Origin of the sequence: Pseudoalteromonas sp. NEC-BIFX-2020_002 (assembly GCF_013002825.1) — a bacterium.
GTDB classification, from domain to species: Bacteria; Pseudomonadota; Gammaproteobacteria; order Enterobacterales; family Alteromonadaceae; genus Pseudoalteromonas; species Pseudoalteromonas neustonica.
The window spans coordinates 1-57,671 of the sequence record NZ_JABEPJ010000018.1 but is presented as its reverse complement, the minus strand read 5'-3'; the positions used below and the strand labels follow the sequence as shown (position 1 = coordinate 57,671).

The 57,671-nt window shown below is 39.4% G+C and carries 58 protein-coding genes and 2 tRNA genes (1 of these 60 running past the window's edge); 30 read left to right on the top strand and 30 right to left on the bottom strand.

Annotated elements, in window-relative coordinates; all coding sequences use genetic code 11:
• From gbpA to HJP15_RS17425, 8 genes are all read right to left on the bottom strand, one after another.
• Positions 1-1,460, bottom strand: the 5' portion of a protein-coding gene (gbpA, locus tag HJP15_RS17460) for an N-acetylglucosamine-binding protein GbpA (RefSeq protein WP_170174242.1). The gene continues 10 nt to the left of window position 1, outside the view; 1,460 of the gene's 1,470 nt are visible here — the first part of the coding sequence; it begins with the start codon at positions 1,458-1,460; its stop codon lies off the left edge, out of view.
• A 228-nt stretch (positions 1,461-1,688) separates the two neighbouring features.
• Positions 1,689-1,910: a helix-turn-helix domain-containing protein gene (locus tag HJP15_RS17455; protein WP_054205376.1), complete on the bottom strand. Its 222-nt coding sequence runs from the start codon at positions 1,908-1,910 to the stop codon at positions 1,689-1,691.
• Entirely contained in the window at positions 1,910-2,467 is a 558-nt protein-coding gene (locus HJP15_RS17450; RefSeq protein WP_054205377.1) for a DUF2975 domain-containing protein, read from the bottom strand. The genes HJP15_RS17455 and HJP15_RS17450 overlap by 1 nt, the downstream gene beginning before the upstream one ends.
• A gap of 2 nt (positions 2,468-2,469) precedes the next feature.
• The gene (locus HJP15_RS17445) at positions 2,470-3,324 is read right to left on the bottom strand and encodes an alpha/beta hydrolase (protein WP_170174241.1); all 855 of its coding nucleotides are present in this window, start codon (positions 3,322-3,324) and stop codon (positions 2,470-2,472) included.
• Between the two features lie 331 nt (positions 3,325-3,655).
• Positions 3,656-4,030: a hypothetical protein gene (locus tag HJP15_RS17440; RefSeq protein ID WP_054205381.1), complete on the bottom strand. Its 375-nt coding sequence runs from the start codon at positions 4,028-4,030 to the stop codon at positions 3,656-3,658.
• A complete protein-coding gene (locus HJP15_RS17435; protein WP_170174240.1) occupies positions 4,027-4,395 on the bottom strand; it encodes a hypothetical protein in 369 nt (122 codons plus the stop codon). The genes HJP15_RS17440 and HJP15_RS17435 overlap by 4 nt, the downstream gene beginning before the upstream one ends.
• 72 nt (positions 4,396-4,467) lie before the next feature.
• On the bottom strand, positions 4,468-5,250 hold the full coding sequence (locus tag HJP15_RS17430; protein WP_410054811.1) for a substrate-binding periplasmic protein: 783 nt from the start codon (positions 5,248-5,250) through the stop codon (positions 4,468-4,470).
• A gap of 139 nt (positions 5,251-5,389) precedes the next feature.
• Entirely contained in the window at positions 5,390-5,608 is a 219-nt protein-coding gene (locus HJP15_RS17425; RefSeq protein ID WP_054205435.1) for a hypothetical protein, read from the bottom strand.
• 213 nt (positions 5,609-5,821) lie between these two features.
• On the opposite strand from HJP15_RS17425, the gene HJP15_RS17420 reads away from it, so the two are divergent.
• Together HJP15_RS17420 and HJP15_RS17415 are read left to right on the top strand one after the other, a co-directional pair.
• On the top strand, positions 5,822-6,685 hold the full coding sequence (locus HJP15_RS17420) for a PA4780 family RIO1-like protein kinase (protein WP_054205383.1): 864 nt from the start codon (positions 5,822-5,824) through the stop codon (positions 6,683-6,685).
• Between the two features lie 126 nt (positions 6,686-6,811).
• Positions 6,812-7,144 carry a PBPRA1643 family SWIM/SEC-C metal-binding motif protein gene (locus HJP15_RS17415; RefSeq protein WP_054205384.1) on the top strand — a complete coding sequence of 111 codons (333 nt, stop codon included), beginning with the start codon at positions 6,812-6,814 and terminating at the stop codon, positions 7,142-7,144.
• Between the two features lie 15 nt (positions 7,145-7,159).
• Here HJP15_RS17415 and HJP15_RS17410 read toward each other — a convergent pair whose 3' ends face one another.
• On the bottom strand, positions 7,160-8,392 hold the full coding sequence (locus tag HJP15_RS17410) for a TMEM143 family protein (protein ID WP_170174238.1): 1,233 nt from the start codon (positions 8,390-8,392) through the stop codon (positions 7,160-7,162).
• Between the two features lie 200 nt (positions 8,393-8,592).
• On the opposite strand from HJP15_RS17410, the gene HJP15_RS22015 reads away from it, so the two are divergent.
• Positions 8,593-9,453, top strand: a complete 861-nt coding sequence (locus HJP15_RS22015) for a GGDEF domain-containing protein (protein WP_054205386.1) — start codon at positions 8,593-8,595, stop codon at positions 9,451-9,453.
• 300 nt (positions 9,454-9,753) lie between these two features.
• Positions 9,754-10,338, top strand: coding sequence for a YqaA family protein (locus HJP15_RS17400; RefSeq protein ID WP_054205387.1), 585 nt, complete (start codon positions 9,754-9,756; stop codon positions 10,336-10,338).
• Between the two features lie 388 nt (positions 10,339-10,726).
• On the opposite strand, the gene HJP15_RS17395 is transcribed toward HJP15_RS17400, so the two are convergent.
• The 5 genes from HJP15_RS17395 to HJP15_RS17375 all read right to left on the bottom strand — a co-directional run bounded on the left by HJP15_RS17395 (position 10,727) and on the right by HJP15_RS17375 (position 14,715).
• On the bottom strand, positions 10,727-11,860 hold the full coding sequence (locus HJP15_RS17395) for a hypothetical protein (RefSeq protein WP_170174237.1): 1,134 nt from the start codon (positions 11,858-11,860) through the stop codon (positions 10,727-10,729).
• Positions 11,861-11,888: 28 nt separating this feature from the next.
• Entirely contained in the window at positions 11,889-12,725 is an 837-nt protein-coding gene (locus HJP15_RS17390; RefSeq protein WP_170174236.1) for a mechanosensitive ion channel family protein, read from the bottom strand.
• A gap of 39 nt (positions 12,726-12,764) precedes the next feature.
• Complete coding sequence (locus HJP15_RS17385) at positions 12,765-13,472, bottom strand: LrgB family protein (RefSeq protein WP_169327862.1); 708 nt, start codon at positions 13,470-13,472, stop codon at positions 12,765-12,767.
• On the bottom strand, positions 13,465-13,854 hold the full coding sequence (locus HJP15_RS17380; protein ID WP_249365889.1) for a CidA/LrgA family protein: 390 nt from the start codon (positions 13,852-13,854) through the stop codon (positions 13,465-13,467). The genes HJP15_RS17385 and HJP15_RS17380 overlap by 8 nt, the downstream gene beginning before the upstream one ends.
• Before the next feature lie 69 nt (positions 13,855-13,923).
• The gene (locus tag HJP15_RS17375) at positions 13,924-14,715 is read right to left on the bottom strand and encodes a crotonase/enoyl-CoA hydratase family protein (RefSeq protein WP_170174235.1); all 792 of its coding nucleotides are present in this window, start codon (positions 14,713-14,715) and stop codon (positions 13,924-13,926) included.
• Positions 14,716-14,974: 259 nt separating this feature from the next.
• Between HJP15_RS17375 and HJP15_RS17370 the strand changes: the two genes are divergently transcribed.
• The 5 genes from HJP15_RS17370 (at position 14,975) to HJP15_RS17350 (ending at position 21,054) form a co-directional block, all read left to right on the top strand.
• Positions 14,975-16,180 (top strand): efflux RND transporter periplasmic adaptor subunit, encoded by a 1,206-nt coding sequence (locus HJP15_RS17370; protein ID WP_054453192.1) that lies wholly within the window; start codon positions 14,975-14,977, stop codon positions 16,178-16,180.
• A gap of 11 nt (positions 16,181-16,191) precedes the next feature.
• Entirely contained in the window at positions 16,192-19,308 is a 3,117-nt protein-coding gene (locus tag HJP15_RS17365; protein ID WP_170174234.1) for an efflux RND transporter permease subunit, read from the top strand.
• Between the two features lie 107 nt (positions 19,309-19,415).
• Complete coding sequence (locus tag HJP15_RS17360) at positions 19,416-19,736, top strand: HI1450 family dsDNA-mimic protein (protein WP_054205395.1); 321 nt, start codon at positions 19,416-19,418, stop codon at positions 19,734-19,736.
• 91 nt (positions 19,737-19,827) lie between these two features.
• Positions 19,828-20,601 carry a DUF481 domain-containing protein gene (locus HJP15_RS17355; protein WP_405631550.1) on the top strand — a complete coding sequence of 258 codons (774 nt, stop codon included), beginning with the start codon at positions 19,828-19,830 and terminating at the stop codon, positions 20,599-20,601.
• Positions 20,602-20,619: 18 nt separating this feature from the next.
• Complete coding sequence (locus tag HJP15_RS17350; RefSeq protein WP_170174233.1) at positions 20,620-21,054, top strand: hypothetical protein; 435 nt, start codon at positions 20,620-20,622, stop codon at positions 21,052-21,054.
• Positions 21,055-21,121: 67 nt separating this feature from the next.
• Here the strand turns inward: HJP15_RS17350 and HJP15_RS17345 are convergent, their stop codons facing one another.
• Both HJP15_RS17345 and ygfZ read right to left on the bottom strand, forming a co-directional pair.
• The gene (locus HJP15_RS17345; protein WP_054205398.1) at positions 21,122-21,607 is read right to left on the bottom strand and encodes an FKBP-type peptidyl-prolyl cis-trans isomerase; all 486 of its coding nucleotides are present in this window, start codon (positions 21,605-21,607) and stop codon (positions 21,122-21,124) included.
• Between the two features lie 12 nt (positions 21,608-21,619).
• Positions 21,620-22,531: a CAF17-like 4Fe-4S cluster assembly/insertion protein YgfZ gene (gene ygfZ, locus HJP15_RS17340; protein WP_054205399.1), complete on the bottom strand. Its 912-nt coding sequence runs from the start codon at positions 22,529-22,531 to the stop codon at positions 21,620-21,622.
• A gap of 130 nt (positions 22,532-22,661) precedes the next feature.
• Here ygfZ and HJP15_RS17335 point away from each other — a divergent pair, with 130 nt between their 5' ends.
• Positions 22,662-22,913 carry an FAD assembly factor SdhE gene (locus tag HJP15_RS17335; RefSeq protein WP_054205400.1) on the top strand — a complete coding sequence of 84 codons (252 nt, stop codon included), beginning with the start codon at positions 22,662-22,664 and terminating at the stop codon, positions 22,911-22,913.
• Positions 22,914-23,284: 371 nt separating this feature from the next.
• Here HJP15_RS17335 and nadB read toward each other — a convergent pair whose 3' ends face one another.
• Complete coding sequence (gene nadB, locus HJP15_RS17330; protein ID WP_169327868.1) at positions 23,285-24,910, bottom strand: L-aspartate oxidase; 1,626 nt, start codon at positions 24,908-24,910, stop codon at positions 23,285-23,287.
• A 264-nt stretch (positions 24,911-25,174) separates the two neighbouring features.
• Between nadB and rpoE the strand changes: the two genes are divergently transcribed.
• The 10 genes from rpoE to pdxJ all read left to right on the top strand — a co-directional run bounded on the left by rpoE (position 25,175) and on the right by pdxJ (position 33,707).
• Complete coding sequence (gene rpoE / locus HJP15_RS17325; protein ID WP_054205403.1) at positions 25,175-25,756, top strand: RNA polymerase sigma factor RpoE; 582 nt, start codon at positions 25,175-25,177, stop codon at positions 25,754-25,756.
• A gap of 1 nt (position 25,757) precedes the next feature.
• Positions 25,758-26,369: a sigma-E factor negative regulatory protein gene (locus HJP15_RS17320; RefSeq protein ID WP_169327869.1), complete on the top strand. Its 612-nt coding sequence runs from the start codon at positions 25,758-25,760 to the stop codon at positions 26,367-26,369.
• Positions 26,370-26,373: 4 nt separating this feature from the next.
• Positions 26,374-27,330 carry a MucB/RseB C-terminal domain-containing protein gene (locus HJP15_RS17315; protein ID WP_054453201.1) on the top strand — a complete coding sequence of 319 codons (957 nt, stop codon included), beginning with the start codon at positions 26,374-26,376 and terminating at the stop codon, positions 27,328-27,330.
• A 14-nt stretch (positions 27,331-27,344) separates the two neighbouring features.
• Complete coding sequence (locus HJP15_RS17310; protein ID WP_054205406.1) at positions 27,345-27,794, top strand: SoxR reducing system RseC family protein; 450 nt, start codon at positions 27,345-27,347, stop codon at positions 27,792-27,794.
• Positions 27,795-27,863: 69 nt separating this feature from the next.
• Positions 27,864-29,651 (top strand): translation elongation factor 4, encoded by a 1,788-nt coding sequence (lepA, locus tag HJP15_RS17305; protein WP_054205407.1) that lies wholly within the window; start codon positions 27,864-27,866, stop codon positions 29,649-29,651.
• A 40-nt stretch (positions 29,652-29,691) separates the two neighbouring features.
• On the top strand, positions 29,692-30,627 hold the full coding sequence (gene lepB / locus HJP15_RS17300; RefSeq protein ID WP_054205408.1) for a signal peptidase I: 936 nt from the start codon (positions 29,692-29,694) through the stop codon (positions 30,625-30,627).
• A 2-nt stretch (positions 30,628-30,629) separates the two neighbouring features.
• Complete coding sequence (rnc, locus tag HJP15_RS17295; RefSeq protein ID WP_054205409.1) at positions 30,630-31,307, top strand: ribonuclease III; 678 nt, start codon at positions 30,630-30,632, stop codon at positions 31,305-31,307.
• Positions 31,297-32,229: a GTPase Era gene (gene era / locus HJP15_RS17290; protein ID WP_054205410.1), complete on the top strand. Its 933-nt coding sequence runs from the start codon at positions 31,297-31,299 to the stop codon at positions 32,227-32,229. Before rnc ends, era begins: the two co-directional genes overlap by 11 nt.
• A 17-nt stretch (positions 32,230-32,246) precedes the next feature.
• Positions 32,247-32,939 carry a DNA repair protein RecO gene (gene recO, locus HJP15_RS17285; RefSeq protein ID WP_054205411.1) on the top strand — a complete coding sequence of 231 codons (693 nt, stop codon included), beginning with the start codon at positions 32,247-32,249 and terminating at the stop codon, positions 32,937-32,939.
• Between the two features lie 36 nt (positions 32,940-32,975).
• Entirely contained in the window at positions 32,976-33,707 is a 732-nt protein-coding gene (gene pdxJ, locus HJP15_RS17280; RefSeq protein ID WP_170174232.1) for a pyridoxine 5'-phosphate synthase, read from the top strand.
• Between the two features lie 62 nt (positions 33,708-33,769).
• Here the strand turns inward: pdxJ and HJP15_RS17275 are convergent, their stop codons facing one another.
• Together HJP15_RS17275 and HJP15_RS17270 are read right to left on the bottom strand one after the other, a co-directional pair.
• Positions 33,770-33,961, bottom strand: coding sequence for a hypothetical protein (locus HJP15_RS17275; protein WP_054205413.1), 192 nt, complete (start codon positions 33,959-33,961; stop codon positions 33,770-33,772).
• Between the two features lie 57 nt (positions 33,962-34,018).
• Complete coding sequence (locus HJP15_RS17270) at positions 34,019-34,192, bottom strand: DUF1328 domain-containing protein (protein WP_064485886.1); 174 nt, start codon at positions 34,190-34,192, stop codon at positions 34,019-34,021.
• Positions 34,193-34,717: 525 nt separating this feature from the next.
• Between HJP15_RS17270 and HJP15_RS17265 the strand changes: the two genes are divergently transcribed.
• The 4 genes from HJP15_RS17265 (at position 34,718) to HJP15_RS17250 (ending at position 38,620) form a co-directional block, all read left to right on the top strand.
• Entirely contained in the window at positions 34,718-34,963 is a 246-nt protein-coding gene (locus tag HJP15_RS17265) for an OadG family protein (RefSeq protein WP_054453205.1), read from the top strand.
• A gap of 10 nt (positions 34,964-34,973) precedes the next feature.
• Positions 34,974-36,749, top strand: coding sequence for a sodium-extruding oxaloacetate decarboxylase subunit alpha (gene oadA / locus HJP15_RS17260; protein WP_054205415.1), 1,776 nt, complete (start codon positions 34,974-34,976; stop codon positions 36,747-36,749).
• Between the two features lie 12 nt (positions 36,750-36,761).
• Positions 36,762-37,892 (top strand): sodium ion-translocating decarboxylase subunit beta, encoded by a 1,131-nt coding sequence (locus HJP15_RS17255; RefSeq protein WP_054205416.1) that lies wholly within the window; start codon positions 36,762-36,764, stop codon positions 37,890-37,892.
• Positions 37,893-38,428: 536 nt separating this feature from the next.
• The gene (locus tag HJP15_RS17250) at positions 38,429-38,620 is read left to right on the top strand and encodes a hypothetical protein (RefSeq protein ID WP_170174231.1); all 192 of its coding nucleotides are present in this window, start codon (positions 38,429-38,431) and stop codon (positions 38,618-38,620) included.
• Positions 38,621-39,015: 395 nt separating this feature from the next.
• On the opposite strand, the gene HJP15_RS17245 is transcribed toward HJP15_RS17250, so the two are convergent.
• The gene (locus tag HJP15_RS17245) at positions 39,016-40,329 is read right to left on the bottom strand and encodes a peptidoglycan DD-metalloendopeptidase family protein (protein ID WP_054205417.1); all 1,314 of its coding nucleotides are present in this window, start codon (positions 40,327-40,329) and stop codon (positions 39,016-39,018) included.
• A 150-nt stretch (positions 40,330-40,479) separates the two neighbouring features.
• Here HJP15_RS17245 and tyrS point away from each other — a divergent pair, with 150 nt between their 5' ends.
• Positions 40,480-41,679 (top strand): tyrosine--tRNA ligase, encoded by a 1,200-nt coding sequence (gene tyrS, locus HJP15_RS17240; RefSeq protein WP_169327878.1) that lies wholly within the window; start codon positions 40,480-40,482, stop codon positions 41,677-41,679.
• Between the two features lie 49 nt (positions 41,680-41,728).
• Here the strand turns inward: tyrS and HJP15_RS17235 are convergent, their stop codons facing one another.
• From HJP15_RS17235 to folE2, 4 genes are all read right to left on the bottom strand, one after another.
• Positions 41,729-42,676, bottom strand: coding sequence for a cobalamin biosynthesis protein CobD/CbiB (locus tag HJP15_RS17235; protein WP_054205419.1), 948 nt, complete (start codon positions 42,674-42,676; stop codon positions 41,729-41,731).
• Between the two features lies 1 nt (position 42,677).
• Complete coding sequence (gene mtnN, locus HJP15_RS17230; RefSeq protein WP_054453209.1) at positions 42,678-43,385, bottom strand: 5'-methylthioadenosine/S-adenosylhomocysteine nucleosidase; 708 nt, start codon at positions 43,383-43,385, stop codon at positions 42,678-42,680.
• Between the two features lie 110 nt (positions 43,386-43,495).
• Positions 43,496-44,089, bottom strand: a complete 594-nt coding sequence (locus HJP15_RS17225; RefSeq protein ID WP_170174230.1) for a DUF2726 domain-containing protein — start codon at positions 44,087-44,089, stop codon at positions 43,496-43,498.
• Positions 44,090-44,192: 103 nt separating this feature from the next.
• The gene (folE2, locus tag HJP15_RS17220; protein ID WP_054205422.1) at positions 44,193-45,113 is read right to left on the bottom strand and encodes a GTP cyclohydrolase FolE2; all 921 of its coding nucleotides are present in this window, start codon (positions 45,111-45,113) and stop codon (positions 44,193-44,195) included.
• Between the two features lie 206 nt (positions 45,114-45,319).
• On the opposite strand from folE2, the gene arcB reads away from it, so the two are divergent.
• Positions 45,320-47,644 (top strand): aerobic respiration two-component sensor histidine kinase ArcB, encoded by a 2,325-nt coding sequence (arcB, locus tag HJP15_RS17215; protein WP_054453212.1) that lies wholly within the window; start codon positions 45,320-45,322, stop codon positions 47,642-47,644.
• A 26-nt stretch (positions 47,645-47,670) separates the two neighbouring features.
• Here arcB and arcA read toward each other — a convergent pair whose 3' ends face one another.
• The 5 genes from arcA to trmB form a co-directional block, all read right to left on the bottom strand.
• Complete coding sequence (arcA, locus tag HJP15_RS17210; RefSeq protein ID WP_054205424.1) at positions 47,671-48,387, bottom strand: two-component system response regulator ArcA; 717 nt, start codon at positions 48,385-48,387, stop codon at positions 47,671-47,673.
• Between the two features lie 107 nt (positions 48,388-48,494).
• The gene (locus HJP15_RS17205; RefSeq protein ID WP_054205425.1) at positions 48,495-49,019 is read right to left on the bottom strand and encodes a YfiR family protein; all 525 of its coding nucleotides are present in this window, start codon (positions 49,017-49,019) and stop codon (positions 48,495-48,497) included.
• Positions 49,016-50,641, bottom strand: coding sequence for an ATP-binding protein (locus HJP15_RS17200; RefSeq protein ID WP_054205426.1), 1,626 nt, complete (start codon positions 50,639-50,641; stop codon positions 49,016-49,018). Before HJP15_RS17200 ends, HJP15_RS17205 begins: the two co-directional genes overlap by 4 nt.
• A 164-nt stretch (positions 50,642-50,805) precedes the next feature.
• Positions 50,806-51,831 (bottom strand): 16S rRNA (guanine(1207)-N(2))-methyltransferase RsmC, encoded by a 1,026-nt coding sequence (gene rsmC / locus HJP15_RS17195; RefSeq protein WP_170174229.1) that lies wholly within the window; start codon positions 51,829-51,831, stop codon positions 50,806-50,808.
• Positions 51,832-51,859: 28 nt separating this feature from the next.
• The gene (trmB, locus tag HJP15_RS17190; protein ID WP_054205428.1) at positions 51,860-52,585 is read right to left on the bottom strand and encodes a tRNA (guanosine(46)-N7)-methyltransferase TrmB; all 726 of its coding nucleotides are present in this window, start codon (positions 52,583-52,585) and stop codon (positions 51,860-51,862) included.
• Between the two features lie 167 nt (positions 52,586-52,752).
• On the opposite strand from trmB, the gene mutY reads away from it, so the two are divergent.
• Positions 52,753-53,820, top strand: a complete 1,068-nt coding sequence (mutY, locus tag HJP15_RS17185) for an A/G-specific adenine glycosylase (RefSeq protein WP_212760704.1) — start codon at positions 52,753-52,755, stop codon at positions 53,818-53,820.
• A 31-nt stretch (positions 53,821-53,851) separates the two neighbouring features.
• Positions 53,852-54,124: an oxidative damage protection protein gene (locus HJP15_RS17180; protein WP_054205430.1), complete on the top strand. Its 273-nt coding sequence runs from the start codon at positions 53,852-53,854 to the stop codon at positions 54,122-54,124.
• Between the two features lie 55 nt (positions 54,125-54,179).
• On the opposite strand, the gene HJP15_RS17175 is transcribed toward HJP15_RS17180, so the two are convergent.
• Entirely contained in the window at positions 54,180-56,957 is a 2,778-nt protein-coding gene (locus HJP15_RS17175) for a hybrid sensor histidine kinase/response regulator (protein ID WP_054205431.1), read from the bottom strand.
• 357 nt (positions 56,958-57,314) lie between these two features.
• On the opposite strand from HJP15_RS17175, the gene HJP15_RS17170 reads away from it, so the two are divergent.
• Positions 57,315-57,390: transfer RNA gene (locus tag HJP15_RS17170), tRNA-Phe, on the top strand.
• Positions 57,391-57,460: 70 nt separating this feature from the next.
• Positions 57,461-57,536, top strand: a tRNA-Thr gene (locus HJP15_RS17165).
• Positions 57,537-57,671 lie beyond the last annotated feature (135 nt).

The window sequence follows — 57,671 nt, the reverse complement described above, 5'->3', positions numbered from 1 at the left end:
TCAATCCACGCCATGTTCCAGTAAAGACCTACACCAGGCTCATACTGATTTGAACCTTCAGACCACTGTACGCAATAACCATTGTATGGCCATGGCTTACACTGATAAACCTTACCATTTTTAGGTTGTAACACGATTGTATTAGCTTTGTAGCTGCTTAAATTTTCAGGGAAAATAAAGTCAGCATCGGTGTTTGGTGGCGTCACTGGTGGAACGGGTTCTCCCGGCGTACCAGTGCTTTGTTCTGCAATATTTAAGTGGAACGATTTTTTGTCGGTAGTGCCATTGTGTGCAACATAGCTAATTACTAAATTGTAGTGACCAGCTTGGGCATGAGGGTAATCTAACGTGAGTTGTGATTGCCCCGCATCCACTTGATACGTTTTACTTTGCACACTGTTATATGACTTGTTTAATGTTGCAGAAATAACGGCTTTAGTGCTGATATTAATAGTAAAATCAAAACTAATAGCGCCATCTTTGATGACGTAGTTATGGGCTAAACCACTCACAGTAAAGTTTGGTTTAGGCAGTGGCGCCATTTCAAAAGCAAGCTCAACTGAGCTTATGCCAGAGTTACTTTGTGCGAAGATTTCATTGCGACCAGAGATTGGCTCAATATTTTTATCTTCATTAAGTTGACCTGCTTGTAGCCATGACTGTGACTCGTTAATTTTTTGCGCTAAAGCAAGGGTCCAATTTTCACTAAGACCTTGCTCTGTGGTTGTTATTTCTAACACGGTTTGTAAAGAGGGTAATTCTTTAGAGTCACCAAATACGCGAGTTTTTACTTTATCGCCTACTTTTAAATCACGACCAGTGCCAATATCGCCTACATCTTGCCACGACACATTGCTGGTATCACCGTTATCGATCATCACATCAACAACATTATAAAAGCTCATTGGAGTATCTGCTACATCCCATACGCCCAGTACAATGTGGTAACCGCTACGATCTGACGGTACGTTACACAGATGTGTTAATTGACGCGGTGGCTGTTTGTTGTAGCTTTGGTATTCGCAAAAAGGAACCGCTTCAAATTGGTCGCGGGTTAATGGGCTATTAGGGTTCCACGATTTTTTAGTAATAAAATAACGCCAGTCACGAGATGAATGAGCGGCTGTTAGTGTCCAGCTAAACTCATTTGGACCCGCTTTAATATGGCGTTTTGTCCAGCGATTGATTGATTGACTGTCAAGTTGACCAAATCCGCGAAGGCCTGCACTGGCAATATGACCATCAACAGGGCCTGATTCAGGGAAACGATCTAGCCCTTCTAGGCTTTGTGGTTCATAAACAACATTGCCGCAATTGGCGTTTTCGCGTAGGCGGCATAAGTAGCCACGAGATTCTGGTTTAGAAATATAACCATGGGCTGATGCGGTATTTGAAACAGGAAGTAACATTGCTAATGCCAACGGTGATATTGCGAGCAATGTTTTATGTAGTATGTTCATTGTGATCCTAAAAAAGCTAAATGTAATTTAATTTGACGCGCAGAATAAGCACAAAAATGTACCTTAAGTTTATTCTGCTCGTACCTTTTATGGTAACTTTGAGGTGTGCTTTACACAATAAGCTTTAAGTTTGAAAAGTAGAGGTTAGGTGTGTTTTTTAGTTGTAATGGGTTGGTTTTTTTGTGGCTGGTAGTTATTTGGTGTTGTATTTTTCTCTAAAACATTAAATTAGAGCTCGTTGTGATCTTGTGTGTCGTAACGTAATAGGTCGCCTGGTTGGCAATCAAGGTGTTGGCAAATAGCGTCTAAAGTACTAAAACGAATCGCTTTTGCGCGGCCAGCTTTTAATACTGATAAATTTTGTGGGGTAATGCCAATTGCATTTGCAAGCTCGCTAGATTTCATTTTTCTCTTCGCGAGCATTACGTCTAAATCGATAATAATTGCCATTAAATTACTAACTCTTGTTCTTGTTGTAATTGGTGTGCTTGTTTCATTACCCACGCGATGACGTAAATAATTAATCCAGCTAACAAACCAATAATGTCTGTGTCATTAATTGACACCATTCTACCAAGTCCACTGCCGGTTACATAATTAAGTAGTGTAAAAAGTAGTGCGGGGTAAATGGCAACAATAATAAATTGAGCAAGTAAAACAGTACCAAGCCAAGTAAAGCAGCTAATATTTTTTGGGTTAAAAAAGAGTCCTTGGCGATAAAGGTAAAATAACCGAATCAAAATAATATTAATTAAAATAAAAGGCAGTAGTTGCAGTAAACCTAACCAAATTACAGCATTGAAGTTACTTTGTGTTAGTTGTTTAGCGGCTGATGCCCATGATCCGCTTACCTCAAGCCCAATCCACATGTTAGTGCCGTTTTCTTGGCTAAAATTTAATAGTGGGGTATCGCTGATCAGCACAATTACAGTGGTAATGAGCATCGTGAGTAAACTGAGCAATAGCAGCGTTAAAATGATATTGCTCATCCAAATTATTTTTTTCATTGTTATAGACTATTTGGCGTTAATTGGGCTAATAATACCTCATAATGCTTTTTAAGTTCAGCACCATCTAGTGCATCACCGTGATGTTTTCCCTGTGCGATATATAATTGTTTATGTTTTGATGCTGAATGCGCGTAAAGATCTTTAGCAAGAGAGCTTGGCGTTTGTGTGTCTTTTTCGCCTGTAATAATAAGTAAAGGTGCAGTGTATTGCTCCATGACTTTAAGGTTATCAATCTTGCGTAACTCAGGTGAGTAGCTCAGCTCAATAAAAGGCTTTGCGTACCAAGGGATACGAGATTGTGTCATTTGCTCTACATTGGTTACACTGCCTTCAAGTACTAGGGCTGCGACACTTCGTTGGCTGGCAACATAACTTGCTATCATGCTTCCTAATGAGTGACCGTGAACAATAATAGGCGCATTAACAAGTTCACTGTGTTGCTTTGCAAAATCAAAAACGGTTAACGCATCCTGCTTTAAATTATCAATAGTGGGTTTCCCGTCACTAAGCCCATAGCCTCTGTGATCGATCATTAATATATTCGTTTGTAAAGGCAAAAGTGCCGTTGCAGGCTCGGCCCCGGCTATATTGACTCTAAATTGATTGCCACCAAAATATAGAATAGTTGCTTTAGCATTATCTATGGTTATTAACGTTCCTCTTAATTGAATACCATCTTGGCTAGCAATCGTTATAAGTTGTGTTTTTGCTGAGCGATTAATAGCTTTCAGATCAGAGAGTTGTATCCGTTTATCTGGCTTAATAAAGTGAGACTCTTTAAGGCTTATGGTAGTACAGGCTGCTTGGCTAAATAGCAGTAGAGTAAGTGATATTTTGATAATTATTTTTAACATGGTAGCTCCTTTAAAAAATTTAATATGTCAGGTTCGTTACTTTTAATCAATCAAAAGTTATCGTTTAGCGGTAATTTTATTGTTTTAAACTTCAATGTTCCACCACTGTAGTTATAAATGTGATGATGAAATTAACCAAAAAATGGCTGATTTAATAAGTAAAGAGGAAGGTGATTAAGCTTTTATTAAAGAAGTTTTATAGTTTGGTAAGTAATAGGTTTTTTATTTTTTCAACCTTGTAAACTTTTACTTGTGTAAGTATTTAACGAATAAGTTGGATAGTATTGAGTATCGCCGCTAGAGGGAGATTGATTGTCAGAGCATAAGTTAACTATTTTTTACTGCGCGGAGCTCCTAGTACAATAGCCGTTTGGCAAATGCATACCGATAAAAATGCGCTGACACCCAATGCCCCCCCAAAGTTATTAAATCTCGGTATTAAATGTTCAAACAGTACTGAAAAAATCAAACTGGCTGAAAATAAAGTGTAAATACCAAAGCGTTTAGGCGCACTCATGCCGATGAAGGTACCGCCAAAAAAAATTGCACTGTAAAGCTGTGCATCAACGTCACTCAAGCTCAATAGCAGATAAGCGCTAATTGATAAGATTGCTGATGCACGAATGGCATCAAGACGATTGTGTTGTGCTAGGTAAAAAGTTAAGAATGCGCCAAGTAACGCAAGTAGTGCAGATATAAGGCTCATAAAACAATCCCCTTAGCTAATACAAATAGAGCTACACTGACAAATGCAATACTTCCCAATCTACCACCAAAGCCTGTAAATAGCTTTGTTGTTAATACATACAAAATTGCGCCAATCAATGAAATAATGGCAAGCTCCCAGTAGCTACTTATTAAACCCTGTGAACACATACCAGCAAAGCTCCCAGCATAAATAGCCGCATATGGGTGATTACCAGAGCTTTTTGGAAAAGGAATAAAGCTACCAATAAGCCCTGTAAGGCAAGATGCAATAACCACAGGTACCATAAATTGTGTATGTAAGGTGTAACACGCAATAGAGCCCATAAAAAAAGCAATGTATTTTAGGATGAAAAATTTGGTCATAGCGCAGTGTTAAAAATAGGGCTTACTTGTAGTTTTAAACAGTAAAGCATTTTATTGTTAGGATCATTCATTTTATTTTACGATGTTTAAATATGGTTGTTCGGTTGCTATTTGTTTTTCAGGTTCAGGTAACTGCCATTTTTTTAAAATTGCTTGATATTGGCCACTCTCTTTTATTTGTTCAATCGCTAGCTTAATTGCTGATGCCGTTTGCTCATCTAGATTTTTGTTTGCAGCAAAGTAGAGTGTGGAAGGATAATCAGTTAAATGAACATGCTTTTTTACTTGGTTAGGGTCTAAACCAATAAGTTTTAATTCATTTTGTAATGTGAGTGTGTTAGTTAAAACAAAATCAACTCGGCCTTTATAAAGCATATTCCACAATTGAGAGTAATTACTTACGAGTACTAAGTTATTACTCTCATCAAAACCAGCACTTCTAAGATAATGCTCGCTTGAGTAACCCCTAATCGTACTGACCCTGTAAGCTCTTGCGGCTTGAAGTGAGGGGGTCGAGTATTTAAAATCCTTTAGGCTTACTAAATATGCATCTGCAAAATAGACTTGACCGAGCCATTGAAACTGACTTTCACGAGTTGGATTTTTTAATAACGACATCATGATGATATTTGGGTGTGTTTCAAATTCATGAAAAGCGCGTGCCATTGGCATTATTTCAAATTTACCCGTTAATTTTGCTTTTTTTAAAACGGCTTTTGAAATATCCACTAAAGCACCAACCACTTCACCTTCACTATTTTTGAAGTGATAAGGAGGTAAGTCTTCAGCTACGAATGTTAACGATGTTGCTAAACCAAATGGGCTGTACAGTAGTAAAATGAAGGTTAGTAGCAGGTTGCGCAATATAAATGCTCTCTTTTTAAACAAGCAGAGTGCAGTTTAGTGAAAGTTAGCCTAAAGGTATAGAAATTATTAAAATACTTTATTCTTTATTCGTATTTTAACCACAAGTAATGAATTTTTATATACTCTTTTAGGTAACTTCTTTGCCTTCATGCCTGGCTGCTAAATCATCGAGCTCTGCGCATGTGTAGTCAAATTCTGCACTGTCAAAGTAATAGCTAACCTTAACATCAAAACCACCATTTAAAAGTGTGGTTTTTACATCTGCAATAGGCCAGTGTTTTAATTCATTTAAAAAACGGTTAGCTACTTGACCTGACTGGAAACGATAGCGAATTTCTGATTTCATATTTAATAAGTGTAATTTAAAGCTATTTATCTCGTAGTTTGTGGATTTGGCAGGTTTAGTCAAGTTTTTTACGCTTATAGATCTGCAATAAAGCATAAAGTTGCGATTATTAGCATTGGTTTTCAGTTACTTTTGCTTTAACGTAAGGGTCTGAAAATAAAATATAGATGTGAGTAGATTAAAAGGTATGACTAAGTACGGTATAAGTGTGCTATGAAAACGCCAAAACAGATTTTACCGTTAATAGAGGACGGTATAGTTGATGAAGTCATCAGCCAATTAATGAGTGGTAAAGAAGCCTCAGTGTATGTAGTTCGCTGCGGTGAACATATTCGCTGTGCGAAAGTATACAAAGATGTACAACACCGCAGTTTTAAACAAGCAGTAAAATACCAAGAAGGACGCAAAGTACGTAACAGCCGTCGTGGCCGTGCGATGGAAAAAGGCTCTAAATTTGGCCGTAAAGAACAAGAAAATGTGTGGCAAAATGCTGAAGTGGATGCGCTATTTACACTCTCACGCGTTGGTGTAAAAGTTCCACAGCCGCATGGTTGTTATGATGGTGTACTGATCATGGATTTAGTCACCGATAATGATGGTGATGTTGCGCCGCGCTTAAATGATGTAAATTTAACTGCTGAGCAAGCAATTGAAGATCACGCTACTATGGTGCATTACATTCGTTTAATGCTGTGTGCAGGTATTGTGCATGGTGATTTGTCTGAATTTAATGTGTTAGTTGATAGTTATGGCCCCGTAGTTATAGATTTACCGCAAGCGGTGAATGCGGCGGCAAATAACAATGCGCAAGAAATGTTTTTACGCGATGTACGTAATATGCGCTTGTATTATGGGCAGTACGCACCAGAAATACTCGACACACGTTTTGGTGAAGAAATGTGGGCATTGTATCAAGCGGGTGAGTTAACCGCTGAAACGGTTCTTTACGGTAATTTAGTCGATGATCATGCTGCTGCTGATGTTGATTCGGTTCTTGATGAGATCAAAGCTGCATTTGAGCAAATGCAAGAAAACCAAGAACGGATAAAGGCTGCACAAGCACCTGACGAAGAGTAAAGATATCGCGTGTTATACGCTATGGTCAATGTTAAAGATGCGCGCTAACAGCCTTAAATTCTGTTAGACTGCGCAGCCTTTGGCGACTCGCGGTGAGTTGCTTTAAAACGACAGTTAGGAACGCCGGTGTCAAAATTTTTCTATCGCGGTAAACCCGATATTATGGGTAAAAATAACCAAGGTACTTATAAGCCTAAGCCAAATGTAAAACCTGGTAGCGAAGAAAATCCGCTGGTTTTACAGGTGCAAAGCCCTGAGCGCGAACGTGAAATAAATGCTATTTTGGTAGCCAATGATTTATTTGCTGATATTAAAGTTGATAGTACGTTAGCTGAAGACATTGCTCCTTTGGATATCGTACTCAACAAACCCGTTACGCAAGTTTTTGAGAAAACACCACAACGTAACGATCCATGTTCGTGTGGAAGTGGTAAAAAATATAAAAAGTGCTGTGCTTAACTCGATTAAATAAGTTTAGCTGTAGTTGAATAAACCATCCCAATGGCTATCGAGCTGAGCTTTCGCTTGGCTTAACTCAACACTAAAGTAATGCTGTTCAATAACAGTAACCAGTTTCATTTTTGTTAGCTTGTTCAGTGCATCAGTAATTTCAAAATCAAGTTCACATTGGTAGCTATTTTTAAACCAGTCTTCAATCTTTTCATCAAGCGCTTGCGCGGTTAAACCTTGCGGTGACTTTAATAAGAAGGTGTAGGCAAGCAGTGCTTCTTTAACGTCTTCTTCTTCGGCAGAGTCTATCAATGTATGAAATACGCCTGCATTGTTGTCTAAATTTTTAAAGTACAAGTTATCAGTGAGTGCTTTCATAAAACGAATTTTACGGTTTTTAAATTTACTCCATTCTTTAAAAATAAAGCTAGCAAACACGCCCATTCCAATAGCAAAAGTAATAAAGTGCTGTTGGCTCATATGTACTTCTTCATTACGCCAACCTCCCCAAAAGGCTAATAAAGCGATTAACAATAAAATAGACGCGCCAAGTTTCGTCACTAATACTATCGCGCCGCCAATGAGTGCTGATGTGGCAATGACCACTTTATCAATCGGGCGCATTTTAACTTCGCTGTTTGGAAACAACATTTCTAGGTCTGCTTTAGGGACGTTTTGAAATAATTTTATGATGGTCGAATTAGGCTCATAACCCAGTGTTTTTTTGTTTTTTGCAGTAAAGTAATCTGCCCCTTTAAAGCGAATAAACACCGCAACGCGTTCATAATTTGTAAATTGTAGAGTGTGTGTTTTTAATCCCCACCATGAGCGAAGTTGCTCAGTTTTTTGGGATTCACCTCTGCGATAAAACACGACTTCAGCAAAATCATCAAACTCAACGGCTAAACGTACTTTAAAGAGTGACTCTTCACGCAGGGCATCTTGTAAATCGTCAGAAGTGATCTTTTCGTAGTTTGCTGCATTGAGAATGCTTGCAAACTCTTTAGCAAATTCAGCCTGATGAAGGGCTTTTTGTTCATCAGAAATTAGTCCGAGTAAGCGAGTGTCTCTGTTTGGGTCAAAAGGGGCATAGTTATGTTTAAGTGACTCAAGTTGGTGATGGTATTGATTATGTATCAAGCTTGCGAGTAAATGGCTAAATTGCTTGAAGGACTCAGTATCTTGTTCGGTAAGCTCTTGGGCACAGAGATCGACAATATCGTGCTTTGTGAAGGGAATAAATCGATCGTTTGACATACGGTGCGCTTTTACATACTTATTAATTCATAGATAGTAAAAAATAAAACTTATAAATGCGACATAAATCTGAGACTTAACTTATGATTGCATGTTAAATAAAGCACATTGAGATTTTTTAATGTTTTATTGTTGGCATGGCTATTTAATGTAATAGTGCATATTTGTAATTAATCTTAAATGGCGTGCGACTCCTCTTTATGTATATTAAACCCTTAAAGCAGCTTTTTACTGTGTTGTTTGTTGTGATGATTGCCGTAGTAATAGTTGGTTATTTATCAGAATATCATGTGCTTGAGCAAGATATATACTTTAATGGTGTTGCGACTGATGCAATAAATTTATTAATTGTTATTTGTATATTTTGGCTGGTTCAGTTATCTCACTTGGTGATAAAAACGTATTTTTTCTTAAGCTTAGGTTTGTGGTTATGGACTACAGGATTGCTTTTTGATTTATTAGATGAAGTACTCTTTCAACCTAAATGGATTGGTATTTATGTTGAAGATATGTTTCGTACATCTGGCATGTTAGTGACAGGTTACGGCTTATTCTTAGCTATGCAGAATTTGGCGCAAGCTCATCAACAGCTTTCTAAAGAACTAATTACGGATGATTTAACTAAAGTAGCTAATAGGCGTTACTTTTACCAGTATGTGAAAAACAATGAGAGTAAGCCTTACAGTATTTTTATTGTTGATATTGATCATTTTAAATCAATTAACGATGAGTTTGGGCATGATATCGGTGATCATGTTTTAAAAGAATTGGCTGTTCTATTTGCGAGTGAGTTTAAGGGCGATGCTATTTTTGCTCGTATCGGTGGCGAAGAATTTGCCATTTATTACCCAAGTACGTGTATGGCAGATATCACAGCAATCACACAGCGCTTGCTAACTCTTGCAAGTACTGTTGATGTTGCTGCAACTCGTAAGTTAAGTGTTAGTATTGGTGGTTCAATAAAGCAAGCTGATGATTCGTTGATAGAGGTTATGAAGCGTGCAGATCAAGCGTTATATAAAGCTAAAAATAGTGGCCGAGGACGTTTTGAAATAACATAACACCTGTTGTTTTAGTAATAAAAATACCTTCCAATATGTACAGAGTTAAAGGCCAATTTTACATTTGATGGCCTCACTCCTCGTTTTTTAATAATTCACTTATACTAAAACCCTTTTATATTTAGCAGGTTAAGCTTTGTTTTTTGTTTGGCACTTAGATTGCAAAGAGTAAAGCTGTAGTGCATAAGAGTGGATTTAGTAAGGGTATTATCGAAGAGGATATTTCACATATTGCACCATGTATTTACTCGCTTTTACATAGAATTAAATTATCTATTTTTGGGTGCACAAGGAGTTAGGATGTCTGTTGGGAAAAGTATAAAACAAAAAACTCGTCAATTTATTGATTCTAAGCATATGCTCAGCGGGATCACGGTTGCGTCATTTTTAGAATCAACTATCGTGCCTATCCCATTAGAAGCGGTAATGGTTCCTTTAATGCAAGCTAGGCGTGAAAAGCTTTGGCTAATTGCCCTAATGGCTACTATTGGCTGTATTTTTGGGGCCTTAGTAGGTTATGCCCTAGGCTATTATTTGTTTGATATGGTAGGGGATTGGGTTATAAATAGCTTTTCAAGCCCCGAGCAATTTGAACAGGTTAAGCAAAAAATGCAAGCGCAAGGTTTTTGGTTTGTAATGACTTTGGGTATTGTGCCAATTCCATTTCAGATTGCTATGTTGGCAGCGGGCGCTACTAAATACTCTTTGCTGCTGTTTTTAATTGCGACCACTATTGCGCGCTCTATTCGTTATTTTGGTCTCGCGCTGGTGGTATATTTTGCAGGCGATCAGGCTGAGCGAATTATCAAAAAACACAAAGCTAAAGCGTTAGTTGCAACTTCAATTATAGTACTGTTAGCGTGGTGGATGAGTACGTTATTTTAATCATTTGGTTGCACTGATAACTTCATCTTTTATTTGGCGTAGTGTTAGGGTGTGTTGACCTTTCGTGATTGATTTTTCAGCAGTCTATTTGGTATCTAGGCAAGGCAGCGCCTATGCAGTGTGGTTGTTCCCCATAAGTAGTCGATAACGCAGTATAAATGCCAAACATGCGCTGCCCAAAGGGTTCTTTCTAGGAGCGATTAACTCTTTGTTACCTACACGGATGTAGGTAAGGGGCGTGAGCAGGACGTGTAAGCTTTGCTCGATTTTTACTTATTCTCACATGGATGTGAGCCAGTAGAATAACGCAGGAGCAGTTATCGAGCCCACTCGATTCCAAACCTCGCGCCGCGATTAAATCGCCCCTAGGTTGAACAAATTTCAATCCTCAAAGGTCAACACGCCATAGGGTGACGCTGCGTTGCCAAATCGCTTTAAATACTTTACTGAATAAATATAGAAATAATAGCGGTATCAGTAGTAATTTTAATATCAAGAGTGAAAGCAGGTTTAAAAAATCTGTAAATAAACTTTCCATTGATGCCACCATATTAGTAATGCCGTTACTAACCGTATTTACAACGCGACTCACTATATTACCAGTATTTCCCGTTAGTTGGTCGTTAAGCCCAATAAGTTGTTTTTTAAGTTGGCTTTTTTGTAAGTACAGCGCGGCTAATTGATTGTTGATAGCAGCCTGCTTTTGTTTAAGGGCTTGTTGTTTTGCAATTAATGGTTTGGCAGATTCAAGCTCTGTAAGGGTTATTTTTTCTGTGAGTGAGCGTGCACCTTGGATTACATTTATCTGTTGAGTTAGTTTATCTAGGCGTTGTTGATTGTTTATTATAACGGTATTTAACTGTAATTCTTGGGTGTTAATTATTTCTATTTCATCAAAAATAGTTTGTTTTTGGCTGTTTATTTTAGCCGTCACTTGCGATGATAGCTGTGATGTTGCATTTGCTTGGGTATTTAAAGTGTCTACTTTTCCTTCGATATATTGATTTTTATTATCAATCTCTTCATCTAAAAATGCATGACTCATTAGCCCAGTGCTCAGTACAACCAAGGGAATTAAAAACCTGATTAACACCAAGCTTGCCAGTAACCGTCCTTTTAGTTGCTTTAAATAACCACCATAGTCACAAATGACATACGCGACGGCGCTTAGTGTAAATAAGCCACTAAAAAACACACCCGATGACATAGTGAACAGTATGCGTTGAATAAAGAGTGAGCCAATAGCCATACGCATTGCATCAGCAATGTATTCGGCTAAATCATTTACAGGATCAAGTAGTTGCGCGGGTTGAATACTTGCGATACCGATCCCAACCTCAGCAGATTGTAATAACGAGATAATGGCGTTTACGCTACGTGCTGATGCATACACGATAGATGACTGTAGTAGGGCTTGGTCAATAAACGTCATAATATAATCGTTAAAATGGGGTAACCAGCAAAGAATAACGAGGATAACAAGAGCAAGGTATTTAGCTGCGTTCACTGAGTTACTTTGCATTTGTTATCCTTTTAAGTTGAGATTTAAATTAACTATCCAGCTCATTTTTGTTGATAGTAATAACCCGTTGCGGGAATGGAATTTCAATGTCTGCGTTTTGAATTACTTTATATACGCCTCCATTGACAGCCAATTTGGTTTCAATAATTTTAGTTGTTGGTACCCAATAGCGATAACTAATAGTAACGCCGCTGTCTGCAAAGCGCTCAATGCCGACCTGTGAATGAGGGTCATCAGCAACTAATTCATGATTTTTTAATACCCTTTCAATGAGTTCAATTGCTTGTTCAGCACTGGCGTTATAAGCGATGTCTATTTCGCCCTTAACAAGAGAGTAATTAAACGAGTTATGCAGGATTTCACCGACGATATGCTTATTTGGAATGGTAATTTCGACTTTCTCTTCGTTGATAAGAACAGTATGTCCCAGCTCAATCGTTTTAACTTGGCCACTGACGTTTTTAACTTCAATGGTATCGCCTACTATAAACGGGCGAGTGGCAATAATCGCCAAACCTGCGCCATAGTTAGACAACATCCCTTGAAGTGCTAAGCCTGCACCAAGGGACGCGGCACCAATAGCAGCTACAAATGGTGTAACGCTTATGCCTATTTTGCCCAGTGCGATAATAATAAACATGATGACCAGCAGTACTTTTACGACATTACTGACAAAGTTAGTAAGCGTGATATCCATATTATTGCGCGCCATGAGTGCGGCAACCATTTTAGATATTTTTTGCGCAACCCATAAACCAAAAATTAAGATCAATACTGCGCCGACTAGCTGCATGCTGTACTTAACGAGGTACTCGCTGATCATGGTGTAATATTTTTCGACTTGTTGTATTTCTGTACTGATCATTACGTGCTCATTAAAAATTAAACGCTCTATTGTTGCTTATCATAGCAGAGCTTGGCTTAAAAAAGGATAAAGTAGAGGAACGATTAACGCAGTTACCAGCGCGCTTAATGCCATGGCAACTGATGCAAAAGCACCAATGCTCGTATTTTCATTTAATGCTGCGGCGGTGCCAATAGCATGGCATGCAGTGCCTATAGCAACACCTTGTGCTTGGTGGTTATAAATCCCCAAAATGCGAAAAAGCATAAAGCCAAATAGCGCTCCCAGCAGGCCAATAAAAATAACCATCGCTGCGGCTAGGGATGCAATGCCGCCGAGCGAATCGGTAATTAGCAAAGTAATAGGCGTTGTTACAGACAGTGCTGCTACAGACGCAGCTAGGTGCACAGGAACATCAAATAAAGCGCTCAATAATGTCGCTACAACGGTTGCATTAATAACGCCAAAAGTACAGCTAAGTAAAATTAATAAAGCGTTTTTTCTGATATGGATAAATTGCTGATAAAGAGGCAGTGCTAGTGCAACAATGGCCGGCTCTAATAGCCAGCTGAGTAATTGACTGTGCTGATAAAAGCGCGTGTAGGATAAATCAGCTGCAATAAGGATAACCGCGAAAATAGTAATGGCTAAAAATACGGGGTTACTTATTGCCTTTAATAAAGGTGATTGAATTCGAGAATTCAACTTTCTCAGTAATATAAAGAGCGTAATTATAATTGGAATGCTCAACCACCACATATTACTCATTATGATCCCGTCCTTTGAATAGGGCAATCACATAACTGATCAGAATTAAGCTACTCAGGGGAACAAAAATCAGTGTGGCTGTTAAAAACTGCCAATGCTGTCTAATTAAGCCTAAGTGTTCAATAAACCCGACACCGGCGGGGATAAAAAACAGGGGCATAAAATTTAAAAGAGGTGAAGCGCAGGGAAGTAATTGTTGCTCTTTCACTAAGCCACATAGTAGCAGCGACAGTAATATAAGCATCCCAAGTAATGGCGCAGGGAAACCCCCTCCAATCAAGTGCATTATTGTTTTTGCCGCAGCTAAACTAACAATGATCAATGCGCTACTAATCAAATAGCGTAGTACAGGGTAAGATAATACTTGGGTCGTTTTCATCATTGCTTATTTTATTTAATTAATGAGTAAACTTGAACATGTTTAGCCTAAAAAAACTATGCGACTTATAGACTACCAGTGTTTAGGGTTTTGATATTTTATCGTGTCGTTACCTTTTGCTTTGGCAATCGCTTTTTTGGTATTTGGATTGATAATTAACCTGATTTGGCTAAAGGTTTCTTTTGCTAAAATGCGACGTTTTGGCGTGTGATAACTTTGTTGTGTGACTCGCTTTATAGCTGCAAGGGCATCGGGGGAGCGCTCGAGTAAAGTTGTAATCATACTTTGGCAGGCATCATGTGGGTTGTCACTGAGTAGAGTGACCAAGCCAATCTCGTGTGCTTTGTATGCACTTATTGGTTCGGCATGACTTGCTAGCCATTGCGCGTCATCACGCTTTAATAAACTAGGTAAAATGACATTAGCACCCATATCGGGGCAAAGTCCCCAGCGTGCTTCCATTATTGCTAACTGTGTATCCGGATGAGCAATTCTATAATCAGCGCCTAACGCTATTTGTAATCCCCCTCCAAAGCAGTTTCCTTGTATAACTGCAAATACAGGAACACTTAGAGACTGCCATCCAAGCACAACTTGTTGAGCTAAGTTACAGTTACCAGGCAGCCATTTAAAGAGCAATTTAAACATATCTACTGGGGATTTCATTACACTTGCTACATCAAGCCCTGAACAAAAGTGTTCACCACTGCCTTGAATAATAACAGCGCGAATCGACTTGTTTTTTTTAAGCTGCTTTATGACTTTAGCCAGTTGTTTGAACATGATGAAATTAAGCGCATTTTGTTTCTCTGCTCGAAATAGTGTGACGTACGCAACTGTGTTTTTTATTTCTAATGTAATCATGTCAACTCCTCTGACCTGTTGATTTTTAGCTTACGAGTTAATCGATTACATGTAAAGCGTCACTCTTTAATTGAACAAAAATTTACAGCAGCGACACAAATGTAAAACCAATGTACAAAAAATTACAAAGTGGTGTATATTTTATTTGAACTTACCACAAAACCTATCGTCAATACTTGCCCTAAACGTACGTTGCGTTTTGCACAATTAGATAATAACCAAATGGTAATGCATTTCATTACCTGCCAAGGAGAAAGCTATGCTGAAACGGTTTACGCCTAATATTTTAGGTACTTACCTGTCATTAACCATTAAATGTATGATTGGTGGTGCATTATTTGCGTCAATAGCAGGCTGCTCTGATGACTCGGCTACTAAACAAGTTGCTCCGCCTCCGGCCGTTTCGGTATTTAAGGTTATAACGCAAGATGTTGGAAATTATCGAGAGTTTGTTGCGAGGACTGAGGCGCATCAGGAAGTTAAAATACGTGCGAGGGTTGAAGGTGAGCTGATTGAACGCCACTTTGATGAAGGATCCTATGTAGAAAAAGGGCAGTTATTACTGAAGATTGATCCAAGTGAGTATCAATCTTCAGTAGCAGGAATTGAGGCTGATTTAAAAAGCAAAATTGCTGGCGCAGATGGTGCAAAGCGAGACCTAACTCGAGGCAAAGAAGTCGCCTCTCAAGGGTTTATTTCGCAATCTGATTTAGATAAGTTAACAACAAAGTACGATCAAGCAGCTGCAGCGGTTAAATCGGCACAAGCCAATCTTGAAAAAGCTAAATTGAATTTAAGTTACACACAAATTAAAGCGCCATTTGCAGGGCGTATTGGTAAAGTAAACTATGATGTAGGTAACTTAGTTGGACCAACATCAAACGAGTTGGCTCAGCTTACTGATGTTGACCCTATTTACGTTAATTTTCAGGTAGAAGAGTCTGACTATATAAGTTACCGCCAAAAGCACCAAGGTAGTGAAGGCAACCCACAAAATGTACCAATTGATTTATCTCTGCGTTTACCTAATAACTCAAACCTAGCATCAAAAGGGCAACTTGATTTCGCTGATACTAAAGTTGATCGCAGTACGGGGACGGTAGAACTACGAGCAACGTTTGCTAATCCTAATAATATAGTTATGCCGGGTTTATTTGTAACCTTGATTTTAGAAAGTAAAGATAAGCAAAAGCAGGCACTAATACCGCAGGCTGCAGTTCAAGAAAACCAACAAGGCAAATTTGTACTCGTCGTTGGGGATGATAAAAAAGTAGCCACTCGTATTGTGCAATTAGGTCGTCGTATTAATGCAATGTGGGTTGTTGAGTCTGGCCTTGAGCAAGGCGAGCAAGTGATTGTCGAAGGTTTGCAAAAAGTGCGCCAAGGGGTGGAAGTTAAGCCAGTCGAGAAAAAGGTTGATCACACCACGGGTACTATTTCTAATTTAACTAATGCCGCGGGCTAAAAGGAGCGTTCATGATCAGTAAAACGTTTATCGCGCGGCCTAAATTTGCCTTAGTGATTTCGATTGTTATCACCCTTGCAGGTTTGATTTCAATGGGATTACTACCGGTGAATATGTACCCGGAGATAACCCCGCCGCAAGTACAAATTACCGCGGTCTACCCTGGTGCAAGTGCACAGATAGTCGAGGAATCTGTGATCAGACCCATTGAAGAACAAATCAATGGTGTTGAAGATATGATGTACATTGAATCGAGCTCAACGAATAATGGCATTGGCAGCATAACCGTATATTTTAAAGTTGGTACAGACACTGATATTGCACAGGTCAACGTGCAAAATAGGGTGGCGCTTGCTGAGCCTGGCTTACCTGCAGAGGTAAAGCGTCAGGGGGTATCAGTTAAGAAAAAATCAAGTGCAATGCTACTGGGGATTAACCTCTTCTCTAGCAAAGATAATATTGATGATATATTTTTGAGTAACTATGCAACCAATTATTTAACCGAATCACTTGGGCGTATATCTGGTGTTGCGTCAGCAGAAGTTATGGGCGAAAGGACCTATTCGATGCGCTTGTGGTTGCGCCCAGATAAAATGGCTGCACTTGGGCTAACAATCGCTGAGGTACAGGCTGCTTTACAAGAGCAAAATACCATTGTAGCAGCCGGTAAATTAGGCGCAGCGCCAAGCTTACCAAGCCAGCAATTTGAATATTCGATTCAAGCTCGAGGGCGCTTAAAAACCCCCGAAGAGTTTGGCCAAACTATTCTTCGCTCAAACCAAGATGGCAATTTCGTCCGTCTTAGTGATATTGCACGTATTGAACTGGGCTCTGCTGATTACAGCATAATAGCTAAGTTAAACCAGCAAGATACGGCTTTCATTGTTATTTACCAATTAACAGATGCTAACGCAACGCAGGTAGCAAGCGATGTAAAAGCTAAAATGGCAGAACTTGCAAAGCAACTCCCTGACGGTGTTGAATATTCTATACCGTATGATACAACTGAGTTTATTAACCGATCGATTGATGAAGTTGTTGTTACATTATTTCAAGCCGTTGGTTTAGTCGTGTTAGTGGTGTTTTTATTTTTACAAAATTGGCGAGCTACACTTATTCCTACTATCGCTATTCCTGTTTCTTTAGTGGGAACCTTTGCTTTTATGATGGCAATGGGGTATTCAATTAACTTAATTACCTTGTTTGGTTTAGTGCTTGCGATAGGTATTGTGGTTGATGATGCGATTATTGTTATTGAAAACGTTGAGCGTATCCTCAAAGAAGAAAAACTACCCATTAAAGAAGCCGTAACGAAAGCCATGGAACAAGTGACAGGGCCGATTATAGCTACCACCTTAGTGTTACTTGCGGTATTTGTGCCTGTAGGTTTTATGCCAGGTATTACTGGGGAACTTTATAAACAATTCTCTGTTACTATTTCGTTTGCAGTGCTTATATCATCTGTCAATGCGCTTACTTTAAGCCCTGCATTATGTGCGTTATTACTAAATGAAAAAGTAATGACGCCGATAAAATGGTTAGCGCCCGTTGATAGAAGTATTACTAAATCTACTACCGTCTATTCTAAAATCATACACTTTATTTTGAAACGTTCGGCACGAATGGCTATTTTTGCATTGGTTATTTTTGTGGCCGCTGGATGGTTGGCCAAAAGTGTCCCGACAGGGTTTATTCCAGCAGAAGATCAAGGCTTTGTATTTGTTGATGTGCAATTACCTGATGCAGCTGCAAGTGGACGCACAGAAAAAGTGATGCATAAAATAGCCGAAATAGTTAAAAATGAACCCGCAGCGACTGATTTTATAGCCGTATCAGGGTTTTCATTAATTGGTGGTGCAGGTTCAAATAATGCGTTAGGTATTGTGATTTTAAAAGATTGGGAAGAACGTACCAGCCCTGAATTAGGCTTAAAGTCTGTTATAGGTCGTTTGATGGGGCAAATGTGGGCAATGCCAGATGCGCAAGTGATGGTCTTTAATCCGCCTCCTATTCCCGGTTTGGGAAGCAGCTCTGGTTTTGAGTTTCGCTTACAAGATAGTGAGGGGCGTGATCCAACGCAGCTGGCCCAAGTTCTTAACGGCTTAGTGTATGAGGCAAATCAGCATCCTAACCTCAGCAATGTTTACAGTACCTTCAGAGCAAATGTTCCGCAGTACTTTTTAGAGGTTGATCGTAACAAAGCCAAAGCTCAAGGTGTTGCTTTGAGTGATATATTCTTAACGCTACAAGCGCAACTGGGCTCGTTATATATCAATGACTTTAATCAGTTTAGCCGTACTTATAAAGTGATTATGCAGGCTGAAAGTGAGTTCCGTAAAAATCCCACTGACTTACAACATTACTTTGTTCGTAACGATAAAGGGGATATGGTTCCACTGACTACACTCGCTAAATTAGAGCCGATCCTTGGGCCTACGACTTTAAACCACTTTAACCTATACCGTAGTGCTAATATTAGTGGCCAAGCCGCGGCAGGGTTTTCAAGTGGTGATGCAATTGCAGCTATGCAAGAGTTGGCGTCGCAGTTACCTAATGGCTATGTGTTTGAATGGGCGGGGCAGTCTAAGCAAGAGATTGAAGCGGGTAATATGGCACCTATCCTATTTGGTCTAGCGGTTATATTTGTTTACCTATTTTTAGTTGCGCAATATGAAAGTTGGACAATTCCATTTTCGGTCATTGCAGCGATCCCATTGGCAATGTTTGGTGCTATGTTGGCGTTGTATGTATTAGGTATGGAAAATAACATTTACGCGCAGGTTGGTTTAGTGTTGTTAATAGGGATGTCGACCAAAACCGCAATTTTAATTGTTGAATTTGCGATGGAGGAGCGTGCTGCTGGTAAGAGTATATTTGACGCTGCATTGAGCGCGGCAAGCATGCGTTTTCGAGCAGTATTAATGACAGCTCTTTCGTTTGTCTTAGGCGTGTTACCTTTAGTCTTTGCAACAGGTGCAGGGGCTGGAAGCCGAGTCTCATTGGGTGTTACTGTATTGGCAGGTATGCTAGCCGCAACTATTTTTGGCACTTTGCTAGTTCCATTATTTTATAGTTTGGTGCAATCAATGCGTGAAAAAATAAAAGGTACTGTATCGACTCAAGAGTGAAGTAAGGGTTGTGTAAAAAAAGTCAGGGAAACCTGACTTTTTTTTGTCAAAAATTTGCTGAGGTTTGATACTATACTTGGTAATTGCATCTTGAAAGGTTTATGGCGATGACAGGGCCCCGTTTATACAGTGAAGAAGAAGTAACGCACCAAGCTTATGATATCTTTTTAGAATTAGCACCAGATAACCTTACGGAGCAGGATGTTGAAGATTTTAATCAACATCGCGAAGAGCTTGGCTTTATTGAAGAAGGTGAGCCAGATGACCAATGGCATGATTTTGTGGCACTTGAAATTGAACCAGAGTTATTTGTTCAAGTACTCGTCGGTCTTGAGTTTGATAATCAAGATATTTTATTTGCTAAAATTTTGATAAGTCGCGATAAAGATGCACCGTTTTGCCATATTTTATGGAAAGAAAGCGAATAATTTAGATGCCATATCTCCGTTATAAAGTACTTATGTTAAGCAATCATACAAAGATTTGTCAGTGATTAGGCTATTTCTGCTATTGAGCTTGATATTGAGCTTTAAAATCTGGGCGGTTGACCCATTTGAAGACTTTCATGAATATGGGCAACTTTCAGATGAAGAGATCCATAAAATTCATCAAGGTGAGTTACTCTACGGTGATATTGAATTTGGCTTTATTGTTAGTCGGGGCAATACTAATTCGACGAGCTTTAAGTTCAAGGGCAATTTATATCAAGATTTTGATAGTTGGCGTAATCAATTTAAAATAGATACGTTATATAAGCGAGATAAAAATGAGGCTACCGGCGATGACGAAGTCTCGGCCAACAGAGTGTTCATATCAGCGCAAGGAAACTATAAAGTTGGTGTGAAAAACGCTTCTTTCTTTATATATGGGGATTACGAAGAAGATAAATTTAGTGGCTTGGACTTTAAAAGTACGTTAGCCACAGGTTATGGAAATAGGCTATATGAAGGGGTTAAAAATCAAGTTGATTTTGATATCGGCCCTGGCTTATATCGCTCTGTTGCAGTAGGTGAAGCGGATGATGATAGTACTAAAACGGGCTATTTGTTGCGTTTGGCGCTGCAATGGGAGCGTACTGTTTCAAAGCGCACGCGCTTTAATCAAGATGTTAGTATTGAACAATCGCTTTCGGGGCTGAATTCGCGATTGAAATCAGAAACTTCATTGATCAGCCAAGTTATGGGGGCGGTGTCGTTAAAGTTTGCTTATTTATATCGTTATAACTCCAAACCGGAAAATGACAAACTAAAGTTTGATTCGGAGCTAAGTGCGACATTCGTTTATAGTTTTTAATATTTATTAGAGAGTGTTATGTATCAACATAAACAATTTGCACTGTTCATTTTTGTTATATTGAGCTGGATTGCCAGTTTTGTAGGTTTAGCGTGGTATTTAATTGGTGCGGATATACCGTTAATGGTATTTGCAGCAATTTTAGTGCTGGTGGCATTTTTCTTTCATGGTTTAACTATTAAAGTTGATGACACTCAAATCAGTTGGGGTTTTGGCCCTGGTGTATTTGGCGATAAGTTACAATTGACAGATATAGTCGAAGCTAAAGCGGTAGAAAACTCATATAGACACGGTATTGGTTTACGTATTACGCATGATGGTTGGGTGTATACTGTGTCAGGGTTTAGTGCAGTACAGCTAGTTTTAAAAGATGGTAGTCAGTATCGGTTAGGAACTAATGATCAAGATGGTTTACTTGCTGCTTTAGCCGATAAAATTAGTAAGCCTGAGTAGCCCTAAATATCGTAAAATTAATAAATAAAAAGCGCATTAGCGCTTTTTATTTATTAGGGGAAATTGATTAATGGTCGTGACCACAACCACCTTCAACATGTACATGACCATGGGCTAGTTCGTCGGCCGTGGCATCACGCACTTCAAGAATTTCTACATCAAAGTTTAATGTGATCCCTGCAAGAGGGTTGTTACCATCAACAATAACTTCGTCTTCTTGAATATCAATGATCATGACTGATTGATCACCATCATCGGTAGAAGCACGAAATTGCATACCTACTTCAATTTCCATATCTTCAAACATTGATTTAGGTACTGCTTGCATGAGTTCATCATGGCGTTCACCGTAACCGTTTTCAGGTTCAACAGTAACACTCAAAGTGTCACCAGCTTCTTTACCTATAAGTGCGTCTTCTAGGCCTTGAATTAAGTAACCTGTACCAACGATAAAGATGAGTGGCTCACCATCAAATGAGTTATCGATAGAGTTTTTGTCATTATCCATAACAGAATAATGCATTTTTACCACTTTATTTGTTGCAACGATCATAGTTACTCCTATTTATTCGTCGTCAAGAGAGTAGGGTAGAGGAAGAATTGATAGCTCTACCGCCGGGGCATGTTTTGCACGCAGTAACTGACTAGGTTCACTGTCGTTTGGCAACACTACAAGGCCAAATAAGGTTTTACTTTGCGGGTTGTAAGCTTGGCTTATTAATTTACCCGCGCGGCGCCAGTTTTCACCCATTTGAGTTTCTAGTTCCGGCTCTGCCAATTCTCCGTCACTATGTCCTGACACTATATACATTGCGCGTTTATTCTTACCAAGGTATTTCATTCGCGCTACAGTTTCTTGGCCGGTATAACACCCTTTACGAAAGCTAATTCCGCCAATAGCTTGTAGGTTAACCATTTGCGGGACATATTCACCAAGGGCCAACTCATTGAGTTCAGGTTCACCAGCTAAAATAGCGTGTTGTTGCCACAAAGCATCGTTTTCAAGCGCGATAACGTCATCAGGAAGAGAAAAGTCAGCATTAACCATTAATAAGATACGGTTGTCTGCTAGTTTTATGGCTTTACCATAACTAAAATCACACGCGTTATCCTGCCCATTAAAATGGATGTCGAGGCTTTTTAGGGCTGCGGTTACGTCTTCACCAATTAAACCGATTAATTTTTCTGTTGCTGCTAGGAGCTCAACGTTTGAAAATACCGCATATTTTTTCAATTCAGCTAGTGATTGGGTGATTTCAACTTCAGAGGCCGCTAAATAGTAGCTATCTTGGTAGGCAAATAATTTCGCGACGCTCCATAGTTTACCTTTGGCATTACAATGCCCAGTCCATAAATAGTTATTTTGGCTTAGCTTGTTGATATCTTGAGTAATTTGACCATGAAGGTAGGCGAGTTTATCAACACCACTAATGCGGATCAGCTGATGTGACAAAGGGCATGCATATACTGTTGACATAAAAACCTGCGTTACAAAAAATATAGGGGCTCATAATACCGTAGTTAGCGCTGAGGGTATAGATGCATAAATTGCTGTTTATTCAGGTGCAATTTGTTAAACTGCAAGGTAACTAAGTACGAGGTAAAAAATGACTGAAATTCACAATAAAGCGCGTATCCGTTGGGCTTGTCGCCGCGGCATGTTAGAACTCGATGTGTTGTTTATGCCGTTTGTCGATGAGGCATTTGATTCATTATCTGTGCAGCAGCAAGCTGTACTACAGCGTTTATTAGAAGCTGATGATCCCGATTTATTTGCGTGGTTTATGGGCCATCAAGAATGTAAAGACCCAGAACTGAAGCAAATGGTACAACTTATTTTAGACCGGGTTCGTGTATAGATTCACGGTTGCAAGAAATAAAGCAGACCACAAACCCTTTGTGGTCTTATTTGGTTTGTTCGCCTGTTGTTTTAGTCTTTTTTTAACCACCCTTACAGTTCAACTACTTACTTTGGCTATGGCTTTTATTAGTGGCCGTTGGTGTTGGCTGCAATTTAAAGCTGTGCATAGTGATGAGGGGGTTGTGATTTTATCATCGTCAAATATCTGCTTTGAAAGTAAAACAGTAAAAATCAACGGTAATCTCAGTTGTAAAAGCCGAGTGTATCCAAAGAGTGTGTGGTTACATATAGAATCATTGGCTCAATCTCGCTGGTTAATTGTTAATGCCAGGAGTGTTGAGCCGCAAAACTTCATTCGCCTTAAACGTGCTATTTTGGCTGCTCGAACTGAGTCGGCGGGGTTAAAATAGTTGGGGTTGGGTTATCATTTAACTGTGGGTAGTCAATGGTGTAATGAAGGCCTCTGCTTTCTTTTCGCTCCATCGCACTTCGAATAATAAGCTCAGCAACTTGGACTAGGTTACGTAGCTCTAATAAGTTATTAGTAACGCGGAAGTTTGCATAATAATCACGAATTTCTTGTTGTAGTAGTTCAACACGGTGTAAAGCGCGTTCCAAGCGCTTAGTTGAACGTACTATGCCAACATAATCCCACATAAATAGACGTAACTCATGCCAATTATGCGTGATCACCACTTCTTCATCTGAATTAGTAACACGACTTTCATCCCATACAGGTAAGGTTTTTAATGCCGGGCTGTGCTGTATTTTAGCTAAAATGTCTTTTGCTGCGGCATGGGCAAACACAATGCATTCTAACAATGAATTACTCGCCATACGGTTAGCGCCATGTAGGCCTGTGTAAGCGACTTCGCCAATTGCGTAAAGATTATCTAGATCGGTTTTACCGTTAAAATCAGTCATTACGCCACCACAAGTGTAATGAGCTGCCGGTACTACTGGGATCGGGTCTTTAGTAATATCAAGACCCACACTCAAGCACTTTGCGTAAATAGTAGGAAAGTGCTCAATAATAAAGTCTTTATCTTTGTGGCTGATATCCAAATATACGCAATTTGCACCTAAGCGCTTCATTTCGAAATCGATAGCGCGAGCAACAATATCTCTTGGTGCTAATTCTTCACGAGTATCAAAGTCTTTCATAAATCGGGTGCCATCAGGGCGTTTTAAGTAAGCGCCTTCACCACGCATGGCTTCTGTTATAAGAAAATTCTGTAACTCTGGGTGATATAGGCTAGTTGGGTGGAATTGGTTAAATTCCATATTGGCAACGCGACACCCCGCACGCCATGCCATTGCAATACCGTCACCGCTAGATACGTCAGGGTTTGATGTATAGAGGTAGACTTTACTGGCTCCACCGGTAGCTAAAGCCACGAATTTAGCTGAAATCGTTTCGACTTTTTTTGCCGCGCGGTTCCACATATACACGCCGTGAATATGTTGGCCTGTTTGGCCTAGTTTTTTATCACCAATCAAATCAATTGCATTATATTGTTCAAGCAATGTTATTCCAGGGTGTGCTTGCACTTGGCTTATGAGGGTCGTTTGTACTGCGCGACCAGTTGCGTCTGCAGCATGAAGAATACGCCGGTGACTGTGGCCGCCTTCACGCGTTAAGTGAAAACGTTCTTTGCCTTTGCTGTCAAATTCCATATCAAAGGGGACGCCTTGCTCAATAAGCCATTGTAAGCAATCAGGGGCATTGCTTGCAGTGTAATGAACAGCTTCTCTGTCGCATAAACCACCACCGGCATCTAAAGTGTCTTGCACATGCGATTCTATACTGTCATTTTTTTTATCAAAAACAGCAGCAATTCCGCCTTGGGCATAGAGTGTGGAACCTTCGGTTAGTTCGCCTTTACTAATTACGGTGACTTTACAGTGGTTGGCTAAAGACAGAGCTAATGAGAGGCCAGCTGCGCCACTGCCTATAATCGCGACATCCGTAATGTGGTGTTTATTTTGGTTCATGTCCGTGGTCTTTGCGGTTACAATGCTCAGATACTAATTTATGCAATTGGTACGAGCAATCAATATTATTATGATAGGCGTATATGTATCATATTTGGCGCGACACTATTAGTGATTTTCAGCTTTTGCCAACTTATTTACGGCTATTTTATAAAATAATAATATTAAACAGAACTTTTTGTTCATAGCGTAGTCAGAGTATTTGTGAACAATGGCTAAGATATGAATAACAAGCAATAATTAGATATAGGAGTACCGGCTCGAATGAGCGAGCAGGATTTGGATTTAGCGCTAGTAAAAAGGGTCCAGCAAGGCGATAAAAATGCCTTCAATCTTTTAGTAAAGAAGTATCAGAATAAAATCGCTGGTTTGATTTCACGTTACGTATCAAATCAAGGTGATATTGCTGATGTAGCACAAGAGGCGTTTATTAAAGCGTATCGTGCTCTTCCTAACTTTAGAGGGGACAGTGCCTTTTATACTTGGTTATACCGTATCGCCGTTAATTGTGCTAAAAATTACTTAGTGGCTCAGGGTCGCAAACCGCCAGCAAATGATATAGATGCTGACGATGCCGAATTTTACGATGGCGCAGATGCAATGCGTTCAAATGCATCCCCTGAAAACTTGTTATTAAGCGAAGAAGTTCGCGCAGTTATTTTTAGCACCATTGATAGTTTGCCTGAAGATCTTAAAACCGCAATCACCCTACGAGAAATCGAAGGGATGAGCTATGAAGAAATAGCAGTGGTGATGGATTGCCCAGTCGGGACGGTGCGTTCGCGTATTTTCCGTGCCCGTGAAGCAATTGATAACAAATTAAACCCATTAATAGGCGAGTCTTAATATGACAAAAGCAGACGTTAACAAGTTGGATAATCAACATCTATCCGCATTACTTGACGGCGAACAACCACTAGAGAATCAAGTGTTAGCATCTGATGATGCTGCTACTTTTGGTCGTTACGCATTGATTGGTGATGCTATGCGTGCTGAGTCAGATAATGCCTTCGTTATAGATATCAGTGATAGCGTTGCAAAAGCACTAGAAAGTGAACCTGTGTATGCTGACTTTAGTCAAAAACAGGCACAGCCTACACCTCTAGTGGCAAACGGCACCGATAATGTAGTGGCATTTAACTGGCGTAAACCAATTTCACAGTTGGCTATTGCAGCCAGTGTGGCAATGTTTGCGATTGTTGGTGTTCAGACTTTGCCACAAGGTGAAAATTCATCGGCGAATGAAATTCCAATGCTACAAACAACACCTTTAACGGGTGTTGCGTCTCCAGTGAGTTATTCATCAGAACCAGCGCTTGAAAATGCAGAGCAAGGTTTACGTGAGTTACAGCAGCAGCGCATAGGCGCTTTAGTTCTTGAGCATCAACGCCAAGCACGAGTTGCATATTCATTAGAAAAAGCCCACACTAAGGCGCAAGCCGAAGAGGAAAAAAACTAATTTAATGAAAGTTATTACTTTTATTTTGTCGTTGGTATTAATGGCTCCAGCCTTTGCTGACGACGAAAACCCCGCTAAAGAGCTACTGCTCCAGATGGCTGATGCCGTCCACAACCGCAACTTTGATGCCTCTTTTGTTGTCGTCAAAGGTAAAGCGATGGAACCCTATCGTTGGTTACATGCAAAACAAGGTGACACCGAACTTGAGCATTTAAGCTTACTTAATGGTGCTGGCCTAGAAATGGTTAGAATTAATAACCAAGTAACTTATTTTGAGCCTCAATCTGCGCCTTATTCAATTGCTACAGACTCTATTGCAGGTCCGATTCCAGAAGTTCTATTCAAAAATATTGAACGATTAAGTTTGCACTATGATTTTGTTTTAGGGGGTAAAGGACGTATTGCTGGACGTGCTGCTCAATTAGTTCGTATTGAATCAAAAGATGAATATAAGTATAATTATTGGCTCTGGCTAGATGCAGAATCATCCTTGTTGCTTAAATCTGCGTATGTTAATCACGCCGGTGAAATGCTAGAGCAGCTTCAATTAACACATATTAGTGTGACCGAAGAGCCTGCGCCACTGTTATTAGAAATGCTTAATCGTCAATTTCCAACGTCATTACCGGCCGTTGAAGTTTCTAATAAAGAGTCAAAAACAGCGGGTAATAATTGGCAAATCGGTTGGTTACCTGATGGGTTTAGTTTACTTAAATCAGATCGCCATAAATTAGATTTAAACAATGAACTGACTGATTATTATCTATATTCAGATGGTTTTGTTGAAGTGTCGGTGTTTGTTCAACGACCTTTACCAGGGCGCAGACCGAGTGGTTCTTTATCATCAGGAGCTACAACTGTTTATGTTCATAATGCTGGAAGCTTTGATGTGTCGGTGGTGGGAAATATACCAGCAATGACCGCCAAGGCAATTGCTGAGTCGGTTGCAAGACCATTGTAAATTAAAAGCAGATAATGATAGAACAAACCCTTACAGTGGTGTCAATTGATGGCGCCACTGCGCATTTAGAAGCTCAACAAAAAAAAGCTTGCGAAGGCTGTAATGGTCGCTGTGGCTCTCAAGTGTTTGGCAAACTATTTGGCACCGCTAAAAAAACCTTTCCTTACCAATTTGAAACTGTTGTTGCTGTCGGGCAAAAAGTGACACTTGCGCTAGACGATAGTCACATGGTAAAACATGCCTTTGCAGTATATATGCTGCCTTTAGTCTTGGGGTTAGTGTTTTCTCTGATCGCTGCTGAGTTTTTTTCTGCGCCAGAATGGTTACAAATAATTGCCGCTATAAGTGGTGGTTTTACTGGCTTTGCTGTAGCTAAAAGTCGAGTGAAAAGTCTCAAACATGACATCAAAGTAATAAAAATTCATCCAATTAGCCTCCCTTTAACTCAAATAGATGGTGATTGAAGCCAATTAAATGTAAAATTGCGGCTTTATACACTCAATCAATTAAAATAGAAGTTTAGAATCCAGTTTATGAAGCATATCCGTAATTTTTCGATCATCGCCCATATTGACCACGGTAAATCGACCCTTTCTGATCGTTTGATCCAAGTTTGTGGCGGTTTAACTGACCGTGAAATGCAAAAACAAGTATTGGATTCAATGGATATAGAGCGCGAACGTGGCATCACGATTAAAGCGCAAAGTGTAACCTTAAATTATAAAGCAAATGATGGTGAAACTTACCAGCTAAACTTTATCGATACACCAGGACACGTTGATTTTACTTATGAAGTATCACGTTCATTGGCTGCCTGTGAAGGCGCATTACTTGTAGTAGATGCAGGCCAAGGTGTTGAGGCGCAAACATTAGCAAATTGTTATACCGCCATAGAAATGAATTTAGAAGTTATACCAGTACTAAATAAAATCGATTTACCACAAGCAGATCCACTTCGCGTTGCTGAAGAAATTGAAGATATTATTGGTATTGATGCGCTTGATGCTGTGCAATGTAGCGCTAAAACAGGTGTTGGTATTGCTGAAGTTCTTGAAATGATTGTCAGAGATGTACCATCGCCAGAAGGTGATAAAGACGCGCCATTACAAGCATTAATTATCGACTCTTGGTTTGACCCGTATCAAGGTGTTGTATCACTTGTACGTATTAAACACGGTGAACTACGCATCGGCGACAAAATTAAAATCATGTCGAATGAGCATATTCATACTGCAGATCAAGTTGGTGTATTTACACCAAAGCAAACAAACACCGGTATTTTAAGAACTGGCGAAGTAGGCTTTGTTATTGCTGGTATTAAGGAAATACATGGCGCGCCAGTTGGCGATACGATTACCCATCAAAAAAATGCAGCGCCTGCTCGCTTACCTGGTTTTCAAAAAATTAAACCACAAGTATATGCGGGTATGTTCCCTATTGCGTCAGATGAATATGAATCGTTCCGTGATGCCCTGAATAAACTAAGTCTTAACGATGCGTCGTTATTCTTTGAACCAGAGAATTCTACCGCACTTGGTTTTGGTTTTCGTTGTGGCTTTTTAGGCATGCTGCACATGGAAATTATTCAAGAGCGTTTAGAACGTGAATACGATATTGATCTAATTACCACTGCGCCTACTGTAATCTATGAAATAGTAACAAAAGAAGGTACTTTTCAGATTGATAATCCGTCTGACCTTCCGGCAGTAAATGATATTCAAGAAATTCGAGAGCCAATTGTAGAAGCAAATATCCTTGTTCCTCAAGAGTACTTAGGTAATGTTATTACCCTATGTATAGAGAAACGAGGAATGCAAACTAAAATGAGTTACCACGGTAAACAAGTAGCCGTAACGTATGAGCTACCAATGGCTGAAGTAGTAATGGACTTTTTTGATAAATTAAAGTCAACCAGCCGTGGTTTTGCATCGCTTGATTACAACTTTAAGCGTTTTCAAACGTCAGACATGGTACGTGTTGATATTTTAATAAATGCTGAGCGTGTTGATGCACTTGCGATTATTGTACACAGAGACAGTGCACAATCTCGTGGTCGTCAGTTAGCTGATGCACTTAAAGAGCTTATTCCACGTCAAATGTTTGATATTGCAATTCAGGCGGCAATTGGCGCGCATGTTATTGCACGTACAACCGTTAAGCAGTTACGTAAAAATGTAATCGCCAAGTGTTACGGTGGTGACGTAAGTCGTAAGAAAAAACTGCTTAAAAAGCAAAAAGATGGTAAAAAACGTATGAAGCAAGTTGGTAATGTTGAAGTGCCACAAGAAGCGTTTTTAGCAATTCTTAAAGTTGGTAAGTAAGGCTTCGTAACCCAGTTTCGTAAGAGAAAGGATTTAATGTATGGCAGGTTATTTTTCAATATTTTTAGTGCTATTAACATTAGGCTCAGGCTTAATTTGGTTAATTGACCATCTAATGTTTGCGCCAAAAAGACAGCAACGCTTAGCTCTTGCACAAAGTTCTGCTGGCGGCGAGCTAGATGAAGAAACTGCCGCATTAATTGCGCCTGAGCCGACATTGACAGAGACTGCTAAGTCGATTTTCCCGATGATCGCAGCAATTACTATTTTTAGGTCGTTTTTATTTGAACCGTTTCAAATTCCGTCAGGTTCAATGATGCCTACCTTGTTAGTGGGTGACTTTATTTTAGTGCAAAAGTATTCTTATGGGGTGAAAGACCCTGTATGGCGTACTCAGTTAGTCGATGTTGCTGAACCTGAACGCGGTGATATAGTGGTATTTAAATATCCATTAGATGAACGTATAGATTATATTAAACGAGCTATTGGTTTGCCTGGTGATAAAATTGTTTACCGTAACAAGCGTTTATATATTCAACCAAATTGCGCAGAGGGTGAAACTCAGCAGGGCGATTTATTGTGTAATGAATATAATAAGATTGATATGGAAATCATCAATCGTGATGAATTTAAGCAAGGCTCTATGGATTTAGTGCGTTTAAATGAAAATTTAACGACGCTAAAACATGATATTTTAATAAACCCAGAAGCGCTGGAAATGAAAGGGCGTTACTATCAACAGCCGGGTACACGTTCTGATGAATGGGTAGTACCGGCTGATCATTATTTTATGATGGGTGACAACCGCGATAACAGCCAAGATAGTCGCGTATGGGGCTTTGTGCCAAAAGAAAACTTGGTGGGTAAAGCTGTCTTTATATGGATGAGTTTTGAATTTGATAATGGCCCAGATGACATTGTACCAGGCTGGGTTCCAACTGGTGTTCGTTTTGAACGCCTAGGTAATATTCAGTAACAATGAAAAAAAATGTAACAGAGCTATATAGCAAAATAGGGTATACCTTTATTGATCAAGCATTGCTTGAGCAGGCGATGACCCATCGCAGCCATAAAGGACAACATAACGAGCGCCTAGAGTTTTTAGGTGATTCAATTTTAAGTTTTGTCATTGCAAATGCATTATATGGCAAATTCCCTAAAGCCCGAGAAGGTGACTTGAGCCGTATGCGCTCAACGCTTGTTCGTGGTCAAACGTTAGCCGAATTTGGCTTGGAGTTTGGTTTAGGTGATTACCTGCGTTTAGGTCCAGGTGAGCTTAAAAGTGGCGGCTTTCGACGTGAGTCAACTTTAGCTGATGCGGTTGAAGCCATAATCGGTGCTGTATTTTTAGATGCAGGTATAGATGTTTGTGGTGATTTAATTTTGGCTTGGTACGAACCTCGCCTTGATGCTATTTCACCAGGCTTAAACCAAAAAGACCCTAAAACGCTATTACAAGAGTATTTACAAGCTCGAAAACTACCTTTGCCAGGCTACACCGTAGTTGATACTAAAGGTCAGGCGCACAATCAAACATTCACGGTAGAATGTATAGTTGAAGGTATGGATAGCATCATCTCAGTAGGTAGTTCACGTCGTAAGGCTGAACAAAAAGCCGCTGAAAAAGCACTTAAGATACTTAAAAATGAACCTTGATACACTGATCCAGCCTCATACAGGTGAAGTTGATACGTTTTGCGGCATGGTCGCCATTGTTGGTCGACCAAACGTAGGTAAATCTACGTTGCTAAACGAAATTATTGAACAAAAAGTGAGTATAACCTCACGCAAACCGCAAACAACGCGCCACCGTATCATGGGTATTCATACCGAAGGTAAGCATCAGGCTGTTTACGTCGATACACCGGGGCTGCACGTTGAAGAAAAGCGTGCCATTAACCGTTTAATGAATCGCGCAGCATCTAGCTCAATCGGTGATGTAGAACTTATTATATTTGTTGTTGAAGGCACTCATTGGAATGCTGACGATGACATGGTGCTAAATAAAGTATCACAAAGCGGTAAACCAGTATTATTGGTTATTAATAAAATAGACCAAGTAAAGGACCGTGATCTTGTACTGCCACATATGAAGTGGTTAGGTGACAAGTTTGATTTTGTTGGTATTATGCCCGTATCTGCGACGCAGGGTAAAAATATTAACCTAATCAAAGATGAAGTAACAAAACGTTTACCACCGTGTGAGTTTTACTTTCCTGAAGATTATGTAACCGATCGCTCAATGCGCTTTATGGCGGCTGAAGTGATCCGTGAAAAGTTAATGCGTTTTATGGGTGAGGAATTACCTTATTCAGTAACTGTCGAAATTGAGCAGTTTAAATGGCAAGAAAACGGCATTTGGCATATCAATGGCTTAATCTTGGTTGAGCGTGAAACTCAAAAACGCATGGTAATTGGTAACAAAGGCGAAAAGCTGAAAGTTATTGGCCGTGAAGCACGTAAAGATCTTGAAGAAATGCTCGATAACAAAGTATTTTTAGAGCTTTGGGTGAAAGTTAAATCAGGTTGGGCTGACGATGAGCGTGCACTTCGCAGCTTAGGTTACGGTGAAGATTAATCACTTAAGTTACCGTTATGGATAGCGACTTCTACACAGCATATTTATTACATCGGCGTCCTTTTAGTGACTCGCAAGTAATGCTTGATATGCTGGTAGAAGGCGTTGGACAACTACGAATGCTTGCTCGCATAAGTGGTCGCCAGTCAACCAAACATAAAGCGCAGCTGCAACCTTTCCAAGCATTACTCGTAAACTATACGGGTAAAAATGATCTTAAATACATTCAACGTTTCGAATTGCATGGTACGCAATCCCCTTTAGTAGGCGATCAGCTTTACTGCGGCTTCTACTTAAATGAGTTAACAAATCGGATTGTGCCAATCAATGAGCCCATTGATCATGCCTATGAGCTTTATCGAACTCACTTACAGCAGCTAAATAAGCACCCTAATTTGCAAGCTGTATTACGCTCTTATGAATTTCAGTTACTAGAGCTTTTGGGTTATGGCGTTGATTTTAGTTTTGATGCCGCAGGCGATCCAATCACCTCAAAACAAACGTATAGTTATTTTGCTGAATATGGCTTTGTTGCACAGGAAAATCATGGCAGTGGCTTTTTAGGGGCGCAATTAAATGCGATTGCTGCTCATGACTTTAGTGCGCCGGATGTGTTATATATGGCAAAACAATTAAGTCGTCATTTAATGAAACCCTTACTGGGTAAAAAACCATTAAAAAGTAGAGAGCTTTTTAAACCGCAATCTTAGTACGGTATTTTTAACCGTTATTTTACAGGTAAAAAAATGAAAGATATTCTTTTGGGTATAAACGTTGATCATATTGCTACTTTACGCCAAGCCCGCGGTACTAGTTACCCGGATCCAGCTCATGCGGCAAGTGTTGCGGAGCATGCTGGTGCTGATGGGATCACCATTCATTTGCGTGAAGATCGCCGTCATATTCAAGATCGTGACGTATATGTGATGGCTAAAACAATTCAAACGCGTATGAACCTTGAAATAGCTGTTACTGATGAAATGATTGATATTGCGTTGGATGTAAAACCGGCTTACGTTTGCTTAGTACCAGAGAAACGGGAAGAGTTAACTACCGAAGGTGGCTTAGATGTTGTGGGTAACTTAGATAAAATTAAAGCCGCAACTGCAAAGCTGAGTGATGCAGGAATTAAAGTTTCATTATTTATTGACGCAGATAAAGCGCAATTAGATGCCGCTAAAGCATGTAATGCTCCTTACGTTGAAATACATACTGGCGCTTATGCAGATGCGCAAACTGACGCAGAGATGGGCAAAGAGCTTGAACATATTCGACAAGGTGTGAAATATGCGGCAGGTTTAGGGCTAATCGTCAATGCAGGGCATGGCCTTCATTATCACAACGTGAAGCCGATTGCCGCGATGGAAGAGATTTACGAGTTAAATATTGGCCACGCAATTGTTGCGCGTGCAGCCATTGATGGTTTAGATAAAGCAGTACGTGACATGAAGCGACTAATGCTTGAAGCACGGGCTTAAAGTTTGAATTCAGTCTAATAAAAAAAACGACTCAAAAGAGTCGTTTTTTTAAACTTACTTTATTAGCAGTTTGTTTCTTCAGCATTTACACCTTCTTTTACTTTTTCACAGGCGTCTTCGACTTTGTTTTGTACATCGGTTACAGCTTCATCTATGCGCTCACCTGCTTCTTCTGCGTGATTGTCTTCACAACCCATAATAAAAAAACTAGCGAAAAGGGCGATAACGGCTGTTTTTACTGTTGTAGATTTCATAATGTAATTCCTTGTAAATAAATATAGTGGTAATACTGTTGCGTTACTTTGTCTCAGCTACTTGGGCACGTTGCCACGTAGTGCGCCTGATACAAGAGAGATAACTAACAATACTAAAAAGATAAAAAATATAATCTTAGCAATTCCTGCTGCGGCACCTGCGATGCCACCAAAACCTAACACTGCAGCAATAAGTGCAATAACTAAAAATGTAATTGTCCAGCGTAACATTGTTTTCTCCTTGGTTAATTTGTACATATTAGATAATGCCATTTACATGCCAATATTAAAGTCCTTTAAAATCAGCTATTTACTTTTTCATTCGTTATAGGGAACAGTTTCATAGGAAATATTTACACGCTTTATGTGTAACTTGTTCTTAAGTAAAAAAAGGAATGTAAAATCACCACACTATTGGTAAGACCAATTAATTTAAGTGGTTTTTAGAAAAGAAATATTATCAAATATAGAGACTGCATAAATAGGGATGGAGCTTTGCATTCTATAGCTTATAAGTTTTGGCTATATTCGCTATTTTTATCATCTATATCTTGAAAAATAATAGCGATTTGTCGGGTGTTAAATTTAATGTGGGTATGTTAGCTTTATATTAATTGGTTTTACCAATTTACAAAGTGTTGGAAATGGTTAATTACTTTGATATGATTGTTGCATAGTTATTTATATAAAGTGGTTTTTTACCTGCTTTTGTTGCTTTGTTAACTATCAGGTATTGAATATATAAAGGGGCAGAGTATGAATATAGGTGAGTTACTAGCGACAGCAGCAAATTTGATGGCAACAGGCATGGTGGGCGTTTTTGTTTTTCTTTCATTGTTGATTTCAGCAATTGTATTAATGTCTAAGGTGGCGAGTCGTTTTGAGCAACCTATAGATGTACCAGCTCGTGCGCCATCAATCAAAGCGCAAGGTGTGCCAGATGCACACATTGCCGCAATTAGTGCTGCCATCGCTCAGTACAAAAATAAACAAAAATTATAAGGGGTGACTTATGGCTAAATTAAAACTAACAGAACTGGTACTTCGTGATGCTCATCAATCATTATTAGCAACGCGTATGCGTTTAGATGACATGTTACCTATTGCTGAAAAACTTGATGATGCAGGTTATTGGTCGATCGAATCATGGGGCGGTGCAACATTTGATTCGTGTATTCGCTATTTAGGAGAAGATCCATGGGAGCGTATTCGCGCCCTTAAAAAAGCAATGCCGAATACAAAGCAACAAATGCTGTTACGTGGTCAAAATCTTTTAGGTTACCGTCATTATGCTGATGATGTGGTAGAAAAATTTGTTGAGCGTGCACATAAAAATGGTGTAGATGTCTTTCGTATTTTTGATGCAATGAATGACGTGCGTAATTTAGAAACGGCAATCAAAGCCGCAATCAAAGTTGGTGCCCATGCACAAGGTACAATTTCATACACAGTAAGCCCAGTCCATACACTGGAGATGTGGCTAACACTTGCAAAACAGCTTGAAGATCTTGGTTGTCATTCAATTTGTATCAAAGATATGGCAGGTTTACTTAAACCATATGATGCTGAAAAGTTGATTAAAGGTTTAAAAGAAACGGTTTCTATACCAATTGCAATGCAATGTCATGCAACAACAGGTTTAAGTACAGCAACCTATCAAAAAGCGATTGATGCTGGCATCGATATGCTTGATACCGCTATTTCCTCAATGAGTATGACTTATGGACACAGTGCAACAGAGACCATTGTTTCTATAGTTGAAGGAACTGAGCGCGATACTGAACTTGATTTGAATCAGCTCGAAGAGATTGCCGCTTACTTCCGTGATGTACGTAAAAAGTATGCTGCATTTGAAGGCAGTTTAAAAGGTGTTGATGGTCGTATATTATTAGCGCAAGTGCCTGGCGGCATGTTAACTAACATGGAAAATCAACTTAAAGAACAAGGCGCAGCAGATAAACTTGATCAAGTGTTGCTTGAAATACCACGCGTTCGTGAAGATTTAGGTTTCTTGCCTTTAGTGACACCTACCTCGCAAATTGTAGGCACACAAGCTGTTTTAAATGTACTGACAGGTGAGCGTTATAAAACAATCACTAAAGAAACGGCAGGTGTATTAAAAGGTGAGTACGGAGCAACACCAGCGCCAATGAATAAAGAGCTACAAGAGCGCGTGCTTGATGGTGCAGACGTTATTACTTGTCGTCCTGCTGATTTATTAAAACCAGAACTTGAGACGCTGCAAGCTGAGTTATTAAAAGAAGCACAAGAGCAAGGTTTAATACTTGCTGATGAGCAAATAGACGACGTGCTAACGTATGCATTATTTCCACAAATTGGTTTGAAATTCATTAAAAACCGTAACAACCCTGATGCATTCGAAGCAATACCTGCGGCCCCAACGGCTCAATCAGAAAAACCAACTAAAACGAATAATAAAACAGTCACTGCTGAGCAGTACAGCGTAAAAGTTGATGGTAAAGTTTATGATGTAGTTGTTGCTCAAGGCGGTGAACTAAAAGAAGTTACTTTAAAAGACAGTGAGTTAATTCCCCAGTCTGCCTCAGTCGCATCAGGGGAGACATTGAATGCACCTCTTGCCGGTAATATCTTTAAAATTAAAGTTAAAGCAGGGCAAACGGTTAACGAAGGTGATGTAGTAATGATCATGGAAGCCATGAAAATGGAAACAGAGATCCGCGCTACACATGCAGGTACAATTGCTCAGATCCTAGTTTCTGAAGGTGACTCGGTTGTCACGGGTGATGCCATGATTTCATTAGCCTAGGAGTAAAGTAGGATGGAAGCATTATTGAATCTCTGGCATGCCACAGGTATTGCGAACTTTACATTTCCGGCATTGATTATGATTGCGGTGGGGTGCTTGTTATTGTATCTCGCAATTGCACGTAATTTTGAACCATTACTATTATTACCTATTGGCTTTGGCGCAATATTAACAAATATTCCTTTAGCGGGTTTATCAGACCCCGGCGGATTATTATATTACGTTTATCACATTGGTATTGATACAGGTGTATTTCCGTTATTAATATTCATGGGCGTTGGTGCGCTCACGGACTTTAGCGCCTTGATTGCTAACCCACGTATGTTATTGCTTGGTGCGGCGGCTCAGTTTGGTATTTTCGCGACATTATTCGGTGCTATCTTATTAAACTATGTACCAGGATTCGAATTTACTTTGCAGGATGCATCGGCAATCGCAATTATAGGTGGCGCAGATGGCCCTACGGCAATTTTCTTAGCCTCAAAGCTTGCTCCTGATTTACTTGGTGCAATCGCGGTCGCGGCTTATTCATATATGGCGTTGGTGCCAATTATTCAGCCACCAATCATGCGCGCACTAACAACACCAGAAGAGCGTCAAATTAAGATGCCACAGCTTCGTACAGTATCGAAAAAGGAAAAAATTATTTTCCCTCTAATGGTATTAAGCTTAACCATCTTATTTTTACCAGCGGCAACACCATTAGTTGGTATGTTCTGCTTAGGTAACTTAATGCGTGAATCAGGTGTGGTAGATCGTTTAAGTAACAGTGCTCAAAACGAGATTATTAATATTACAACGATTTTCCTCGGTTTAGCTGTTGGCTCTAAGTTAGCGGCCGATAAATTTTTAACCATAGAAACAATAGGTATTTTAGTTTTAGGTGCCTTAGCATTCTCTATCGGTACTGCATCGGGTGTATTTATGGCAAAAGGAATGAACAAGTTTTCTAAATCGCCAATTAATCCACTTATAGGCGCCGCAGGAGTATCAGCAGTCCCTATGGCTGCGCGGGTTGTAAATAAGGTTGGCCTTGAAAATAACCCACATAACTTCTTGTTAATGCATGCTATGGGCCCCAATGTAGCGGGTGTATTGGGCAGTGCAGTCGCTGCCGGTATTTTGTTAGCATTGGTAGGCTAACAATAACTAAATAAGATTTACTTCCAACCGACTGGCGCAGTGTAGACTGCGCTTTTTTTTGCCCTTAGGGTCTGTTGACCTTTTAGGGTTAAAATTTGTTCAAACTAGGGGCGATTTAATCGCGGCGCGAGATTTGTAACCTAGTGGGCTAAGTAAAAATCGAGCAAAGCTTCCGCGTCCTGCTCACGCCCTTTACCTACATCCGTGTAGGCAACAAAGAGTTAATCGCCCCTAGGCAGAACCCTTCGGGCAGCGCATGTTTGGCATTTATGCCGCGTTATCGCCTATTTATGGGGAATAACCACACTACATAGGCTCTGCCTTGTCTAAAAACCAAACGCGCAGCTGCAAATTTAACCTCGAAAGATAAACAGACCCTAGGTATACTCGATAGATATTGAATAAATAAGGAATGCTATGAATATCTTCGTGATTTTAATTTCACTGTTTGTCGCACTCATGATTCTAGTGCCATTACTTGAAAAGTATCAGTCGAAAATGGGCCTCGATGGCGCCACTAAATATGCAAAATATATTTGGCCACTGGTGATGATTTCATTGGTGGTGCAATTGATTTATATGTTGGTGAGGTAGAGCGTAGCCGTCAGCCGTCAGCCGTCAGCCGTCAGCCGTCAGCCGTCAGCCGTCAGCCGTCAGGTTCAGGGCAGCTAGGAGCGGTAAGTTTTAAGCTGCTCGGCGTTAAAATTGGCTACATAGATTGTGGTTGAACACCGCGAAACCCAACGAACAATATCCTGTCAGTCTGCATCAAGGCACTGCATTATCGGATGTCTAAAAGCGATAATGAGCTATTCATGAACCATTATGTGGGAAGTCAAGCTTTCAGCTTTTTAGACAATAACGATTTAACCTCACAAGGTTTAACGTCACTGATGGGAATTTGGATACATATTCATCACGTAAGGTGAACGCCAATTGCGTTTCCTATTAATAAAAAGCGCATGATGAGAGGTGTGCAGGGGGATTAGGGATCGCATCACATCAAACAGTTCAACAAAAAAACCGTTGCTACTTACATAACAACGGTTTTTAGAATTGCTTACAGCTTACAGCTTACAGCTTACAGCTTACAGCTTACAGCTTACAGCTTACAGCTTACAGCTTACTTAAGCGCTACTTGTAGCTCTCTGTTGCGCTCTAACTGCGCTAAAAAGTTATCTGCGATTGGCTTGAACTTAGCAAGTTCCGCGCGTGGCAGTGGTTCAGATTTTGGTAGCTTAACTGTTTTAGGGTTACGGTGAACGCCGTTAACTAAAAACTCATAGTGTAAGTGAGCGCCTGTTACGCGGCCAGTTGCGCCTACAGTACCAATTTTTTGGCCCTGTTTAACTTTTTGACCAGTTTTAACAGCACGTTTATTTAAGTGTAAGTACTTAGTTACGTACTGTGTGCCGTGGCTAATAAATACATAGTTACCATTATACTTACTGTAACCTGACTTAATTACCTTACCATTACCAGATGATACAACTGGCGTGCCAGTACGTGCTGCATAATCAATACCATTATGTGGTTTTACAGTTTTAGTGACTGGGTGCAAACGGCGTGGGTTAAAGCTTGAGCTTATGTATTTAAAGTTAACCGGTGCACGCAAAAAGGCTTTTTTCATACTACGCCCTTCAGGCGTATAAAAAGTATCATCGCTGTGGCGAATAGCCGCATAACGTTGGCCTTGGTTAATAAACTCAGCGGCAATAATTTTACCCGTACCAATAAATTCACCATCAACATAATGAGATTCGTAAATTAAGCCGAACTGATCGCCTTTACGGATATCATTGGCAAAATCCACGTCCCAGCCAAAAATATCAGCAAAGTTCATAATTTGGCGTTCGCTTAAGCCTGCAGCAATACCTGAAGTCCAAAAGCTATTGGTGATTTCACCGCCCGTTGAAGCGGTTAAAGTCTCTATTTCTTTACTATCAATAGATGTATCGTAGTTACCCTCGTCATTTAAGGTAACGAATAGAGTGTCTGTTTTTGAAATTACGTAACGTAACTGCGCTAACGAGCCATCTTCAGCTGTGGCGAAACTGAGTATTTCGCCAGGATGAATTTTAGTTAGCTTACGGGTTTCAGCATTGGTGTTCAGAAGTTTATGAACGGTTTGTGCGTTAAAACCTGCGCGTTTAAAAATCAGTGCTAAATTGTCACCGTTCTTTACTTTAAAATCGATTAGGTCATATTCGGGTAGCTTTGCTGCGTCTTCTTGCGAATTTAATTCAGTTAATTGCTCAATGTCATCAACTTTAACTTGTAACTCATAACGCTTTCCGATTTCAAGTGCATCTGCGTTATTGTCTTTAGAAGCGGTGGCTTTCTCTGAAGGAATAAGTGTTAGGGCAGCAATAGCAGAAACTAAACCTAAAATAAGCAACTTGTGTTTTTTTGGGATTTTGTGCACAACGTGAACCATAAGGTGCCTTTTTCTGCTGTCAAGATAATTAATCACTAATATTGCAGGATATACTTAATAAAGCGTTAATACCAGTGTTTTGTAGATTTAAACTGGGGCAGATTTACGCTAGAATCAACGCATAGACTGAATTTTTTGGAGTAATACACAGTGGATTTACAAACCGCTCTTGCAGAGATAAAACGCGGTGCAGAAGAAATATTAATTGAAGACGAATTAGTTGAAAAGCTAAAATCGGGTAAAAAGCTTAAGATCAAGGCGGGTTTTGATCCAACAGCCCCTGATTTACACTTAGGTCATACCGTGTTAATTAATAAAATGAAAACATTCCAAGACTTAGGTCACGAAGTGATTTTCTTAATTGGTGACTTTACCGGTATGATTGGTGATCCAACGGGGAAAAATATTACCCGTAAACCACTTACCCGTGAAGATGTATTAGCAAATGCTGAAACATATAAAGAGCAAGTATTTAAAATTCTTGATCCAGCTAAAACCACCGTTGCTTTTAACTCTAGCTGGATGGAAAATTTAGGCGCTGCAGGCATGATAAAATTAGCTGCTCGTCAAACGGTTGCTCGTATGCTTGAGCGTGATGACTTTAAAAAGCGTTATGCTGGCGGTCAATCAATAGCGATTCACGAGTTTTTGTATCCGTTGGTGCAAGGTTGGGATTCTGTGGCTCTTGAAGCTGATGTTGAGCTTGGCGGTACCGATCAACGTTTTAACTTGCTAATGGGTCGTGAATTACAAAAAGACGAAGGCCAAAAACCACAAACTGTATTGATGATGCCGTTGTTAGAAGGCACTGACGGTGTGCAAAAAATGTCTAAGTCATTAGGCAATTATATTGGTATCACTGATGCGCCTAACGACATGTTTGGCAAAATCATGTCAATTAGCGATGAATTAATGTGGCGTTATTATGATTTGCTAAGTAGCTTGTCAATTGATGAAATTGCTGACCTTAAAGATAAAGTTGCACAAGGTACTAACCCGCGCGATATTAAAATTGATTTAGCAAAAGAAATGATTGCGCGTTTTCATAGCGATGAAGCGGCTACAGGCGCTCATGATGACTTCATTAAACGTTTTCAGAAAAATGCGTTACCAGACGATATCCCAGATATGACAGTAACAATTGACGAAGATACAGTATTTATTACTAACTTACTTAAAGAAGCTGGGCTAGTTGCGAGTACTTCTGAAGCGATGCGTATGATTAAACAAGGCGCGGTTAAAATCAATGGCGAAGAAAAAGTCACTGATACTAAGCTTGAAATTAAAAAAGGCAGTACGGCTATTTATCAAGTAGGTAAACGTAAGTTTGCAAATATTACCTGTGCTTAACAGGTAAAGAATGAGAATTCAGTTTTAAAACCAGCTTCGGCTGGTTTTTTTATATAATTGTTTTAATTATCTCAATGCCAAAAATAAGCAATAACCAAAAAACTCGAGCTTGATTGAGCTGGCTCAAAAGTATCGGAATATCGGCTGCTTGAGGTAAGCGCTCGGTGCCTATGCGCATTTTATCAAAACGAGTGCCTTGATAAATCGCAGGCCCGCCTAATTGCACGCCGACCGATGCAGAACAACAGCTTAATAACCAACCACTATTAGTTTGATAGAAGTGTCTACCATAATGTTTTATATAATGAATGCTCAGCTTGCTGGCTTTACTGGCTGCAATTGTCAAAGCCAATAATCGGGTGGGCAGCCACTCAATAATATACAAAAGCCAAGCGAGTGGCTTTAAAAAAGGGCTGTTTGGCAAAGTGTTTTTACGCCAAGCTTGGTGCATCAAAGTGAGTAAACGATAAGACAATGCAGCCATTGGTCCAAATAGCAGGTAAATAAAGATAACGCTAAAATAATGACGCGCGACTCTTAATATCAACATCTCCATGGCAGCTTTACAAATACCAGTGCTTGATAACGCATTTACTTGACGGGCAAGTAGTGGTTTTAATAACTCTCGGGCAGTTGCTTTTTGGTTTTGCTTAACTAAACGTGCGATACGCAATGCTTTAGTTTCTATACTTCGCCATTCTAAACTTAAGTAAAGTATTAAACCGGCTAGTAGTTCAGGATAATAAGCAAATTCAATGAGTAGAACGACCAATGTCATGATCACTAAAAGCGTTAATATAAAACACAGGGAAGATGATAAATATAGGTAGCTTTTTGGTTCACGTTCACGATAAACACGTTTACCAAGCGCAGTAAAAACGGCCGTTAAAAATGTATTGGGGTGATACCAACTGACCAGAGGTAAAAAGCGCTCACTCAGGAGCGCTAATATAAATACAATAAAGTCCAAATGTTGCTGAACTAAATTGGGTAACACGTTATAGAGTTACCGCAGTTAACTTCTCTAGTAACGCGAGCACCATTTTTGATGAGTTAATTGAAGCGGTTTCTAGATATTCTTCAAATGATTGTGGTGACTCTTTGCCTGCAATGTCAGACATTGAGCGGATCACAACAAATGGTGTTTCAAGTGTAAAGCAGGCCTGTGCAATAGCTGCGCCTTCCATTTCTACGGCAAGCATTGTAGGAAAGTCAGCGCGGGCTTTATCAATACGTACAGGGTCACACATAAATGAATCGCCTGTGCAAATTAAGCCAATCAACGTTTTAACGTCACTAATGCTTTCAATACTTTGTTGCGCAGCGTCAATTAGCTTAGGATGCGCGGCAAAACCCGCTGGCATTTGTGGCACTTGGCCAATTTCGTAACCAAATGCGGTTACATCAACATCGTGATGACGAACTTCAGAAGAAATAACAACATCACCCACGCTTAATGACGGATCAAAACCACCGGCAGAACCCGTATTGATCACGCAATCAGGTTTAAAGTTATCAATTAACAGTGTTGTTGCAATACTTGACGCTACTTTACCAATACCTGATTGGACTAGAGTAACAGTGTTACCTGCTAGCTCACCAGTATAAAAAGTAAAACCTGCTTTAGTTAGAGTTTGTGGATTTTGCATCGCTTCACGCAAAATTTTAACTTCTGGCTCCATTGCGCCAATAATACCAACATTCATAATTTAAAATTCCTCGAATTAGATGGCTAGATTATACTGCAAAAATGGGAGTAGGGTAAAACAAACAAAAAATGCGAGCCTAAACTCGCATTTTGTTTTTACCGATGCTGCTATATTTCAGCTAGTGCAGTCGAATGGGCTTTTGCTTGCGAAGGAGATAACACTGCTGGTTTGGTCACTCTATTTCGGCTTGGGCGAATACTCGGTGCAGCAGGTTTGCCTAATTTAAACATAATGGCGTCTCGTACTTCGCTTGGGCGATAACCCGATTTTACTTTCATACGAATATGCGGGATACCAGCGGCCTCTAATGCACCATTTACAAACCAATCGCGCTGCGCTTTGTGGCCATCTTTATTTGCATTGTTAACTAAATCAACAGCGGCAACGATAGTCATTTTTTCTTTATCGATTAATACGTAATCCAGTTGTTTGTTCTTTGCTTTAGCAATAGCTGCACGTTTTGCTTTAGGCGATAAGCCATGTTTGCAATCAATGATATCAATTAATTTAACGCGGCTAACAATCTTGTATTGATCGCCAACAGCACGTTCTAAAAGATTTAAAAAGGCACTTTCAACTTGCGTAAATACACTATCTTTACGGGTGAAAGGGTAAGGGTTTCCGCCATCATCGGTAAACTTTGACGCAACAACAGATGCCCCTACGACTAAAACTAAAATTGATAATAAAGCGAATTCCATACGGTAACTCCACAACAACAAATTGACACTGTAAATTACAAAGCAATTTGTGTGCCTAAGTGTTGTGGTGTTACGTATTTATATTAAACGGGTATGGTTTATATTAAGGTTGATAACCATTGGCAACGCCTTTAACTGCAATTGCAACAGCATCATGGGCATGCAGTGACTCGTAATGATTTATTTGTAACCAGTAATCAGCGTATTGTTCACTTTCTAGTACGGCTTTTATTTTCCGTGCCGCATCTTCGCAAAACATCAGGTTTTGACCGTTTAAGCGAGCAAACTCTTGCTCATCTTCACGTTTAACCGCAGCCTGAACAGGGGTTTTAAGCTCATTTTCGAGTGTATCTACCAGGCTTAAAATATCAAATTCAGTAATATTACGATCTAACTTAATTTTGACGTTAGCAATAGAGCGTTGTGAGTGCGGCGTTGCGATTATGCCATCTGTACTACCAAGCCAATTAATTACTTCTTCGTGATTAAGTGGTTGTTGGTTAAATTTTTCCACAAAGGCATTTTGAATAAGTTGGCGCGCTAGTGCCGCTGAGCATGGGCATGTTGACGAATAAGTTACATCAAGGCTTAGTTCAAAGCTTAGTTGCCCGCGGTCAATTTTTGCCTCTAGAGTGATAGGGTAGCTTTTCCAGCCAGCTTTACCGCTTAAAAGTGACTTTCTGCGCAGTGGAAGCTCAAATTTAAATTCAATTTTTGCTTGATCACTCAGCCCTTCATGGCTTGAAATAAAAGTATCCAAAGCTTGTGATAGGGTACTAGGGTTAACATGTTGTTCGGTAGATAAGGTATCTAATGCTAAAAACAATCGCGACATATGAATGCCTTTTGCATCTTCTTTGTGAAGATTAACAAAGGCGCGAGCTTTTGCATTAACGTTTACAGGCGCAAGACCCCGAGATTCAAAAATAAACGGCAGTTCAATATCAGCCATACCAACCCAGTCTAATTTACCAGTTTGTAAGGCGGGAGCCGTATCTGCTATATCGGGCATGTTGGTTTGCATTGCAAGTCTCGTTGTTGGCAATTGTAAAGCGCAGTATTTTACACGAAATAATTTAAAAATACGTGGTAGATGAAAATTTTCTGTTTTCGTCGCGGAACATGAAAATTGCTAATGTAAAAATGCTAAAATATGCGTAGATGTTAGTTATTTTTGATAGCTACGAAGTTTGCCAAGTTTAAACGCATAGCCAAGAGACAGATTTATATATGATCGATTCTTCTTTGAGTCCCTGGGCTCGAATACTTTCCAGTTCCATTACCCGATTCGGTGAGCTTAAAACCGCAGCAATTTGCTATGCGTTATTAATAGTGGTGTCGTTGATTTTATCTTGCATGTTTTATTATGTCGCTGTTGGCGAGGTAATGTTAGTTGATATATTTGCCGTGGTTTTTTTTACTGCGGTGGTTTCTCCTATTATTATAAGCGTGCTGATTAACTCCATACGTCAGCTAGATGCATCCTATGCTTATTTAGACACGGCAACTAAACAAGAAAAGCTTTTAAATCAAACACTAAAAGACAATATTAGTCGCTTGAATATTGAGATAGATGAGCGGAAAATGGCTTTTCATGCCAAGCATCGTGCAATCGAAGAGCTCAGACACGAAATTGCAGAGCGTAAAAAGACACAACAAGAGCTCGCGCAACAAGGTATGTTATTACGATCTATTGTCGACTCCTCTCCTGACTTGTTTTATTACCGAGATAATAATGGCGTTTTTGCTGGGTGTAATAAAATGTTTGAACAAGTAATGGGTAAATCAAGTCTTGAACTAATTGGTAAAACCGCAGAAGAAATTTACCCAACCCATTTTTTACCTGAAGTATTAATCACCGATAATAAAGTCGAAGAAACTCATACCGCCTTAACGCTTGATGTGGAATATCCGGTAGGGAGTGAAAAGCGTTGGTTTGAAATGCGTAAATTACCGTTTATCAATGATGATGGTGAATATATTGGGCTATTGGCATTTGGACGTGATATCACTAGCCGTAAAGAGGCAGCGCAAGCACTTGAAACTGCCTATAAAGACAAAGGGAAATTTATTGCCACTTTGAGCCATGAATTGCGAACCCCACTCAATGGTATTGTTGGTTTAACACGAATGCTGCTTGATACTGAGCTTGATAAACAGCAGCGCAGCTGGTGTAACACGGTATTTTCTAGTGCAGAAACACTCGGCAATATTTTTAATGACATTATTGATCTAGATAAAATTGACCGTGAACAACTTGATATTGTTACCGACTCAATTAATGTATCTGACTTTATTAATGATGTGGTAAATTTTGCAGGATTAATAGCTGAACAAAAAGGTTTGGAGTTTGAAATTCAACGAAAAGGTATGTTGGATGTATATGCAAAGCTTGACCCCACACGTTTACGTCAAGTGGTATGGAACCTTATAAATAACGCCGTTAAGTTTACTAAACAAGGTCAAGTACAGCTTGAATGTCGTAGAGAAAATAGAGCATGCGGCCCATGGTTGGTTATGAGTATTACAGATACAGGGCAGGGAATACCACAAGAGCAGTTGCATCGAATTTTTGATATGTACTATAAAGCACCGGATTTAAAAGGGACTAATGCTATTGGTTCAGGCATTGGCTTAGCGGTAACAAAAGCTTTAGTCAGTGCAATGCAAGGCGAGATCCATGTTAGCAGTACTGAAGATGAGGGAAGTTGCTTTGTAGTTGAGATACCGCTGTCATTGTGCATCGCGCCCACAGAACAAAGTTATGCGGGTCGCAGTTTGAATATCTTACTCGTTGAAGATGTCCCATTGAATGCCGAAATTGCGACCAATTTGCTTGAACAACGTGGTCATGAGGTTATTTGGGCTGAAACTGGGGAAGATGCTTTATCATTTGTAGCGACAGAAGATGATTTAGATTTAGTACTGCTTGATATGCAACTACCAGACATTAACGGTGATGAGGTTGCAAGACAGATCCGTGAAGATGACTATTTTGATAAGTTACCGATTGTTGTTCTTACGGCCAATGTACGTAGTGCTGAAGAAGAACTTGAAGGTATATCAATTCAAGGTGCTTTAGCTAAGCCGATTAATACCACCAAGCTTGATAAAATGTTGGCTGAATTGTTTGATATAAAGCAAATTCAGCAGTGCGACGAAACCCGCTTAACAGTAAGTAAAGAGGCAGGAGCACATATCAATACTGATTTACTCGATGTTGAAACAATAGAAGACTTTGTTAACTCTATGGGCATAGTAGTTTTTAAGCGTAGTAGCAGTTTATTTGAAAAGCTTAACCCGCAATATCAACAAGAACTTGCGACCTCTTTAGCTAATGGTGATCGTGAAGAGTATAAGTCTGTTGCGCATAAGCTTAAAGGGGCCGCAGGCTCAGTTGGTTTAAATGACGTACAGTTACATGCGAAAGTAATGGAACATGGCGCTATAGAGGAAGATGAAGACGTTTTACATATCTGGCTAACTGTTTTAGCAGATAAAATAAATGAAGGACAAATTGCCCTTCATTCATTCTTACAGCAATTGGAACGTTAATGCTGTGGGTTTTGGTAAGATTGATATTAACTATCAATCTTACCAATGAAGCGATAACCTTCACCATGAATGGTGCTGATTAGTTCAGATGTGCTGTTGTCGCTTTCAAAGTGTTTTCTAATGCGACGAATTGTCACATCAACAGTACGGTCATTTGCACGTAATTCACGACCAGTCATATGTTTTATTAGCTGTTCACGGCTAAATATACGACCTGGAGAATCTAGCATTAAGCGTAGTGCTCTGTATTCACCTTTAGGTAAACGTTTAGCATCACCGTCAGGGGATGTTAAACAACGGCTGTTCTCATCAAGTTCCCAACCATTGAACGTGATTACACCATTTGTTTCAAGGTTTGATTCTTCACCACCAAGTGCAGTACGAGAAATCAAATTACGAGCACGAATAGTTAACTCACGAGGATTAAACGGCTTAGTTATATAGTCGTCTGCACCAATTTCAAGGCCTAAAATACGGTCAACATCATTATCACGACCGGTTAGGAAAATAAGACCTACGTTACGCTTTTGACGTAATTCACGTGCTAAAATCAGCCCGTTTTTGCCTGGCAGGTTGATGTCCATAACTACAAGATTAACATCATCATTATTTGTAAGCTTGTCATGCATGTCATCGCCATCAATGGCTTCAATAACTTTGTAACCTTCAGCTTCAAATAAACTAACGAGGTTTAGTCGAGTTACGTCTTCATCCTCTACAATCAGAATGACTGGCGTTTGCATTATTAATTAACCTTTTTCGGAATATTTTATTTACAATTAATTCGGTATTGTATTATAAAACCGAATACAGAGATTATAGGAGTATATCCATTTGTTAACAAGTAAAATCAATTTGGATGAAATTTAGAAACAGCTAATATTCGAGATTGCACTTTAAAATTACTACGCAATAGCTGTTGCTTATTGATATACAGTCGGATTTTATTCCCTTCTTGGACCAAGGAGGCAACACCACCTTTATCTAAAAAATTGATGCTTTCACCAACTGTTAAGGTGTCTAAGGAAGTAGCATCGATCCAAAGAGGGATTATATCATCTTCTAATGTTTCATCAATGTATGTGATATCGCAAAAGCGAGAAAGTTCAGAAATATGTTGGTTTTTATTAATTAAGACGACGGCAATGGGGACATCTTTAATTTTCAGTGTCGAATTACCCTTTAATATCGCGCCTATGCCTTGCTCAATATCATAAAAACAAAAAGTTATTTGTCTATTTTCATCGTTTCGAGGGAATTCTATAAACTTTGTTAGCTGATATAGGAAAGCAGACTTTACTTGCTCTGGTGATTTTGCTTGCAATAAAAAGGGAGTAAACGCCAAAATAGTTAACAAAACAACCCGAGCAATCATCTTTTAGTTGCCTCTTTTAATGGCAATGTGATGATGAAACGGGTGCCATCTTGGTTTTGTTCATCAAAATAAACACTCCCACCTAAGGCTTGCGTTACTAAGTTGTAAACTAAATGCATACCTAGACCGCTGCCACCTTCTCCGCGTTTAGTGGTTACAAATGGGTCAAAAATACGTTTCTTAATTGATTTATCTACGCCAATACCATTATCGGTATAATGAATGATTAAACTACTTTCGTTGCGCTCGACAGTGAGCTCAATTTCATTATCGATGCTATCTTTAAAGCCATGAATTAATGAATTACTCAATAGCTGCTGTATCACTTGCTGCAATGGTCCAGCTTTAGTTTCCATAACTAAGGTGGATGGGCAATGAGTTGTTATTTTAGGGTCTTTTGACTTTAAGTCAGTACGCATAGAGAGTAATACATCAGAAATTAACTCACTGATATTAACTAAAGCATTTAATTCCCCATCTTGACTAACGGCAACTTTTTTAAAGCTTGAAATAAGCTCCGCAGCTCTATTGAGGTTTCTATAAATTAAATCTAGGTTTTCTAAACCATCGTCAATAAAACGCTTGAGTTGATTTGACGTAAGTTTTTTCTGATCAAATCCGGCACTGATCTCAGCTAATTTATCGCGTAACAAAGTTGAACCCGTGATCCCTAAACCAATTGGTGTATTTACTTCGTGAGCAACCCCTGCAACCATTTGACCAAGAGACGCCATTTTCTCGCTTTCGACAATTTGATTTTGATATTGATGCATTCTCTCAAGGGTATCTAATAGCTCTTGATTTGCTTCACGCAGTGCAATGGTACGTTGATTAACTTTTTCTTCTAAGCTTTGGTTTAGCTGCTTTATTTCTTGTTTATCGTTCTTGTGCCTTTCAATTTGGTTTTGTGTACGGGTCAGCATAATATTCAAACTACTCGATAAAATATTTATCTCGGTAATGTTAGTCTTTGGTGCACGAGCACTATAGTTATGATTTTTTGACACATCTTGTAGTAAAAGGGTTACTTGATCGATTGGATCAACAATTCGTTTTTGTATCCGCTTGGCGACAAAGTAAACCAGCACTAAAACGAATAAGGTCAGAATGAGATCAACAATGATCTTTTTATTTATGTAGGCATTAAGACGCTCTAAACCACCACGTATATAAACGTATCCTTTAACTTCATTTTCGTACATGATTGGTTTTATTAATTCTATATAGTTTTCAGTTATTTTTGGTTCTTTTAACTCTTCAATGTTATCAACGCGTATTGGTACTGGAGGGGTTTTTTTAGCATTGAAACTGGTGAAAAAAACGGCTTTATTAGATATCTCATCAATAGCATAAATGTGGATGTTTTTAACTAATGGAATGCTTTCAAATGACTTAAGTCGTTGTTCTTCGGTTTTCCTATCTTCAAATAATACCGTTACTTGAGCGTTAAATGCTGTGATTTCAGCAAGAATATTCAGTTTATTGATAATTAATAGCTTTTGCTCTTTGACATCAAGGTAAGTCGAAATTGAAATCGATAGGGATAAGCACAAAGCTGTAACAAACATTACTGCGCTGATCAGAGCTTTACGTATACTTGTTTGTGGTATCGGTTTAGGCATTGTCGGAATGAAGCCTGAATATTGTTTTTTTGTTTAAGTAGCCGTAAGTTTAGCAAAAACCTAGCAAAGAGACTAAAAATATAAAAAAATTGTTAAAAAGCTGCCATTTTTTATTATTTAGCAGCTTCATTGAAGCCTGACCTGAATGTGGGGAAGCCTGGTAATTAACTGCTATAAACTGAAAATTTATTCGTTTTATGCACGGTTTGATAAGTGCCGAATTGAGTTTCTAGAATAGGCGGGTATTTCAAAAAGCAGTTAGCAACAATCGTTAGTTTACCTTGTTTAGTTAAGTGTTGCTTAGCCCCACTTAAAAATTGTTCGGCTACAGTATAGTCAGTCGCGATACCGGTATGAAATGGTGGGTTTGAAATAATAAGCTCAAACTTCCCAGTCACATTAGCTAAACCATTACTAAGTAAAGCTTTGCCGTTTACCGCATTTAATGCCAACGTTTGCGTAGTTGCATAAGCGGCAAGGGCGCTTACATCTGTACAGGTAAAATCCAATGCTGGGTTTTTTAGACCTAAAAAGGTAGCAATAAGGCCTGCACCACAACCAAAGTCGAGTACATTACCAGATTTAATAGCCGGTGCATTCTCTAACAGTATTTTTGTACCACCATCAAGCTCACCGTGATTAAATACGCCTGGAATACTGATTGCATTGAAACTAATCCCCGCAACATCAACACTAAACTGTTTGTGATAACGAGTTATTGCAAATTCAGCTAACGTTTTTATGTCTGAAAATAAATACAAGGCACAATGACGAGCGCTATCAATTTTATTACTATACTCGCAGTGGCAACTAAATTGCTTTTCAATCGATTTTACGCCGCTTTTATTCTCGCCAACAACCAATAATTCGGCATCAGGGTTAATAACAGCGCGTATATTATCAAGTGTCATCAAGGCTTCTGGTTTTGCTTTTGGGTAGTAATAGATAACTAAGTCAAAATGTTTACTTGCTATTTCATGGCTAACACACACATCAATATCATTGATGTTTTTAGCAAACTCACCATTAGCATGATTGTAGCTGAAGGCTGTAATCTTGCTGTTTGGATTTAACTGCTGTAGCTGTGACAAAAAGCCATCTTGTACAAAATTAACCACTAAAATAGAGTCCGCCGTTAGGTTTGCGCTATTGCGTAGTAAAAGTGAACTTGGGTTGGTTAATGCGCTCATAAATGGCTTTGCCTTAAAATTAATTGATTTAACTAATGCGTTCGAACATTAAATCCCAAACGCCATGGCCTAAACGATGACCGCGTTGCTCAAATTTCGTCAAAGGACGTAAATCAGGTCGTGGTACGTAATCGTTAGTTTCTGACTGGTTTTTAAAGTGTTCAGCAGTTTGCATTACTTCGAGCATGTGCTCAGCGTAGTTTTCCCAGTCAGTTGCCATGTGAAAAACACCGCCAATTTTTAATTTACTGCGCAGGCTTTCAACAAATGCTGGTTGTACGATACGGCGTTTGTGATGGCGTTTTTTATGCCATGGATCCGGAAAGAATAATTGCACTGTGGTAATGCTGCCTTGTGCAATACAATCAGCAAATACTTCAACAGCGTCATGTTCAAAAATACGTAAATTAGTGATGCCTGCTTCATCAGCATCCATCAAACATGCACCAACACCTGGGCGGTGTACTTCAATACCGATAAAATTAAGGTGCGGTGCGCTTTTGGCCATTTCGACCAATGACTTACCCATACCAAAACCGATTTCTAAAACAACATCGTTGTCATTACCAAATACTTGGGCTAAATCAAGCATACCCTGTTGATGCTCAAGCCCCATAGTTGGCCAGCATTTTTCAATTGCCGCAGCTTGTCCTTTAGTCAAACGACCTTCGCGTTTAACAAAGCTGCGAATTGTACGAATATATCTACCTTCTTGCTTCGCTTGCTCAAGGTTATCGTTACTTGAATCACTCATATATTTTGGCCTGATGAAAACAACATGTCTTAAAATGGTGGCATATTATCCCTGACCACGGCGTTGATCACAAGGCCTTATCTTTTGCGCATGTTTATAACTTGATATTTTAACTCACTGCAATAGACTGAGCGCCATTAAGGGGCGGGTTTAAAAAAGTAGTTATTTTGAAGTTAAACAACAGTGAAACAAGCTGGTTTTCACAGCAAGTAGTCGATTGGTATCATCTTTATGGGCGTAAAACCTTGCCTTGGCAATTAAATAAAACACCTTATAAAGTCTGGGTGTCTGAGGTGATGCTACAACAAACCCAAGTCGTTACTGTTATTCCTTATTTTGAAAAGTTTATGCAAAGTTTTCCTGATATTATTGCTTTAGCAAATGCAGATGAAGACCAAGTACTGCATCACTGGACGGGATTGGGCTATTACGCCCGAGCGCGTAACTTGCATAAAACGGCAAAAATAGTACGAGATCAATACAATGGTGAGTTCCCAACAACGTTAGATGAAGTTGTTGCCTTGCCCGGAATAGGGCGCTCGACCGCTGGGGCGGTTTTATCGCTGTCACTTGGTCAGCATCACCCAATTTTAGATGGTAATGTAAAGCGTGTGCTTGCTCGGTTTTTTATGATTGAAGGTTGGTATGGGGTAAAGAAAGTTGAAAATCAACTCTGGCAACTATCAGAGCAGTTAACCCCGGAAAAGCAAGTAACGCAGTTCAACCAAGCAATGATGGACTTAGGCGCTAGCCTTTGCTCTCGTAGTAAGTTTGATTGCGAGCCTTGCCCGTTGCGATCGCGTTGTGGAGCATATAAAACGGAGCAGGTGAAACAATTTCCGCATTCTAAACCAAAAAAGGCAGTGCCTAAGAAAGCATGTCATCAATTAATTATTCAATGTGATGATAAAGTCTTAATGGAAAAAAGACCTAGTTCCGGAATTTGGGGCGGTTTATTTAGTTTTTTTGAATTCGAGCAAAAATCTCAGTTAGATGCTTTTTTAGCGCAGCAAGGGCTTGATGTGGTAACCGAGGCCGTTGAGCCGTTTACCCATGTATTTTCGCACTTTGAATTAACCATTAACCCGCATGTACTTATTTTGCATAAAGTACCCGATGTGGTAAATGAACGGCAATTAGTATGGTACCCACTTGATGAGTCAATCGAGGTCGGTTTAGCGGCTCCAACTAAAAAGCTAGTTAAACAAATCAGCGCAATGGTTTACACTAGCTAATATCGTTTTAACAGAGCACAAGAGAGCAATCATGGCACGCACTGTATTTTGTCAAAAATTACAAAAAGAAGCCGAAGGGCTTGGTTTTCAGCTTTACCCAGGTGAGCTTGGTGAAAAGATTTTTAATAACATTTCAAAAGAAGCATTTGCACAATGGCAACATAAGCAAACAATGCTGATTAACGAAAAACATTTAAATATGATGGATCCTGAGCATCGTACTTTTTTAGAAGAGCAAATGGTTGGTTTTTTATTTGAAGATAAAGATGTGGAAATTGAAGGTTACCGTCCACCAGAAAAATAGTTTTCAAAGCAAATAAAAAGGGCTAATTTAGCCCTTTTTATTTAACTCAATTAACTCATTCGTTGAGTTCATCTTGTTTTTCGGCATTTCGCACTTGTTCTTTTAGAAACATTGCCACTTTCGAGTATTCAATTTCTAGGTTATCGCGTTGCTCAATTAGTTGATCACTAGTTAAATCTTGTTCTTTAGCATGGCTTTCAAACTCTTCAGCTAACTCTGCAATTTTTTCAGCGCCAATAGTTTTAGATATAGACTTTAGCTGATGGCATGCCTCAACAATGCTTTCAAAGTCATTTGTCATAATGGCCGTATTGATATCTTTTGTTAATATATGGCTTTGCTCTAAATACATTTTGAAAAAACGAATTTGTTTTGCCTCATCGTTATTAATATATTTAGCAAGTACATCCATATTAATCGGTGTAACAGGTTTGCTTATAGCGTCTGGCAATGGCCCTTGTTTGCTTTTTACACTCCATTGCTCAAGTGTTGCTTCAAGGGTATTGAGCTCAATGGGTTTTGTTATAAAATCATTAATACCGGCATTTAAACAGCGCTCTTTCTCGCCTTTTAATGCATTTGCAGTTACCGCAATAACATAAGGCTGAGCGTTTATATCTTCTAAAAGAGCGGCTTCATCACGTATTTTTTCTACCATGTCGTAACCAGACATTTTTGGCATATGCAAATCAGTTAAAATAAGTGGGTAACGACCTGTTTGCCACATTTTTAAACCTTGCTCACCATTATCAGCGACTTCAACCCCATAACCAAGTAAATGCAACTGATCGGTTAATACCTGTTGATTTAAAATATTGTCTTCAACAAGCAATACGAGTTTATTTTCTTCTCTGGCTTGTTCAACATTCAAGTAATTATTTAGTGTTTTAACTGGCTTTACTTGTCTAGGCGTGTGTAAACCAGCAGCAACTAGCAGAGACATCATAAAGTTTGATTTACATAAAGGCGCAGCATTTAGGTAAAAAATGTTTTTATGGTTTATTGCAGCTTCGTCTAACTTGCTTAGCACAACCACTTGTTGGTTATTATCCTCTAGCGTATAAAGTAATCGGCGTAACAGGTAATTTATATCGTCCATTGAGTCTATACCATCAAGTACCCAAATCACCCCGTGACTATCTTGATGTTCCTCTATCTGTTGTGGACTTTGTGTGACGATTGTTTTAGCGCCCATAAAGGATAGGTAACGATTAAGTGTTTGCTGTCGAGTCGGGTGGTCAGTAACAAGTACTACGCGGTGGTCTTTTAGTGTGTTTTTGTGGGCATACTTTATGGTGTTCTCAGTGCTAAATGGTAGCTCAACAACAAAATCACTACCGATACCTATATCACTGGTAACCTCAATAGATCCCAACATTAATTCAGTTAAACTTTTACAGATAGATAAGCCTAAACCCGTGCCGCCATATTCGCGAGTAATAGACCCCTCAGCTTGAATGAAGGGATTAAATATTTCACGCAGTTGCGCTTGATTCATGCCTTTACCATTGTCGCTAACACTAAAGCGTAGAGTAAAGTGGTCGGCTGTATTTTGTGCTACCTCTACGGCAATACGCACATGTCCTAAGCGTTTATCATCGGTACTGGTAAACTTAATTGCATTACTACATAAATTATAAAGTACTTGGCGAACACGCACTGTGTCACCAATTAGGTTAATTGGAATATCAGGGGCAATAGCGAGCTCTAGCTCTAATTGACGTTTTTTGGCAATTGATGATAAAACACGAGCCACTTCTTCAATAGTATCGGATACTGAAAATGGGATTGGGTCGATATTTAATTTTCCGGCTTCAATTTTTGAGAAGTCGAGGATGTCATCAAGAATACCTAATAAAGAAAATGCAGATTCACGTATTATTGTACTTAGACGATGTTGTGCGCCATCGAGCTCTGTTTGGCGTAGTAAATCAATTGTACCAATAACACCATTCATTGGTGTGCGTATTTCGTGGCTCATAGTCGCTAAAAACGTGGTTTTTGCTTCACTGGCTTGTTCAGCTCTTTGACTCGCTTTTTCAAGGGCTAAAGTACGGTTATGAACCTCAGTTTCTAGGCTACTTTGTAGCTTATGTAAATCTTGCTGTGCGACGTCATTATTATTTATTGCGTTTTGTACTTGCTCAAGTAGGTGGTTGATATTTTTAGCCACAATATTAAGGCCTAGATCAAGCTGCTCATTTACACTACTTTTATAGTTACCTGATTTGGTAATGCCCTCTAACTCATTAGCAAGTAAATCACTGCTTTTACGGATCCGTGTATTGATATACACATTGAAAAATAAAGCTAACAAAAATAGACAAATAAAAGCAGCTATGGCTAAAGCTATAGCCAACTCAATTGAGTGTTGTGGTAAAAGAGAGGGCGAGCTGATTTTTTGTCTTATAATTAATTCTCCAACAGGCTGATCATTTAAGCTTAGCAGGTGATGAAGGATCCCTTGTTGAACTTTATGCTGTTGAAGCTTGATTGGTTCAATCTTGTCCTTATTACTAGCAAAGACTAGCTGCAGTGGTTGAGTTGGTGAATATCTATAGAGGTAATAATCAAACTCGTTATTAAGGATAGAGCTTAAATCAAGTAACTGCTTTACATTATCTTGCCCGGGTCTGGTCAGGGCATCAACTAAAGGTGCATTCAATTGCTCGGCCAATACAATTAAGCTTGGCGTATCTTTAGTTGCTTTAATATCGAATTGCTGGCTTGGGTAAAATGAATAAGCAACAACCGCGAGTGCTGTTACCGCTAGGTTTATTATTAAAAAAAGAGGCAATAAGCCTTTCACAGGAGAAGAAAATTTACTCTGCATTTATTATCCAACTTGTCTATTATCAACCGCAATCTAAACAGCTGCTTGTGTACTTAAATCAATCCTATCATTTACTCGGAATAATTCACTACGTTTTTAGTCTTGTTATACATAAAGAGATTAAATTACTATAGAGCTTGAGTGAAATGCTAAATTGGTTGTCTTAAAAAGCAGCGTTTATTGCATTTATTAAACAGTTTGTTGAAAAACCGTGCAAGCAACTATAAAGAATAAAAAAAAAGTTGACTTAAAAGGGCAAAACCAGTTTAATACGCCGCACGCCCAGATAGCTCAGTCAGTAGAGTTGAGTGGGAATGTATTGAAAATCCTTTATGGTTTTCTATTAAAACTGAAATTGCCCAGATAGCTCAGTCGGTAGAGCAGAGGATTGAAAATCCTCGTGTCCGTGGTTCGATTCCGCGTCTGGGCACCATTATTTAGTAATAGTGTTTAAATCAATTGATTAAACATTATTATGCGTGCCTTAGCACACAGTTTTGTGTGCCGACTTAGCTCAGCTGGTAGAGCAACTGACTTGTAATCAGTAGGTCAACCGTTCGACTCGGTTAGTCGGCACCATTTATAAGGGTAGTTTGAAAAAGATGCTGACTTGTAATCAGTAGTCTGTTTAAGTTACCCGTCGACTCGGTTAGTCGGCACCATTTATTTAAATTAAGTGTTTTAAACATTTAATTAGCACTGTTTAAGTGCCTC

Bases quoted from the DNA above. Each gene is read 5' to 3' on its own strand.
- arcB (WP_054453212.1), top strand. From the start codon at position 45,320: ATGATCGATTCTTCTTTGAGTCCCTGGGCTCGAATACTTTCCAGTTCC.
- HJP15_RS17395 (WP_170174237.1), bottom strand. From the start codon at position 11,860: ATGCAAAGTAACTCAGTGAACGCAGCTAAATACCTTGCTCTTGTTATC.
- HJP15_RS17255 (WP_054205416.1), top strand. From the start codon at position 36,762: ATGGAAGCATTATTGAATCTCTGGCATGCCACAGGTATTGCGAACTTT.
- HJP15_RS17175 (WP_054205431.1), bottom strand. From the start codon at position 56,957: ATGCAGAGTAAATTTTCTTCTCCTGTGAAAGGCTTATTGCCTCTTTTT.
- nadB (WP_169327868.1), bottom strand. From the start codon at position 24,910: ATGAACCAAAATAAACACCACATTACGGATGTCGCGATTATAGGCAGT.
- HJP15_RS22015 (WP_054205386.1), top strand. From the start codon at position 8,593: ATGTATATTAAACCCTTAAAGCAGCTTTTTACTGTGTTGTTTGTTGTG.
- HJP15_RS17335 (WP_054205400.1), top strand. From the start codon at position 22,662: ATGACTGAAATTCACAATAAAGCGCGTATCCGTTGGGCTTGTCGCCGC.
- rsmC (WP_170174229.1), bottom strand. From the start codon at position 51,831: ATGAGCGCATTAACCAACCCAAGTTCACTTTTACTACGCAATAGCGCA.
- HJP15_RS17445 (WP_170174241.1), bottom strand. From the start codon at position 3,324: ATGTTAAAAATAATTATCAAAATATCACTTACTCTACTGCTATTTAGC.
- HJP15_RS17455 (WP_054205376.1), bottom strand. From the start codon at position 1,910: ATGGCAATTATTATCGATTTAGACGTAATGCTCGCGAAGAGAAAAATG.
- era (WP_054205410.1), top strand. From the start codon at position 31,297: ATGAACCTTGATACACTGATCCAGCCTCATACAGGTGAAGTTGATACG.
- ygfZ (WP_054205399.1), bottom strand. From the start codon at position 22,531: ATGTCAACAGTATATGCATGCCCTTTGTCACATCAGCTGATCCGCATT.
- trmB (WP_054205428.1), bottom strand. From the start codon at position 52,585: ATGAGTGATTCAAGTAACGATAACCTTGAGCAAGCGAAGCAAGAAGGT.
- folE2 (WP_054205422.1), bottom strand. From the start codon at position 45,113: ATGCAAACCAACATGCCCGATATAGCAGATACGGCTCCCGCCTTACAA.
- HJP15_RS17365 (WP_170174234.1), top strand. From the start codon at position 16,192: ATGATCAGTAAAACGTTTATCGCGCGGCCTAAATTTGCCTTAGTGATT.
- HJP15_RS17245 (WP_054205417.1), bottom strand. From the start codon at position 40,329: ATGGTTCACGTTGTGCACAAAATCCCAAAAAAACACAAGTTGCTTATT.
- mtnN (WP_054453209.1), bottom strand. From the start codon at position 43,385: ATGAATGTTGGTATTATTGGCGCAATGGAGCCAGAAGTTAAAATTTTG.
- HJP15_RS17435 (WP_170174240.1), bottom strand. From the start codon at position 4,395: ATGACCAAATTTTTCATCCTAAAATACATTGCTTTTTTTATGGGCTCT.
- HJP15_RS17225 (WP_170174230.1), bottom strand. From the start codon at position 44,089: ATGGAATTCGCTTTATTATCAATTTTAGTTTTAGTCGTAGGGGCATCT.
- HJP15_RS17420 (WP_054205383.1), top strand. From the start codon at position 5,822: ATGAAAACGCCAAAACAGATTTTACCGTTAATAGAGGACGGTATAGTT.
- HJP15_RS17380 (WP_249365889.1), bottom strand. From the start codon at position 13,854: ATGATGAAAACGACCCAAGTATTATCTTACCCTGTACTACGCTATTTG.
- HJP15_RS17315 (WP_054453201.1), top strand. From the start codon at position 26,374: ATGAAAGTTATTACTTTTATTTTGTCGTTGGTATTAATGGCTCCAGCC.
- HJP15_RS17320 (WP_169327869.1), top strand. From the start codon at position 25,758: ATGACAAAAGCAGACGTTAACAAGTTGGATAATCAACATCTATCCGCA.
- HJP15_RS17200 (WP_054205426.1), bottom strand. From the start codon at position 50,641: ATGCCTAAACCGATACCACAAACAAGTATACGTAAAGCTCTGATCAGC.
- HJP15_RS17350 (WP_170174233.1), top strand. From the start codon at position 20,620: ATGTATCAACATAAACAATTTGCACTGTTCATTTTTGTTATATTGAGC.
- HJP15_RS17345 (WP_054205398.1), bottom strand. From the start codon at position 21,607: ATGATCGTTGCAACAAATAAAGTGGTAAAAATGCATTATTCTGTTATG.
- HJP15_RS17450 (WP_054205377.1), bottom strand. From the start codon at position 2,467: ATGAAAAAAATAATTTGGATGAGCAATATCATTTTAACGCTGCTATTG.
- rpoE (WP_054205403.1), top strand. From the start codon at position 25,175: ATGAGCGAGCAGGATTTGGATTTAGCGCTAGTAAAAAGGGTCCAGCAA.
- lepB (WP_054205408.1), top strand. From the start codon at position 29,692: ATGGCAGGTTATTTTTCAATATTTTTAGTGCTATTAACATTAGGCTCA.
- HJP15_RS17385 (WP_169327862.1), bottom strand. From the start codon at position 13,472: ATGAGTAATATGTGGTGGTTGAGCATTCCAATTATAATTACGCTCTTT.
- HJP15_RS17180 (WP_054205430.1), top strand. From the start codon at position 53,852: ATGGCACGCACTGTATTTTGTCAAAAATTACAAAAAGAAGCCGAAGGG.
- HJP15_RS17400 (WP_054205387.1), top strand. From the start codon at position 9,754: ATGTCTGTTGGGAAAAGTATAAAACAAAAAACTCGTCAATTTATTGAT.
- pdxJ (WP_170174232.1), top strand. From the start codon at position 32,976: ATGAAAGATATTCTTTTGGGTATAAACGTTGATCATATTGCTACTTTA.
- oadA (WP_054205415.1), top strand. From the start codon at position 34,974: ATGGCTAAATTAAAACTAACAGAACTGGTACTTCGTGATGCTCATCAA.
- rnc (WP_054205409.1), top strand. From the start codon at position 30,630: ATGAAAAAAAATGTAACAGAGCTATATAGCAAAATAGGGTATACCTTT.
- HJP15_RS17265 (WP_054453205.1), top strand. From the start codon at position 34,718: ATGAATATAGGTGAGTTACTAGCGACAGCAGCAAATTTGATGGCAACA.
- HJP15_RS17410 (WP_170174238.1), bottom strand. From the start codon at position 8,392: ATGTCAAACGATCGATTTATTCCCTTCACAAAGCACGATATTGTCGAT.
- arcA (WP_054205424.1), bottom strand. From the start codon at position 48,387: ATGCAAACGCCAGTCATTCTGATTGTAGAGGATGAAGACGTAACTCGA.
- HJP15_RS17275 (WP_054205413.1), bottom strand. From the start codon at position 33,961: ATGAAATCTACAACAGTAAAAACAGCCGTTATCGCCCTTTTCGCTAGT.
- HJP15_RS17205 (WP_054205425.1), bottom strand. From the start codon at position 49,019: ATGATTGCTCGGGTTGTTTTGTTAACTATTTTGGCGTTTACTCCCTTT.
- HJP15_RS17270 (WP_064485886.1), bottom strand. From the start codon at position 34,192: ATGTTACGCTGGACAATTACATTTTTAGTTATTGCACTTATTGCTGCA.
- lepA (WP_054205407.1), top strand. From the start codon at position 27,864: ATGAAGCATATCCGTAATTTTTCGATCATCGCCCATATTGACCACGGT.
- HJP15_RS17425 (WP_054205435.1), bottom strand. From the start codon at position 5,608: ATGAAATCAGAAATTCGCTATCGTTTCCAGTCAGGTCAAGTAGCTAAC.
- HJP15_RS17370 (WP_054453192.1), top strand. From the start codon at position 14,975: ATGCTGAAACGGTTTACGCCTAATATTTTAGGTACTTACCTGTCATTA.
- HJP15_RS17440 (WP_054205381.1), bottom strand. From the start codon at position 4,030: ATGAGCCTTATATCTGCACTACTTGCGTTACTTGGCGCATTCTTAACT.
- recO (WP_054205411.1), top strand. From the start codon at position 32,247: ATGGATAGCGACTTCTACACAGCATATTTATTACATCGGCGTCCTTTT.
- HJP15_RS17310 (WP_054205406.1), top strand. From the start codon at position 27,345: ATGATAGAACAAACCCTTACAGTGGTGTCAATTGATGGCGCCACTGCG.
- HJP15_RS17360 (WP_054205395.1), top strand. From the start codon at position 19,416: ATGACAGGGCCCCGTTTATACAGTGAAGAAGAAGTAACGCACCAAGCT.
- HJP15_RS17375 (WP_170174235.1), bottom strand. From the start codon at position 14,715: ATGATTACATTAGAAATAAAAAACACAGTTGCGTACGTCACACTATTT.
- HJP15_RS17390 (WP_170174236.1), bottom strand. From the start codon at position 12,725: ATGATCAGTACAGAAATACAACAAGTCGAAAAATATTACACCATGATC.